Origin of the sequence: Thermosporothrix hazakensis (assembly GCF_003253565.1) — a bacterium.
Taxonomy (GTDB): Bacteria; Chloroflexota; Ktedonobacteria; order Ktedonobacterales; family Ktedonobacteraceae; genus Thermosporothrix; species Thermosporothrix hazakensis.
On sequence record NZ_QKUF01000003.1, the window covers coordinates 288356 to 329073 of the forward strand.

30 protein-coding genes and 1 other RNA gene (1 of these 31 cut by a window edge) are annotated in these 40718 nt (G+C 52.8%); 14 read left to right on the forward strand and 17 right to left on the reverse strand.

Translation table 11 applies throughout. The features are described from left to right. Window positions 1-1900: the 5' portion of a tetratricopeptide repeat protein gene (locus EI42_RS07970; RefSeq protein ID WP_111320644.1), read on the reverse strand. The gene continues 347 nt to the left of window position 1, outside the view; the window shows 1900 of its 2247 coding nt (coding positions 1-1900); it begins with the start codon at window positions 1898-1900; the stop codon falls past the left edge of the window. 219 nt (window positions 1901-2119) lie between these two features. Between EI42_RS07970 and EI42_RS07975 the strand changes: the two genes are divergently transcribed. Next, the gene (locus EI42_RS07975) at window positions 2120-2548 is read left to right on the forward strand and encodes a Crp/Fnr family transcriptional regulator (RefSeq protein ID WP_111320646.1); all 429 of its coding nucleotides are present in this window, start codon (window positions 2120-2122) and stop codon (window positions 2546-2548) included. Between the two features lie 140 nt (window positions 2549-2688). Here EI42_RS07975 and nrdR read toward each other — a convergent pair whose 3' ends face one another. Both nrdR and EI42_RS34825 read right to left on the reverse strand, forming a co-directional pair. Further along, window positions 2689-3174 (reverse strand): transcriptional regulator NrdR, encoded by a 486-nt coding sequence (gene nrdR / locus EI42_RS07980; RefSeq protein WP_111320648.1) that lies wholly within the window; start codon window positions 3172-3174, stop codon window positions 2689-2691. A 90-nt stretch (window positions 3175-3264) separates the two neighbouring features. Beyond that, window positions 3265-3528 (reverse strand): DUF6788 family protein, encoded by a 264-nt coding sequence (locus EI42_RS34825; protein WP_371859985.1) that lies wholly within the window; start codon window positions 3526-3528, stop codon window positions 3265-3267. Window positions 3529-4065: 537 nt separating this feature from the next. Between EI42_RS34825 and hpf the strand changes: the two genes are divergently transcribed. Beyond that, complete coding sequence (gene hpf, locus EI42_RS07985; RefSeq protein WP_170142448.1) at window positions 4066-4677, forward strand: ribosome hibernation-promoting factor, HPF/YfiA family; 612 nt, start codon at window positions 4066-4068, stop codon at window positions 4675-4677. Window positions 4678-4750: 73 nt separating this feature from the next. Here hpf and EI42_RS07990 read toward each other — a convergent pair whose 3' ends face one another. The 3 genes from EI42_RS07990 to EI42_RS08000 are packed head-to-tail and all read right to left on the reverse strand — an operon-like array spanning window position 4751 to window position 7835. Continuing rightward, complete coding sequence (locus EI42_RS07990) at window positions 4751-5386, reverse strand: ClpX C4-type zinc finger protein (RefSeq protein ID WP_111320652.1); 636 nt, start codon at window positions 5384-5386, stop codon at window positions 4751-4753. Between the two features lie 29 nt (window positions 5387-5415). Next, window positions 5416-6336 (reverse strand): type 1 glutamine amidotransferase, encoded by a 921-nt coding sequence (locus EI42_RS07995; protein WP_111320654.1) that lies wholly within the window; start codon window positions 6334-6336, stop codon window positions 5416-5418. Continuing rightward, entirely contained in the window at window positions 6333-7835 is a 1503-nt protein-coding gene (locus EI42_RS08000; protein WP_211326073.1) for a Mur ligase family protein, read from the reverse strand. The genes EI42_RS07995 and EI42_RS08000 overlap by 4 nt, the downstream gene beginning before the upstream one ends. Before the next feature lie 486 nt (window positions 7836-8321). Between EI42_RS08000 and topA the strand changes: the two genes are divergently transcribed. Continuing rightward, window positions 8322-10664, forward strand: a complete 2343-nt coding sequence (gene topA / locus EI42_RS08005) for a type I DNA topoisomerase (RefSeq protein ID WP_111320656.1) — start codon at window positions 8322-8324, stop codon at window positions 10662-10664. 285 nt (window positions 10665-10949) lie between these two features. Continuing rightward, on the forward strand, window positions 10950-12035 hold the full coding sequence (locus tag EI42_RS08010; RefSeq protein WP_174843931.1) for an isocitrate/isopropylmalate family dehydrogenase: 1086 nt from the start codon (window positions 10950-10952) through the stop codon (window positions 12033-12035). 126 nt (window positions 12036-12161) lie between these two features. Here EI42_RS08010 and glpX read toward each other — a convergent pair whose 3' ends face one another. Both glpX and gmk read right to left on the reverse strand, forming a co-directional pair. Continuing rightward, a complete protein-coding gene (gene glpX / locus EI42_RS08015; RefSeq protein WP_281278970.1) occupies window positions 12162-13160 on the reverse strand; it encodes a class II fructose-bisphosphatase in 999 nt (332 codons plus the stop codon). A gap of 16 nt (window positions 13161-13176) precedes the next feature. Further along, window positions 13177-13833 carry a guanylate kinase gene (gene gmk, locus EI42_RS08020; RefSeq protein WP_111320707.1) on the reverse strand — a complete coding sequence of 219 codons (657 nt, stop codon included), beginning with the start codon at window positions 13831-13833 and terminating at the stop codon, window positions 13177-13179. Between the two features lie 156 nt (window positions 13834-13989). Here gmk and EI42_RS08025 point away from each other — a divergent pair, with 156 nt between their 5' ends. Further along, window positions 13990-16074 carry an Rqc2 family fibronectin-binding protein gene (locus EI42_RS08025; RefSeq protein WP_170142450.1) on the forward strand — a complete coding sequence of 695 codons (2085 nt, stop codon included), beginning with the start codon at window positions 13990-13992 and terminating at the stop codon, window positions 16072-16074. Here the strand turns inward: EI42_RS08025 and rpoN are convergent. The 3 genes from rpoN to selD are packed head-to-tail and all read right to left on the reverse strand — an operon-like array spanning window position 16071 to window position 19279. Further along, a complete protein-coding gene (rpoN, locus tag EI42_RS08030; RefSeq protein WP_111320662.1) occupies window positions 16071-17507 on the reverse strand; it encodes an RNA polymerase factor sigma-54 in 1437 nt (478 codons plus the stop codon). The two genes, EI42_RS08025 and rpoN, sit on opposite strands and share 4 nt — an antisense overlap. Window positions 17508-17540: 33 nt before the next feature. Then, window positions 17541-18221, reverse strand: coding sequence for a ribonuclease III (rnc, locus tag EI42_RS08035; protein WP_111320664.1), 681 nt, complete (start codon window positions 18219-18221; stop codon window positions 17541-17543). Then, entirely contained in the window at window positions 18221-19279 is a 1059-nt protein-coding gene (gene selD, locus EI42_RS08040; protein ID WP_111320666.1) for a selenide, water dikinase SelD, read from the reverse strand. The genes rnc and selD overlap by 1 nt, the downstream gene beginning before the upstream one ends. 202 nt (window positions 19280-19481) lie before the next feature. On the opposite strand from selD, the gene EI42_RS08045 reads away from it, so the two are divergent. Together EI42_RS08045 and rnpB are read left to right on the forward strand one after the other, a co-directional pair. Next, window positions 19482-20144: a hypothetical protein gene (locus EI42_RS08045; protein ID WP_111320668.1), complete on the forward strand. Its 663-nt coding sequence runs from the start codon at window positions 19482-19484 to the stop codon at window positions 20142-20144. 99 nt (window positions 20145-20243) lie between these two features. Then, window positions 20244-20621, forward strand: an RNA gene (gene rnpB / locus EI42_RS08050) — RNase P RNA component class A. Window positions 20622-20725: 104 nt separating this feature from the next. Here rnpB and EI42_RS08055 read toward each other — a convergent pair. Next, window positions 20726-20923, reverse strand: coding sequence for a hypothetical protein (locus EI42_RS08055; RefSeq protein ID WP_111320670.1), 198 nt, complete (start codon window positions 20921-20923; stop codon window positions 20726-20728). A gap of 331 nt (window positions 20924-21254) precedes the next feature. Beyond that, window positions 21255-22403: a glycerate kinase gene (locus EI42_RS08060; protein ID WP_111320672.1), complete on the reverse strand. Its 1149-nt coding sequence runs from the start codon at window positions 22401-22403 to the stop codon at window positions 21255-21257. Window positions 22404-22567: 164 nt separating this feature from the next. Here EI42_RS08060 and EI42_RS08065 point away from each other — a divergent pair, with 164 nt between their 5' ends. Further along, entirely contained in the window at window positions 22568-23428 is an 861-nt protein-coding gene (locus tag EI42_RS08065) for a cytochrome c oxidase assembly protein (protein ID WP_111320674.1), read from the forward strand. A 19-nt stretch (window positions 23429-23447) separates the two neighbouring features. On the opposite strand, the gene aat is transcribed toward EI42_RS08065, so the two are convergent. Continuing rightward, window positions 23448-24044, reverse strand: coding sequence for a leucyl/phenylalanyl-tRNA--protein transferase (aat, locus tag EI42_RS08070; RefSeq protein WP_111320709.1), 597 nt, complete (start codon window positions 24042-24044; stop codon window positions 23448-23450). Window positions 24045-24181: 137 nt separating this feature from the next. Here aat and EI42_RS08075 point away from each other — a divergent pair, with 137 nt between their 5' ends. Next, window positions 24182-24547, forward strand: a complete 366-nt coding sequence (locus EI42_RS08075) for a YbjQ family protein (protein ID WP_111320676.1) — start codon at window positions 24182-24184, stop codon at window positions 24545-24547. A 41-nt stretch (window positions 24548-24588) separates the two neighbouring features. Here EI42_RS08075 and EI42_RS08080 read toward each other — a convergent pair whose 3' ends face one another. Beyond that, window positions 24589-26340 (reverse strand): lipopolysaccharide biosynthesis protein, encoded by a 1752-nt coding sequence (locus EI42_RS08080; RefSeq protein ID WP_111320678.1) that lies wholly within the window; start codon window positions 26338-26340, stop codon window positions 24589-24591. Between the two features lie 473 nt (window positions 26341-26813). Between EI42_RS08080 and EI42_RS08085 the strand changes: the two genes are divergently transcribed. The 3 genes from EI42_RS08085 to EI42_RS08095 all read left to right on the forward strand — a co-directional run bounded on the left by EI42_RS08085 (window position 26814) and on the right by EI42_RS08095 (window position 35578). Continuing rightward, complete coding sequence (locus EI42_RS08085) at window positions 26814-31925, forward strand: NACHT domain-containing protein (RefSeq protein ID WP_170142451.1); 5112 nt, start codon at window positions 26814-26816, stop codon at window positions 31923-31925. Between the two features lie 129 nt (window positions 31926-32054). Beyond that, a complete protein-coding gene (locus EI42_RS08090; protein WP_111320683.1) occupies window positions 32055-34085 on the forward strand; it encodes a WD40 repeat domain-containing serine/threonine protein kinase in 2031 nt (676 codons plus the stop codon). A gap of 350 nt (window positions 34086-34435) precedes the next feature. Continuing rightward, a complete protein-coding gene (locus tag EI42_RS08095) occupies window positions 34436-35578 on the forward strand; it encodes a sensor histidine kinase (protein WP_211326075.1) in 1143 nt (380 codons plus the stop codon). A 4-nt stretch (window positions 35579-35582) separates the two neighbouring features. Here EI42_RS08095 and EI42_RS08100 read toward each other — a convergent pair whose 3' ends face one another. Continuing rightward, window positions 35583-36542, reverse strand: coding sequence for an FAD-dependent oxidoreductase (locus EI42_RS08100; protein WP_111320687.1), 960 nt, complete (start codon window positions 36540-36542; stop codon window positions 35583-35585). Window positions 36543-37157: 615 nt separating this feature from the next. On the opposite strand from EI42_RS08100, the gene EI42_RS08105 reads away from it, so the two are divergent. Beyond that, window positions 37158-38633, forward strand: a complete 1476-nt coding sequence (locus tag EI42_RS08105) for a catalase (protein WP_111320689.1) — start codon at window positions 37158-37160, stop codon at window positions 38631-38633. 156 nt (window positions 38634-38789) lie between these two features. On the opposite strand, the gene EI42_RS08110 is transcribed toward EI42_RS08105, so the two are convergent. Further along, the gene (locus EI42_RS08110) at window positions 38790-39656 is read right to left on the reverse strand and encodes a hypothetical protein (RefSeq protein WP_111320691.1); all 867 of its coding nucleotides are present in this window, start codon (window positions 39654-39656) and stop codon (window positions 38790-38792) included. Window positions 39657-40166: 510 nt separating this feature from the next. Here EI42_RS08110 and EI42_RS08115 point away from each other — a divergent pair. After that, window positions 40167-40718 (forward strand): PAS domain-containing protein (locus tag EI42_RS08115; RefSeq protein WP_249033452.1); only part of this gene is annotated, 552 nt, incomplete at its 3' end.

Consider the following 40718-nt stretch of genomic DNA (forward strand, 5'->3'; position numbering starts at 1 on the left):
CACGCAAGAAGTAGATACCTGCGCGAGCGGTGCGCGTGTCTACCACACCGAGCGGGCGTCGGGCCTGATGATAGAGATGAAGCGCCTGCTCGAAATCTTGCAAGGCGGCGTCCAGCTCGTTCTGACCGCGTCGCACCAGGCCACGAGTCAGATAGGCGTCCGCGAGTCCGAGAGCCTCGGCTGTTTGCTTAAAGCGCGTGATCGCGGCTTCGCTATTCTCAAGGCCGTCATCCCAGTTCTTCTGGCCGATGTTCACCTGAGCAATACCCAACATAGTATAGCCATCACCGTCAACACTTTCCAGCAGTTGGAAGCGCCGACCAGCATCCATCAGTGTTTCAAGGGCTTTGTCCAGCTCATCCTGTGCAAGCAATGTTTGCCCGATGCCAAGCACAGCCTGGGCAGCCTGAAGAGGCTCATGGTATTGTTCGGCAAGCTGTTTGCCGGTGGTAAAATGCTGATAGGCCTGAGCAAAGTCACCAACTGTATGATAGAGCTGCCCATACAGCACCTCGATAGCAGGTTTGAGATGAGCAGAGAGTGCATTGTCTCCCACTGCCTCTAAGGCACCGCGTAAATGGTTCTCGGCACTGCGCAGATCACCGCTAAAAATCGAAAGTCGGGCCATACCGATCTCGATCAGAGACCTCAGGTGTGCATTTGCCGAAGTGGAAATGGTATCGCAGCGCTCGGTAGCGTCGGCATAGGCATTGCGGGCTGATGGCGTTCTTCCTGTATGCTGATAGACTGAGGCGACGCCGATCAAGGCTCGAACCTCGGCGCGAGTGTTGCCGAGCTGGTGCGCCTGATTTGCGCCGTCGGTGAAAGTTTGCAGCGCGCGGTCAGCGAAGCCTCGCCGGAGTTGAATCTCGCCAAGCGTCACGGTTGCATCCGCGAGCCCGAAGCGGTAAGCTACAGCCTTAAAGGTCCGCAGCGCTCGCTCAACCAGCGAGTTCGCATAGCCAAGCTGACCGCGACGCAGGTTGATTGCTCCAAGCAGGCTACTGGCCTCCGCTGCGCCCAGGCCGTTCTGCTGATCGGAGTAGACTTGCAGGGCGGATTGAGCGCCAATCAACGCCTGATCAATATTATTCTGATTCAGCATAATTTCCGCAAGGCCCAGATTGGCATCTGCTGTGCCGAGCTCGTATTCCAGAGAAGAGGCATTTTTCAGTGCTTCAGCATAGAGATCGGCGGCCTGGTCGAGTTCTTCGCGTTCCAGATGGATGCGGGCCAGCCCGAGCTGTGCGTCAATGGTGCCGAACAGATCTTTTGTCTGCTGATAGATTTCCAGAGCCTGTTGATAGGTGTGCAATGCTGCATCGTAGTTACCTTCAAGCCGCTGGATATCTGCAAGACTGCGATTGGCATCTGCTTCGTGGGTTGTGTCATTGGCTTCATGAAAATAGCGGATCGCGTCCTGATAGTGCTCGGTAGCGTAGGTGCGATTGCCGCGCTGAAACTCGATATGCCCCAGTGCGAGATAGGTATTGCCGAGTCCTTGAGCATTGTGATGGGTGCGATACATGTGCTGCGCGGACATGTATGCATCCTGGGCTTTATCCAGGTGGGCGAGTTGACGTTCGATATGTCCGATAGAGAGGGTACAGGCGGCCTCATTTAGCGGGCGGTTGGCCTGCTTATAGTGTTTGATCGCGCGCTGATAGCTATTGATAGCCTGTTCCAGGGCGTGGTTTTCACGCTGCGCTTCAGCAATCATCGAGCGGCTGTCACCGGCCCGTTTGAAGTCACCGACAAGGCGGTAACGGATTTCCGCGTCCCCAAAAGCCTCAATTGCTTTGTCTATTTTTCCTTCATTATAGGCTGTGAAGCCATCTTGCATACGCTTATCGGCCTGTTGCCGATCTTTCTTGAGCTTTTCCTGGTCTTCTATAGCCATAGAATCTATCCTCTAGACGGTGAGCGTCGGTATTTGTTTTGTAGCACGGAAGTACTGAATTCATTGTAGTGCGTCGATAGGAGAAAGTCAAAAAAGCTCCTGCTAATCAGGTATCTTCCGTAGCTTTCTTGTGGTAAAATACGGTGCAAAATCAGGAACAGTGCGTAGGCCCGTTCCCTCTTATTTTACCACTAGCTTTGTTATGAAGGAGCATGAGGCATGAATGAAGATATTCTTGCACGCGTAGAACTCTTCTCCACTCTCAGTCCCAAAGAGTTAAAGGATCTGGCGAAGAGCGGCCAGGAGCGTACATACCCTGCGGGCTCAGTCCTGTTTAAGCAGGGGGACGCAGGCTCGGGGTTATATATCATTAAAAGCGGGAAAGTGCGCATTGAGCAGGCAATTCACCCAGATCGGGCGGAAGAAACGTTAGGTACTGCTGGTCCTGGCGACGTGCTTGGCGAGATGGCTCTACTTGATGATTTGCCTCGCTCTGCTTCTGTGACTGCGGAAGAGGATGTGACCGCATTCCTGCTACCTGTCTGGGAGTTCCGCAACTTTCTGCGCTCGCATCCCGATATTGCCCTGAAGATGCTCGCGGTATTGAGCCGCCGTCTGCGGAAGGCCGAGTCTCGTAGCCACGACTAGAAGCCTGGTACGCTCCTCTTTATGGATGTTGTGTCTGGAGTGCATAGCACATAAAGAGAGCGTTTCTCTTGTATTCCTTTGTTGACTATACAAGTAAGAAGCGTCGAACCGGGTAGAGCACCCCCGGCCCGGAGGGTGCTCTATTCTTCTTTCTGGGTCTGAAGCTCGCTTTCCGCTTTATCTCGGTGTAGCAGTTTTTGAATCTCCTCAAACATCGTTTCTACATCGGCGAAAGAGCGATAGACACTGGCGAAACGAATATAGGCGATTTTGTCCAGACCTCGTAAGCGCTCCATGACCAGCTCTCCAATAACGCTGCTTGGGATCTCCTGTTTGCCCAGGCGGTCAAGTTTCTGTTCGATCTCTTCGATCGCTTTTTCAATATCCCCCGCGGGGAGGGGGCGTTTCTCACAGGCTTTGCGAACACCAGCTGCGAGTTTCTGGCGGTCAAACGTTTCCCGACGTTGATCGCGCTTGATCACCATCAGCGGGACCTTCTCCACACGCTCATAGGTGCTGAAGCGTCCCTTACACTGTTCACATTCACGTCTGCGATGAATTGCATCCCCAATGTCACGTGAGTCTTTGACGCGTGACTCTGTGCCTCCACAGTAAGGACATTTCATCCCTATGTCCTCCAATGCTGTTTTCTGAACTAACAGGGATATTCTATCACACTCAGGTGCAGTGGAGGCACAGGAGAGAAGGATATAGGATCACACGGTTACGGAAGAAGAGAGTTTTAAGCGGTCCAGTTTGGTGGATCGGCTTCTGCTGACTGTTTGTTGTAGGCCTGTCTGCTGGAAACCGGGATGCACTTTTCCTATATACCCTGAGCGCAGGCGAGAGCCCTCGCGCCAGTATGCGTACCAGTACGGTCCATGCCCCTGACCATTCTTACAGGTACTACAAGATGACTTACCACATTTTCTGTATTGGAGCTGGTATGTAATATGCTGATCACTTGGAATTTCACGCATAAACCACTGAACCCTTCCACTAACTTGAGAAGATAGTGCATGTTAGAGATACTGTTAGTATCATAACATTAATGAATGAATATTGTATGAAGTTGTGCTATGTTAATATGAATCAATATTCATTTGCCCAGAAGAGCGGTTTTGGAAGAATGGCTTCTAGAAATAAGTGAGATCTGGAAGAGCTTAGAAAAGCTATTGGTTACACTTTTTTCAGATCTGAGAAATGATGGAGAAGATAGGAGGAAAAAGAGAAAGAGAGCGGTTTCGATGGAAAAAAGTGTGTCGGCTTTGTTTTGCAATGCACAAACTATGTGAAACATTGTTACTGCTTGTTACAGACAAGGGCGGAAATAATGAGGGGCATTGTCTGGACGAAAGGGGAACGACGCGGGAACATGGACGGGTAGGGTTCCTCCTTGTGTTAGACATCCACGCGCCTGAGAGGGTATAATAAAAGAACATACTTCCTTTTCGGCCAGTTGCAGTGGCTCGACGAAGGGCTACTGAGGAATGAAAAGAATGGAAAGAGAAGTGCATATGGAAATTAATATCGAAGGCCGACAGTTACCTGTAACTCCGCAACTCCGACAACAGGTGGAACGCAAGGTCCGACGCCTTGCCCGTTTGGTGGGCGATAACGCCCGGGTAGAAGTGATTGTAGGTGAGGAACAGACTCGCAGCAGCAAGGACCGCTATACCGTACAGATTAGCCTGCCGGGCAGCTCCCACGCCATTCGTAGCAAGGTCAGCGCTCTCAATACCAGTGCTGCGCTTGATCTTGTGCTGGATAAAATTGAGGCGCAATTGGGGAAGCAGAAGGGGCGTCAGACGGCGAAGCGCCATAAAGGTGCGCCAATGAAACGGCTGGCACTCTCACGAAGTGGACAGCTTTCAGCGATTGAAGCGGGCAATGAAAGGGAGGAAACAAGCGTCGGCGAGCAGGAGAATGAACAGATCTGGTCGCGAATCAAAGAGATTCGCCGCTTGCCGACAAGGCCGATGAACGATCAGGAAGTAATTGCTGAGATGGAACGGACAGGGGCCACCTACTTCCCGTTTTATAACCAGGAAACCGATAGCGTGAATGTCATGTATCGTCTCGATGATGGAGGATACGGGTTGCTTGTCCCCGCGCTAGAAGAAGTGTAAGAGGACATCATCCGTTTTTAGCTCCCCCGCAAGCACGCGGGGGAGTTTTTTCGTGCCGTTTTTCATCTAACGGTTACAGCGTGATCTCAAAATGCCACGGGCGGGTAGGAGGGTCCTCAAACTGCCCCAGTGGCTCAGCGGCACGAATGGTCAGTGTGCTGGTATTCTGACTCGGCAGCGGACGAAAGCGGGCACTTCCCTGATACACCGCGTTGCTGGGGCTGCTGGCAAGATCGGGCCGAGCAAGGATCATACCGCCGCGGTCGCCATGCCATTGCGCTCCGGTATTATCGCGCAGGAAGAAGATAATACGCGGAACAAAGGAAAAGCCAGCGCTAAAGGGCGGCCTGATCCAGAGAAAGTGGAGCTCAAAGTATGTCTGATACAACTGCAAGCGATGGAGGATCAGCGTCATCCCCTGTTGCTTCTGTTCCTGTTCCAGAAGAAGTGTGCGTTGAGGAGTTTCAATTGTTGGATGCGCTGCTTGTGCCTCATCTGCTGGGCGTGGAGCGGCTACCACAATTGGCGGACGTGAAGCCAGCTCCAGCGCCTTTGTTGAAAAAGGTGTTGGATCATTCAGAATATCAGTGCAGAGATGGATGCATTCATCACAGATGTAAGCTGCTCCTGGGCCTGCCACCATACGACGAACCTCTGATGTGTGGCGGCCACAGAACGAGCAGCGGGCTTGAGTCCGATCAGTGCTCATAGCGCCATCCTTACAGGGAAACCCATTTGCTATTTTTTATACGCACTCAGAGCTGTTAGGGCTGCACTATGTAATCCGAGACGCTCAAGTATATACGCATGTGCCTCCCACTCTAGTTTATCATCTAGAGGTGTAAGAATGTCAGATGGTTTTAGCGAATTTTCTGTTTTCTTTTCGGCTGCCAGAGCGACTGTTCCATTCTGATGTAGCCCTTGAGCTGCGTGATCCGCGGTTTCAGACGGCTCTGTTTGCCCTGCCATAGCTAAAAGGTACTCTTCCCCATATTTGCGTTTGAGCGCCAGATAGATGAGATGATCGGCAAAGTGAGGGTTCTTTGGAAGCAGGGAACCGTGCAGATAGGTACCATAGGCATTGCGATAGATCGCGCCCTCGGTTCGATCTTCCGCATTGTTGCCCGAGCCTTTGAGTACCTTTCCCAAAGGCTTGGCCGTTCCCAGATAGGTGCGTCCGCCGTGGTTTTCAAAGCCTACAAGCGTTGAGCCATTCCAGCTCAGGGCGATATTGCCAATGCAGCGTGGAGAACGCGGTCCCTTGTGAATGGTCCAGGCATCAAAGACACCCAGGCCTCGCATATCCGGACCCTCCGCCGGACGATAATAGTGGGCAAGAAGCTGATAGCCCCCACAGACTGCCAGGACGGGCATATCATCTTCAATGGCTGCCCATAGACCAATGGCTTTAAGCTCATAGAGATCCTGAGCGACCGGCGCCTGCTCCTTATCCTGCCCGCCACCAATGAAGAGCATGTCGTACTCATCAGGAGCGAGAGCGTCACCGATGCCCAGACCAACGGCACGAAACTGGATGCCGCGCATCTGGCAGCGATATTGAAGCGTCATAATATTGCCGCGATCGCCATAGAGATTGAGCTGATCGGGGTAGAGATGACCCAATGTTAACGTGAGAGGTCTGACGAAATCGTGCGTCATCCGTCTCTTCCTTCCCAGTAGCGAGAGGTCAGGCCTCGCTCTTCTAACTCATGATGTAATTCTAGCAAACCTGTGTACGTTGGAACAATAAACAGCGTTTCACCAGTGGGTGTTTGTTCAAGGGCCAGGTCGAGTGCCTGCTTCAGGCCATAGAGATGAGTCGCGGTCTCAATGGTGATCGGCGTGGCGGTCTTCTTCTTGCGGCGTGCGCTGTTGCCTCTCTCTTCGCGTTGCAGGCGTAGTGGCGTCGAAGGGATAATCGCCATCTCGGCTTCTGGAACGCCCGCGTACTTGAGTCGTAGCCCGAGATCGCGTGCTCTGGTGCCGGACAGGACCAGCGATGAGGTATGCTCTACCACCCGTTCAAAATCAACATCCCAGATCCATGAGACATCCTGCCCATCAGCGATTTTGTCGTTCAGCACAAAGAGGACATGGCGTTTCTCTTGATCGGCGAAGAGTGTCCGAAGGACCTCGTTAAAGCCGGTCGGGTTTTTTGCAAGCAGGAGGCGAATGGTTTTACCATCAGCCTGAATACGCTCGCCGCGCCCGAAGACAGGCTTGGATTGCCCGATACCATTTTCGATTGGCTCCCAGTCAATACCAAGTGTGCGTGCGACAGCGATAGCAGCCAGCGCATTATAAATGTTATAGAGGCCGGGAAGCGGCACGATCAGGGTATGTTCTTCACCGTGGGCCTGCACACGAATGCGATAGCGGTCAAAGCCCTCTGTTTGAACCTCTACTGCGCTGATCTGTGGCTGCGCGCGTTCCTGCCCGCAGTTTGGACAGCGATAGTGTCCGAGGTGGCTGTAAATGCGCACTGCATACTCATACTCGTGGCCGCATTGAGAGCAGGTTCGCGTATCGATTACCTGATGATTCTGTTCACCTGTCTGCTCAGATTGGAGATTGAGAGCCGTATCATTGATACCGAAATAAACAATCTGTCCCTTGAATGAGTTGCCTAACTGCGCAATAGTGGGATCATCGGCATTGAGCACAAGGATGGTCTCGGGAGAGAGGTGTTCAAGCGCTTTCTGCCAGTTGGTGAGCACTGTATCAACCTCACCATAGCGGTCGAGCTGATCCCGGAAGAGATTGTTGAACACAATGATGCGTGGCGAAATTTCATTGAGCGCTTGAGGAATGGTGGCCTCATCAACTTCAAAGACGGAGATTGCCTGACCTGAGCGGCGTAAGCGGCCGGTCGGGCGTGCTCGGATGACCAGAGAGCTGGCAATGCCGCGCATCAGATTTGAACCCTCGCGGTTTCTCCAGACACGCAGGCCCGCATCGCGTAGGATAGAGGAAACAAAATTGCTGGTGGTCGTCTTCCCATTTGTACCGGTGATCATCAGACTGCCATATGCGAGTTGCGCAGCCAGATAACTGACCACCCCGGGATACATACGTTGTGCGACCACACCGGGGACGCTGGTACCCCCACCCAGATGCAGGCGTCGACTGATTGCCCCAAAGGCACGACCCGCGGTCACAGCCAGAGCTGCCCTCAAGGGATTATGCTTTCGCTTCTGTCGTGAGTGTCTCACTTTCTCCTTCACTGGACGAATGGAAGGAGCAGTGCTAGCTTCAGGATGCTTTTGCTCCTGCTCTATATGTCGTCGAGACGAACGATATTTCCGCATGTTGCTTCTCCGAGCCTGCGCACTTTCTACTATTACGTACAATCGAATGCAGCATAGCATGCAAGCTCGATGGGGGTCAAGAGAGGGAGAGAGAATAGCTGTGCTTCGCGGTAATACAGCAGCAATCGCGGCTTCAGGATAGGAGAAAATAGCTACTTGTCATATGTGCTACTCTATCCTTAACTCACGGTACTGGACAGTAGCTACTTGTCAAACTATGCTATTCTATGCTTTGGGAATATTCACCATGTAAAAGCGAGTTTCGCAAGAAGGAAGATAGTGTGAACGGTCTATGGTATCGGAACTTGTAAATAACGAAGGTCAGGAATTAGGTCGATGGCAAAGAAACTTGTGATCGTAGAATCGCCAGCGAAAGCGAAGACAATCGAAAAATTTCTCGGTCGAGGCTTTGAGGTACGAGCCTCTATGGGCCATATCGTCGATTTGCCGAAGAAAGGTTTAGGTGTTAACACTCGAAAAGATTTCGCGCCCAAGTACGAGGTAATCGAGAATAAGGATAAACTCATCAATGAATTGAAGGCGGCCTCTAGCAAGGCAGATGAAGTCTATCTTGCTCCTGACCCTGACCGTGAGGGTGAATTTATCGCATGGTCTTTGAAGAACGTTCTGGGTTTGAATAACCCCCACCGTGCAGTCTTCCACGAGATAACGAAGCGTGCTGTGCAGGATGCGATTGCTCATCCCCGGCTGATTAACGAAGACCTCTTTAATGCTCAGCAGGCCCGGCGGGTGCTGGATCGGCTGGTCGGATATAAGATCAGTCCGTTGTTGTGGCGGCGGATCCAATCAGGGACAAGTGCGGGCCGTGTGCAATCTGTGGCACTCCGGCTGATCTGTGATCGTGAGGCTGAAATTCAGGCATTTGTTCCTGAGGAATACTGGAGCATCACGGCGACGCTGAGCAAACAGCAGCAAGCGGAACGCTTTGATGCTGTCCTGATCTCGCGTGTTAAAGACATGGGAACCCCCGGCGATGAAAGTGGGGAAGATGGTGAGGGTGATGCCACTCCCGGAAAGGGAACCCGGAAAGGCAGGATCAAGATCTCTTCAAAAGAGGAGGCGGATGCTGTCCTTGCCGAGTTGCAGGGCGCAACCTATACCGTTCTCAAGTATGAAGAGCGGGAGCAGCGCCGACAGCCGTACCTGCCATATACAACCAGTACGATGCAGCAGGATGCCTCGGTCCGGCTCTACTTTAAACCAAAGAAAACTATGAGCGTTGCGCAGCAGCTCTATGAGGGTATTGAGCTCGGCGAACGCGGCCATCAGGGCTTGATTACCTATATGCGTACCGATTCAACGCGCATCTCAGAAGAAGCTCAGAAGATGGTCAAAGACTTTATTCACGACGAGTTTGGTCAGGAGTATGTTGGACCCGGGCGCACTGGTAAGGCAAAAGCGACCACACAGGATGCGCACGAAGCGATCCGCCCAACGGACGTGTCCCTGACGCCCCAGAGTGTGAAAGCATATCTAACAAACGATCAGTTCAAGCTCTATGATCTGATCTGGAAACGCTTCGTTGCAAGCTTTATGGCTCCCGCCGTCTTTGATACGGTGCGGGTTGATATTCAGGCGCAGCAATATGTCTTCCGGGCCAATGGCTCAAACCTGAAATTCCCGGGTTTCTATCGGGTCTGGCCTCGTGAAGAGGACGAAAAATTGCTGCCGAAAATGGCGGTCAATGAGACGCTGGATATGCATAAGCTGAAGCCCGAACAGCACTTTACACAGCCGCCTCCACGCTATACTGAGGCGAGCCTGATTAAAGAGCTGGAGGAGCGTGGTATTGGTCGGCCAAGTACCTATGTGCCGATCATCTCCACCATTCAGGATCGCGGCTATGTCGAGCAGGAACAGCGACGCTTTATGCCAACCTGGCTCGGTATTACCGTCAATGAGGTGATGAATAAGCACTTTCCGGATATCGTTGATACCGGCTTTACGGCTGAGATGGAGCACAAGCTTGACGAGGTCGAAGAGGGCCGCCGCGCCTGGACCGAGTTTCTGCGTGATTTCTATGAAGGCTTTAAGGTGACAATGGAGAAAGCAGAAGCCGAGATGGATCGCGTGCAGAAACCGGTCGAGGAACTGGACGAAAAGTGCCCGGAGTGCGGGCGCAATCTGGTTATCAGAACCGGACGCTTTGGTCGCTTTATCTCCTGCTCTGGCTTCCCGGAGTGCCGGTATGGCCGCTCGTTTGTAAATAAGACTGGTGCGCATTGCCCACGCTGTGGCGGTGATCTGGTCGAACGGAAGACGCGTACCAAGAAACGTATCTTCTATGGGTGTAACAACTATCCTGCCTGCGATTTCGCTATCTGGGAGAAGCCAGTTCCAGAGCTCTGCCCGAACTGTGGTGGCCTGATGGTCCTGCCAAAGGGAGCGCAGAAACCGGTCTGCTATCAGGAAGTGATTGTCCCGCAGCAGGGTGAGCAAGAAGCACCCGTGCAGGAAGGCGAAACATCGACCAAAAAGCGGCGCTCGACCAGCAGGAAGGCGACGGCGAAAGAAAATGGCGATGCATCAAAGGCCAGCAAGACGCGCAAGAAAGCGACTACAAAGGCCAGCAGCACGGCCAAGAGGACAAAAGCGAGTGCCGCGAAAAGCGGAACGGCAACTCGTAAGAAAACAACGACTGCAAAAAGTAAATCATAGTTGCTGTACAAACTTTCGTGAATGGAGAGTATTCCGCTCGCTAAGTGGATACTCTCCATTTTTGTTGCTTCTGGCTGCTACAATACGGGAACAGGGACAACAGGAGTGTCCCCACTTTCACAAGGAAGGAAGCAGAGCGATCCCAGGCAATGGACAACGAGAAGAACGTGTTATGCCGTTGCCTCATCTTATGTGATATAATCACGGATAAGGTGAAGCCTCCTCTTTACCAACGGAAGGCTATGAGTATCAGGAGGCAGTTTTTTTGGAGGATAATGCATGTCCATACCGCACGCAGTGACGCTCATCCCCGGTGATGGGACGGGTCCAGAGATCACAGAGGCCACGCGGCGCGTGCTGGAAGCCACCGGGGTTCAGTTCAGGTGGGAAGTGTGTCAGGCGGGAGCGGTAACGCTGGAGAAGCAAGGTACAGTCCTGCCAGATGAGGTTATTGAGTCGATCAAAAGAACGAAAGTAGGTTTGAAAGGACCGATCACGACCCCGATGGGACGAGGCCAACGCAGTGCCAATGTGACCTTGAGAAAACGACTTGATTTGTATGCGAATCTCCGGCCCGCTAAGACCTATCCCGGCTTGCGTTCTCGTTATGAAAATATCGATCTGGTAATCGTGCGAGAAAACACCGAGGATCTGTATGCCGGTATCGAATTTCAAAGAGGCACCCACGAACATGAAGCCCTGCTTGAAACGATTGCCCGTACCACGGGTCACCAGTTAGACCAGGACTCCGCTTTAAGCATCAAGTATATCTCAGCTGCCGCCACCCGTCGTATCGTCCGGTTCGCTTTCGATTATGCCCGCACCCATGATCGTCGCAAGGTAACGATTGTGCATAAGGCCAATATCATGCGCATGTCTGATGGCCTGTTTCTCTCGCTTGCCCATGAGGTCGCGAAGGAGTACCCTGATATCCAGCATGAGGATCGGATTGTTGATAATATGTGCATGCAACTGGTGCAGAAGCCGGAACAATATGATGTTCTGGTATTACCGAACCTCTATGGCGATATTATTTCCGATCTCTCGGCAGGTCTGATAGGCGGACTCGGTGTGGCCCCTGGTGCGAATATTGGCAGTCAATACGCCGTTTTTGAACCGGTACATGGCAGCGCACCGAAGTATGCGGGTCAGAACAAGGTTAATCCAATGGCGATGATGTTTTCGGGTGTGATGATGTTGCGCCATCTGGGCGAAAAGGAGGCGGCGCTTCGGCTGGAAAAAGCCATGATGCAGGTAATCGGTGAGGGTAAATATGTGACGTATGATCTGAAGCCACGTCCTGATGATCCAACCGCTGTCGGCACCTCGCAAGTCGCGGATGCTGTCATAGAGCGGCTTCGGCGGCTCTAGCTTGCACGCACTGCCGTTGTTTCTCTCTGCCCGACACAAAAGAAGAGGGAATATCGAAAGAGGGAACGACTTCGATGAGCCGTCCCCTCTTGTGATGCCTGGACATAGATCTGTGTCGTCTTTCTATTAACGCTGGTCGAAGCCGGGCTTGCGCCATCTGTGACGGGCCTGAATATAGCGGACCGTGCCAGAGCGGGAACGCATCATGATCGAAGATGTACGAGCGCCCCAGCCATGATACTGTACGCCATCAAGCAGCTCACCGCTGGAAATACCGGTTGCTGCAAAACAGACTTCATCACCGCTGACCAGATCATCTGTGCGGAAAACCTGATCAAGATCAACACCATCAGCCTTGAGCTTCTCGCGCTCCTGTTCGTTGCGCGGCCAGATCTTACACTGGATCTCTCCGCCAAGACATTTCAGGGCTGCGGCTGCCAGAACTGCTTCAGGAGCACCACCGATACCGAGCAGCATATCAACACCGCGATAATCTTCCATAGCGGCCTGAATGGCTGCGGCAACGTCTCCATCGCCGATCAGGCGGATACGTGCCCCCACTTCACGCACCTGGCGAATGATTTCCTGGTGGCGTGGGCGATCCAGAATGACAACGGTCAAATCGTCAATGCGGGCATCGCGAGCACGAGCGATACGGTCGAGGTTGACCGCGATCGGAGCATTGATGTCAATGACGTTGCGCCCTGCCGGGCCGACAGCAATTTTTTCCATGTAGTAGACTCCCGGAGGCGCAGAATACATGGTGCCTCGCTCAGAGGTAGCAACAACGGCCAGTGAGCCCGGGAGACCGAGTGAGAGCAGGCGTGTGCCATCAACGGGGTCAACGGCTACGTCAACCTCGGGACCGTTTCCGTTGCCTACCTGCTCCCCGATATAGAGCATGGGGGCTTCGTCTTTCTCTCCCTCACCAATAACAACAACACCATTCATATCAACGCCATCGAGAGCGTTGCGCATGGCATCGACGGCAGCCTGATCGACCATCTCTTTATTTCCCTTACCCATCCAGCGCCCGGCGCTCAGGGCGGCAGCCTCCGTTACCCGTACTAGCTCCATTGCTAGATTACGCTCTCGCGTTCCTGATGGTGCAAAACGTTCTTCCAAGGTTATTCCTCCTTATTTATAACTCGACATAATGGGGGTTTGTGCGACAATGCTCTGCAATAATGATTGAACGCACCCTCTCGACGGCTTTGTCAAGGTGCCCCTGTCGATTCTCTACAATATAATCATAGTGTATTTGTTGTGCCAGTTCTTTCCTGGCGTCCGTCAGGCGTCTTTGTACCTGTTCCTCAGTTTCTGTTTGTCGGTTGGTCAATCGGTACACAAGCTCTTCGAGCGAACCGGGAACGAGGAAAATAAAGATAGCGCCAGGGACTTTGCGACGCACCGTGGCAGCACCCTGTACATCAATCTTTAAGAGCACATCGCGCCCATTGCGTAAGTTCTCTTTAATCGGCTGAATGGGCTGCCCATACCAGTTCCCGTGTACGTTGGCATATTCGAGCAATTCGTCATTTTCCACCATACGTTCAAATGTTTCGTTCGAGACAAAGTAGTATGGATTACCCTCGCTCTCGCCAACGCGTGGAGCCCGTGTCGTTACCGAGGCAACAACATGAAAGCCCATCCCCTGATCTTTCAGGGCCTTAATCACAGTGTCTTTCCCTGTTCCTGAGGGAGCGGAGAGGACGAAAAGGAGTCCCTGTTTTAATGGTGGCACAAGGGAGCTATGCTCCCGTGGCTGAAGCAGTGTATCGCCTGTTTCGAGTCGCATATATTCTTCCTGGTGTTCATTAAATATGAGGATTCGCTGTTTCATCCCATAGCATGGACGGCCAGCCGTTCAAAGGATGATGTACGAATAGATGCCACTTTGTTATACTGTTGTGCGTCACCGCTATGTTCGCGGGAGTACAAAAGAGGTCCCGGCATGGTGAACCATGCGGGGCCAACCTGCATCATTATTGTACATTGTACAACACGAATGGCATTCCGGGAAAGGTTATTGTTCTGCTTATTCGTGTTCACTCTGGTGATGATCGGTGTTGAGTTGACCGGACCCGGTCTAGATTGGAAAGGTTTTATGCAGGTAGATGCGATAACTCTGGCAGCAGTCGCCAATGAATGGCAGAAGCTGCTTCAGAATGCCCGAATAGATACTATTATTCAACCGACAGAGCACGCGATAGCCATGCAATGCTATGTTCCTGCATACCAGGAAGGGGGTGGTAAGAACCGCTGGATCTATCTCTCTGCCCATCCGCAGCTTTCTCGTGTGCATATTACAGCATTGAAGCCGCCCCGTATCACCAGCGAGCCGCCACCATTTGTGATGCTGCTGCGCAAGCATCTGGAAGGGGCTCGTATTGAGTCCATTGAGCAGCCCCGTTGGGAGCGCACGATTGAGATTATCGCTGGCTATAAGGGGGAAGGTGAGGCAAGAACTCGTTTTCGCCTGATCGTTGAGGTCATGGGCCGGGTCAGCAACATTATCCTTTGTGATGAAAATGAGATGATTCTTGGCTCTCTCAAGCGTGTTGGCGCCGAGATCAACCGCTATCGAGTGATTGCTCCTAATGTTGCCTATATGCCGCCGCCTCCACAGCAGCGCACGCTTGCCGGACAAACGCTGCCGAAGCTTGATCCTGCCAGCGTGACAGCGGCTCAACTGGCAATCTGTGCCTCGGAGGAACCCGATCCCGTGCAGGAGAGTGGGAAAAAGGGGAAGAAGGGAAAGAAAGATCAGGGCAAGCCGACACTGGCACAATTGCTGACTCGCCATGTGCAGGGATGGAGTCCGCTGTTAGCCCGTGAGACGGTGTTTCGGGCTACGGAGCAGGTGGATACACCAGTAGAGGCGGCCGACGAGAATATCTGGGAGGAATTGGCCTGGAATGTGCGCGACCTGGCCGCTTTGCCCGAAACAAAGCGCTGGCAGCCACAGCTTGTCGTTCGGAAAGCAAAGCCAGGTGAGGAGGAACAGCCGCTCGCCTTCGCGCCTTATGCCCTGGAACAATATGCGCTGAGCCAGGATGTTGAGGTGCATGAGTCGCCCTCGATCAATGGAATTCTGGATGATTACTTCGCCCGGGCGGAATGGCGTGATGCGATTGATGCCCTGCGTGCGCCAATGCGTAAGGTCCTGCAAACGCAGCGTGATCGCTGTATCCGTAAGGCGGATCTGCTTCAACGGGAGATGTCGGTCTCAGAAGAGGCGGAACGCGATCGGCTGTATGGTCAATTGTTGCTGGCCTATCAACATGAAATCCAACAGGGGCAGCAACAAGTAGAGCTTGAGAATTACTTTGAGGGCAGCGGCGATACCATTCCGGTGGTCACGATCCCGCTTGATCCGCGCTTCGACGCGGTGGGCAACGCGAATCGCTACTTCACCAAATACCATAAGTTGCAGCGTGCGCTTGAATTGTTGCCAGAGCAGATTGAGCAAAATAACGCTGAACTGGCGACAATTGAGCAGTTGCTAACCGACCTGGCGCTTGCGGAGACGCCAGCAGAAATTGAACTGGTGAAAGCCGAGATTCAGGCGGCCGGGTACATGAAAGGCAAGCGATTGCCTGAGAAGAAAGCCCAGAAAAAAGGGAAAGGTGGCAAGCAGACAAAGAAGGGAACGCTTCCCGGTGGTGGTGTGCCGATGCATGTCCAGAGCGATGATGGCTTTATCATTCTGATTGGAAAGAATAGCCGCCAGAACGAGGAGGTTACGTTCCATCAGGCAACCGGAAATGATATCTGGCTGCATGCGCGTGGTGTGCCGGGGGCGCATGTCATTATCAAGACGGCGGGGCGTGAGGTCTCGCGCCGGGCTATCGATCAGGCGGCGAGTCTGGCCGCGTATTACAGTCAGGCTCGTGGTAGTACCACCGTGCCGGTTGACTATACGTTGCAGCGTCACGTGCGCCATATGAAAGGGGGGGGCCCGGGTATGGTCATTTACGAGCGTGAACGGACGCTCTATGCATCTCCAGAGGAGGCCACCGCGCTTCTCAATCGTTAGCTGCGTTCTCGTGAAGAGCCAATGCCCATTTCTTCGCGATACTTGGTGACGGTACGGCGGGCCATTGGAATCCCGCGTGCTGTCATCAGGCGGGCAAGCTCTTCATCGCTGAAGCGCTTACGGGGGTCTTCGGCCTCGATCAATTCGCGGAGCACGTCTTTAATGCCAAGTGATACGTCAAAGAAGTCTGAGAGCGGCATCAATTTCCCGTTGGGGAGGAGCGCGTACTTGTTCGCTGTCGCCCGGCTCACGGTGCCCTCGTCCAGACTCAGCCGGGTGGCAACCTCGGCTCGGGTCAGCGGGCGCAGATAGCGAATGCCTTTCTCAAAGAAATCGCGTTGATAGTTGACAACCAGCTCCATAACCCGGCGCAGGGTGCGCCAGCGGCGGTGGACACAATCGACAAAGAAGCGGGCACGGTCGCTGTGCTGGTGAATATAGCGCTGATACTCTCCCTGATCGTAGGCTTTCAGCTCGGGATCAGTATAGTAGGCGCTGACCGAGAAGCGGTACCGTTTCTCTTCGATTAGCTCAATCTCAAAGCCATTTTCGCCTTTGCGGATAATCACATCAGGGCGGATATAGGTGGTGCCGCTATTGATGCCGCTCTCGGGCATATAGGTATAGGCAGGATAGGGATAGAGCGAGCCGCGAATAAAGGCGCAAGCATCGCGTACCTCCTGTTCACTGACTTTGAGCTTGCGGGCAATGTCCTGAAACTGGTTTTTGCCAATTTGGGGCAGAAAGCGATCAATCAACGTATGGGCCAGGGGGTGGGGGGTCTGAAGCTCGCTGAGGACTTTCAGTTGAAGCATCAAGCATTCTCGGAGGTCGCGGGCTCCAATGCCGATTGGCTCAAGGCTTTGAAGCTGGCTCAGCACGTACATCACGCGCTCTGTAGGCACATTCAGCAGCGTCGCGATTTCCTCAACGCTGCATTCAAGATAGCCACGTTCGTTGAGGTTTCCTACCAGTTGTTCGGCGATGGGGGTATCAGCCGGGGGGACCAGCGCCTCAAGCTGTCGGTAAAGTGTTTCCTGTAACGAATCGATCGTCGGGATATGAGCCAGCGGGTCATACTCGTCGTCACTATCGGTTGTGATAAAGCCGTAGTTGTCGATATCGCTCAGGGTTTGCTGCTCAGCAAGCCAGTATGGTTCGGCTGGATTTCTGAGCGAGGCAAGCTGCTCGGCGGTGAGGCGGGAAGAGGCAGCAAAATGTCCACAGTTCGAGCATATCTGCCCGTAGAGGGATGAGCCACAAAATAAACAGATCTTCTGCTCGACGACATCGAGAGCAGGATTATCTGTTTGTTCCTGATGAACAGCTCTTTCCAGCTCGTCAGACGACAGATGCAGAATCGTGCTGGACGTAATTAATCTGGCACTGACGCGAACTACCTGTTCTGGTCTGGGCGTTGGTTCCAGGCGCATACTCTCCCCCTACTCCCCACTTATCAACTTCCCTTAAATCCAACCAAAGTTTACTAATGCCGAATGAGCGGCCTCTTGTTCGGCTGTTTGCTTGTTCCGGCCCTGACCACGCCCGGCGACGCGCTCTCCTAGCAGGACTTCAACCGTGAACTCACGATTATGCGATGGCCCCTCCTGACTGACGAGTCGATAGGAAGGGGTGATGCCCTCTCGAGCCTGTGCCAGTTCCTGAAAGAGCGACTTGTTGTCCTTAAAGGCGCGTTTCTTGACGATCTCATGGGCGATCGGTTCCAGGCGTGGTAGTAAAAAGCGCTGTGTTGCTTCCAGGCCTTGATCAAGATAGAGCGCACCGAGGATCGCTTCAAACGCAGAGGCCATAACGCGCTGTCCACCGCCACTATTCTGTTCGCCTTTGCCCATCAACATATAGTTGTTGAGCTGGATTTCGCGGGCAAATTTGGCGAGGGTCTCGGTGCGAACAAGAATGGCGCGAACGTCGGTCAGTTCTCCCTCGGCAAGTTGAGGGAAGGTGCGATACAGAAAGTCCGCACTGATTAAGGCCAGAATGGAATCTCCCAGAAATTCCAGGCGCTCATTTGAACACTTTCCCGCCCCGGCGGCCTCGTAGATATAGGATCGATGTGTCAGGGCCATTGTTAAAAGGGAGGGATCACGAAAATGGACTCCTAAAATTGCTTCTAATTCCTCGTGCATTATTTAACCTCTAGCAACACTTGAGCCTCGTTGTCTACCTGCTCTCCTACTTCGCCGATTCGCCAGAAGGTAACATCCGGAGCGATTGCGGCGAGTTTCGGCCATACCTCGGGATCAATTGCGGCGAAAAGACCCCCCGACGTTTGCGGATCCCAGAACAGGATACGCTGATCCTCAGACACGTTTGCGGCGAAACGAACGCGCTGTGCAAGATACTCTTCATTGCGACCAGCGCCGCCGGGAATACATCCCAGTTCCACATAGTGGAGCGCTCCGGGAAGCAGAGGCAGGGCGTCAACTGAAAAGCGCATCGTTACTTTGCTCTGGACTGCCATTTCCCAGGCATGACCAAGCAGGCCGAAACCGGTGATATCGGTGACGGCATGAACCGCGTTGCCAGCAGCAACCAGCGCTTCGCTTGCTCGTCGGTTTAGTTGCATCATTGACTGGATCGCGGCATGCAAATCGGCTTCCTGTACTTGATCACGTTTATGTGCGGTTGTGATCAGCCCTGTTCCTAGCGGTTTGCTCAGGATCAACAGATCACCCGATCGCGCTCCCCCTTTCGTGAGGATGTGATCTGGATGAACCGTGCCGGTAACGGAAAGGCCGTATTTAGGCTCTCGATCAGTAACAGTATGCCCACCAGCGATGACTGCTCCTGCCTGTGCAACGATATCAGAGCCACCCCGCAGGATCTCGGTCAATATCGCGGCATCAAGATTGTCGGGCCAGGCCACCAGGTTTAAGGCCATAAGAACCTGGCCGCCCATTGCATAGATATCGCTCAGTGCATTGGCGGCAGCGATAGCGCCGAACGCGTAAGGATCATCAACGACCGGCGGAAAGAAGTCGGCTGTGCTGATGACTGCCTGGTGCTCATTTACGCGATAGACAGCTGCATCATCGATGGAATGAAGTCCGACTAGCAACTCTGGCGGCGCTGACATGTGTGTGAGTGGACGCAAAACTTGCGCCAGGGCCCCTGGGCCCATTTTAGAAGCTCAACCAGCACAACTGGCCAGAGATGTCAGGCGAACTTGCTTACCTGTATTCATGTGAATACCCTTGAAAAAATTTTCCTCTGTACTGATGTATAGTTGACATTGTAACTCTTTTTGGAGCGGATCGCAATGTACTTTTTTTTAATGCTGAAGAAAAATAGAATCTTTTGTATAATTTGGGTGAAAGAAAACGTTTTTCTGGCAAAAAGCGTATTACTACCATAGGTCGTTTCTTGTTGCGGAAAGGATGGATTCTATGCGGGATGTGGGACGCTGTATCGCTGTCTATCCAGATGCCAGAAAAATCATGCTCGGGAGACAGGGCCGCCTTTTGTTGAGTACAGTGGTGCCGCCGCTGGTATTAAGCGCTCTCGGGATATGGAAGCGCGGGAGCCGTGTCGGGAGTAAAATCGGGAATATAGGGGTGTTGGTTGTCTGGCTGATTCTGGGAATCTGGGGGGTGTTGATACTGCCCTGGGTCATCTTTCTCATTGTGCGTAAACCAATAGTACAGGTGAATGAGCAGGGAATATCCTACCGGATGCCGCCTTTTTTCAGCCCCTTCATCTCAACCCTTGCGCTTCCCTGGGAGCAGATTGCGGCCCTCTACGTGGAGCGAGCCGGACAGGGAGATGAGCATATGCTTTGCGTGCTCCCGCGCGATGTTGATGCTTTCCTTGAGGGCGTGCACTGGCTGAATTTGCCGCTGATGTCACTTTGCCTCACTGGATTTGGCGCTCCGGTTGCGATTCCGGCAGGGTTGCTACCCTTGACGGTTGAGGAACTGCACGCACAGATATGCCATCAATTTCAGGAGCAGTTTGAGCGTTATGCTATTAGTGCACATGAGCTTCGGATGTTTCCGTCTATAGAGCCAGTGGAGACCCCGGGAATAGATGCTTCTCTGGGATCGTTTTGAGGAGTGAAGACTTCCTTTAGGTTTCTGTTATCCTCCTCTTGATGAGCTATGAACCCTGGACGGGTGTCGGAAGATATGATACTCTAACGCAAGAGGATTTGAGGAAGCCAGGCAATCGCGTGCCGAAGAGGCGCGAGGAAAGTCCGAACTCCATAGAGCAGGGTGCTGGCTAACGGCCAGTGGGGGTGACCCTAAGGAAAGTGCAACAGAAACATACCGCCTGCCTGTGCAGGTAAGGGTGAAATGGTGAGGTAAGAGCTCACCGGCAACCAGGTGACTGGTTGGCCGTGCAAACCCCACCCGGAGCAAGACCGAGCAAGGGGATAGCCGGTTTACGGCTAGCGAGTTGCTCGCTCGTGAACCCCTGGGTTGGTCGCTTGAGGCGTCAGGTAACTGGCGTCCCAGATAGATGATTGCCACCCGTGTCGTCGAGAGGCGGTGCGGGCACAGAATTCGGCTTATGGCTTCTCTCAACTCCGGCCAAAAGGAAAAAGCTGAAGAGGTGCAGGCATCTCTCCTGTCTCTTCAGCCTTTTTTATGGGAAACAGCACACATTGCTTCTGTGCTGAGAGTATCCTTGGTTAGCGACTTAAACGATTGTGCTCGATAAGCCAGCGAATGAAATTCAGACGGCGGCTTTCCTGCACCATTTCACGATATTCTATTTGCTCTCCAACATGGTTTTTCATGTGAATGAGCCGTGAAGCCTCAACTTCAGTGAAACCAAGCGAAAGAAGATGCTGGTAATCTTTTTCTTCGATGAAAGGACGCTCTGGCATAAGATGACTCCCTTTGTGAATGAAGACGGCCTACAGGGACTGTACCAGTTTGATGCTTCACTTGTACGTATTACGTATAAGAACCCCCGGACGATACAAGCTGAAGGAATGAGGGAAGAAGCATTGTGTTCTATTTGCTATAACTTCGATCGGGGGAAGAAAAATTTCGTTGCTTCAAACGAATTTTTTCTTGTGTCAGAGTATATCATATTTCTATATGTTATGACGATAGTGCCGGGGAGAAATTCAAATGAAAGCAGGAAATATGGGGACGGGCCGCTAGCAACCTATCAGCCCGTCTGTAGTGGGATTGAAAGCGTTCTATGTAATGTTATGGATTGCTCTGTTGTTGTCCGGCTGCGAAAATACGAAGCATTCGCGCTGTGGCATCCGCTGCGAGCGTGGCCGCATTTCGCATTGATTGTTCCAGTGTCATGGGTCCCGTCGGCAAGACGGTGATCCCATCGAGGCCATGAGCGTAGAGGGTATGATAATCCTCGCCCAGTCCTCCCGCTACAACAAAAACAGGGACATGGTACTTTTTTGCTGCTCGGGCAACGGCACTGACGCTTTTCCCATATGCTGTTTGTCCATCAAGACGGCCTTCAGCGGTAATCAGGAGATGAGCTGTGCTGACCTGCTGTTCCAGTTGTACGGCTTCAAGAACAATCGCAGCGCCTGGGCGGCTGGTTGCATGAAGAAATGCAAAAAGACCGGCTCCTAGTCCTCCTGCTGCGCCTGCGCCGGGGATATCAGCGACCGCACAATGAAGATCGCGCTCGATAACGCGGGCATAATTGGCAAGGGCTGCGTCGAGTTGGGTGACCATCTCAGGGGTTGCTCCTTTTTGCGGCCCATAGACTGCAGAAGCGCCGGTCGGCCCACAAAGCGGGTTGGTAACATCGCAGGCAACCTCAAATGTACATTCTTGCAGCCGTGTATCGAAGTGTTCAAGCGAAATATGGGCAAGCCTGGCGAGGGCTGCCCCTCCTCGTTCCAGCTCGTGGCCCCCGGTATCGGTCAGTGATGCTCCTAACGCTTGCGCCATACCCGCGCCTCCGTCGTTGGTTGCACTCCCCCCAACCCCGATGATGAAATGACGACAGCCATGATCGAGAGCGGCTCGGATCAGCTCGCCCACGCCATATGTGGTGGTAATGCGCGGGTCGCGTTTCTCAGGGGGAACGAGCGGGAGCCCGGAACTGGCGGCCATCTCGATAACCGCTGTGGTGCCGTCTCCCAGAATGCCATAGAATGCCTGTACAGGTGTATTGAGTGGCCCGGTAACGGTATGATAGTGGAGACTTCCATGCGTTGCATCTACCAGAGCTTGCACGGTGCCTTCGCCACCATCGGCGATCGGAATCACCTGAATATCAGCGTCCGGGTATACCATACGTGCTCCCTCGGCAATAGCCTGACCAACCTCGGTCGCGGTGAGACTGCCCTTGAGTGCTTGCGGAGCGATAAGGATGCGCATTACATCTCTCCCTGCCTTTCTGCATATAAAAGAGTGCTGGTCTTCGGTATTATATCATGCAGAAATGCGCTCCTCGTTTCGTGATTTGCAAGTTCGAGAAGATTCCATTATAGTTAGCTGTGAAGATAAATCGTATCAGTCTTTTATTTGCGGAGTTATCAAACGTGGGCGAACAAACAATGCGCTGGTCGTGGAGTCCGGCTGCACTGATCACGCTTGTATTGCTGGCGGTGCTCTATGGCTGGACTGTATGGAGCGCGTGGAAACAGGATATAAAGGATGAGCGCGGTGAGAAACCGCTGCAATGGTATCATCTGGCGGCTTTTGGTGTCGCGCTGGTTCTGGCTTTTCTTATCTTCTTCTCGCCTGTAAACGCAGGTGGGCAGCAGTATTTTGTCCTGCATGCTGTGCAGCTCGTGGGGTTGACGACGGTATGTGTGCCGCTGATGATGTTTGCCTGGCCTGTTGCGGTTTCTCGGCGATTGCTTGGTTTGCCGGGGATTCGAGATATCCTTGAGATGTTGTCAGTGCCCTTGTTGAGCTCGCTGGCCTTCAACTTTGCCTTTATCATCTGGCATATTCCGGTCTTGTATGCGCAGGTGGTTAAAGATACCAATCTCTATCATCTACAGTTGCTCTGTATTTTTGTGCTGGCCTTCCTGAGTTGGGGACCGTTATGTGCTGCGTGGAGAGGAACGCGCCATATGCGTTACCCGACGCAGATGCTCTATACGTTTCTGGATGGGCAGCCGATGGACTGGCTGGCCTTTGCGCTGCTGATTACCACGTCCCCGCTCTATTCCTCATATCTCTTCCCCTCATTGCTTGGCATACCAAATTTTTCAGATCAGGCGGCGGGTGCGCTGGTCCTGCTGTGCCCGGGAATCGTTGATCTGGTTATTCTATCGGTTATCTTCTTCCGTTGGATGATGCAGATTGAGCAGCGGACACGGGCAAAGGATCAGGAGCGCGTGCAAGAGGAAGAGGAGTACGAGATAGAGTACGAGGTGATTGAAAAACAGTAGTTCAGGAGGCGCTCAGGTCTTACCAGTGGCAGGAGAGCTGAAGCGCCGCCTGTAATCGTCGTTCATACTCTTTTCGTGGAATCTCGGTAACTCCCAGCGATTGCAGGTGTGGTGTCAGGAACTGGGTATCATGGAGTACAAAGCCTTGTCGTTTGAGATGTTCTACCAACGCAACCAGACAGACTTTTGATGCATCAGTCGCATGGGAGAACATGCTTTCGCCCATGAACGCGCCTCCTAGCGTGACACCGTAGAGGCCACCGACCAGCGTACCATCTTTCCATGCTTCGACACTATGTGCCAGCCCGAGCCGATGCAGCAGCGTATAGGTTTGGATAAAGGCTTCGTTAATCCATGTTTCCTCGCGCATCGCACAGCAACGCATGACCTGCGTGAAGGCGGTATCACTTCGAATCTCATAAATTCCCTTGCGAATTGTGGCGCGTAGAGAGCGCGAAACATGCAGGTTCTCATGCTCAAGAATGGCTCTTGGGTCGGGTGCGTACCACTGAATCCGGCCATCTTCGTCGGGCATCGGGAAGATACCCTGCGCATACGCGGCGATGGTCAGTTGTGGATCAAGTGGTTCTGGTTGAAGGTGTGTCTTTCGGTCCATGAAATGGCTGTGTATATCCTTTACCAATCTTTTTCCTCCTTCTCATAGTATCATCATAGAGTGATGAGGGACAAGCAACGTAGCCCTGTCGCTGTACGTACTAGTGTTATAGCTTGCATGTTTTACGAGGGAGATGTATGCAATATAGTTCACCTGCTTCGGGTTTGACCATTCATAACTTTATTACAACCGCATTTGAACTGCCCGGCTATCGCATTGTGAGAAATCATGGTGTTGTTCGAGGCATTATTGTGCGTTCGCGTAGTGTGGCGGGCCAGATTGGGGCCTCGTTTCAGCAGTTGTTCGGTGGTAATATCTCTCTCTATACTGAGTTGTGTGAGGGAGCCCGGAACGACGCCTATGAACTGATGATTCAGCATGCACAGGAAGCCGGTGCAAACGCAATTATAGGCATGCGCTATGACGCGACTGAGCTGGCTGAAGGTGTCACTGAAGTATTGTGTTATGGAACAGCGGTAACGGTGGTACCGTTAGATCAGTAAGAAATGCGTATGGTGAGCCTGTTAAGGGCTCACCGTTTTTTTTATGCCTGTTTCTCTTGTGTCGTGCGAGTGAAGGGACGTAGATACCGAACCAGTGCGGGCTTCGCGCTCTGAATCGTCTCCAGATCCGCTTTTTCGAGCGGCTTGAGCCAGAGCAACAGGCCTGCACAGAGCAGGATAAAGATACTTCCAGTGGCAGCCAGATACCCGAGCAGTAGAAAGCGATCAGTTGGTTGCCAGAGAATCACCCAGAGAATGCTTGGAATCGCTGCCAGCGCCAGCGCCAGCAGGAAGCGCAGGGTAAAGCCAACAGGGTATTTCTGCGGCAGCTTCCGCCAGAGGAAAAGCAGCATCAATGAACCTGTGACAATACGGCCCATGCCATCTGCGATCAGAGCTCCTGCTGCTCCCAGCTTGAAATAACCGATGCACAGAACGCCGGTGAGGATGACTACGCCCAATCCCACCCACTGGCTGATCATGGCCAGAGACGACCTGTTGACAACGTAGAGCGTTGGCTGGTGAATATAAGTGCCCAGCACACGCATGATCAGATTGAAAAAGACGAAGACCGCCAGCAGCCCACCAACCGGACCAAAGCTGTCGGGGTAGAGCGCATGGGCAATACTTGGCGCGTTGAAAAGGCAGAAGACCAGTCCCGGAGCAGCCAGCAGTGTCTCGATTTTGATGAGTGTCTGCCATGTGCGCGAGAGGCGTTGATAGTTCTGGCCAATAAATGCGGCGGCCAGCGCTGCCCCGGCGACCCCCCCAAAGCCCGACACCAGCAAGAGATTCGCAGCATCTGCAAGCTGGAACGCCAGATTAAAGTAACCGATCTCTGTTAATGAGACAGCATAAACACTCAATAAAGTAATCGCGACCTGTTTTAACAGTGCTCCTGAAACAAGGTTTGTTAGCCATGCATTGAAGCCCAGTTTGAGTAGCGGAAGCAGCGGTTGATGGTACTGGGCGCCCCGTGAGAAGAGGAACGGCGCGAGGAAGAGGAAAAAGGCCATCATCTGAGTTACGGAGGTCAGAGCAAGTATCCAGAGCACGCCTTCGACTGCCCAACCAAGCTGTAGCACAATATAGCCAGAAGCAAGAATAGCCGCTTGCGTCAGGCTCCCGATAAAAAAGACAAGGCGCATGCGCATGAGTCCGGTGCAGAGTGCTGTTAACAGGCTTGCGACACTGCTACTGATGACGTAGATGGTAATCGGTAACAGATGTGCCTCTAACTCCGGGTTCTTAAGATCGCGGGCGGCTCCCTGCAGAGGCGGGATCGTTGCGAAAAGGTCTGCGAGTAGGTGTAGCCCAAAGAGCATGATGAGCGCGGTCAGGACAAGGACCCCCACACGCAGGAGCAGAAGGCGGCGAATCAGATGTGCCGCTGCTGCTTTCCCATGATCGGCAAAGACGCGCGGAATAAAGGTATAGGTCGCATCTTCAAAACCAAACGCGATAATATATAGGATCGTATTATATGCGGTTACCGCGACAGCATAGGCTCCGTACTGCTGATCGGAAAGCCCGTGTGTCAGAATCAGTACCAGCACGAACATGGAGATATAGACCCATAGCCCGTATGCCTGATTGAAGAGATAGCTTTTCGGGGTCTTCTTCAGAAGATTGGTAGCTTCGGTATCATTTTCCAATGGGATGGCTGTTGTGATATGTGGTTCTGTGGTTGGTATGCTACCCGGTGTCTCGTTAACCGCGGGGGCAATAATGGGCTGTACGCCAGTAATTGCTTGCTGGCGCGGTTGGGTCTCTCTTGATTGATCTGCACGCAAAAGGCGTAAAGGACGAAATGGCTCTTTACCCATAGGGATATTGTAACGTGAATCATGGTGAAAATAAAACTTTTACCAACCAAGCCAGCCAATACCTCCTATTGGAGCACAACATTCCGAAAAAAATCTGATGTATCGCCGGCATTGAAGAACAGAGAAAAAGGAGAATCAATCAGTACCGGGTATTCGTTAAGCGGGCCTGCCAGGCAGCAGTGTACTGCGTAACAAGCCCCCTGGTACTAGAGAGGGAAGGTCAGACATTGACGTGAGCAGTGTATATGGTAGCATACAGGTGTTTCTCCCATTGAGAGGCAAGAGCGTCAGATGCAGAGATGCCAGAAACGCCGCTTTTCAGTGTGTTTCTGAATGAAGCGTGTTATACTGTTTTCACCATATCCCGGAAAGGTATCAAGGAAGCAATGCTACAGGAGCAACAACCGCGAAGGAACACGGATGAGAGAGTACAACAGCTTTTGACCATAGGAACAACACGCCCGATGTGGCTGCTGCCCCTTCTGATGAGTGTAATTGTGGCTGCTGTAGTAGCCATACCACTCTATCTCTTCATTGGTTTTGTTGTGTTAAGGGCAGCGAGCTTTGCAGCACTCATAAAGATTCCCTGGTTGCTGATTGGTGTGGGATTGCTGTTCCTGGTGGTTGCTTTGCTTGTATTCTTTGGAAGAAAGCCTCTGGCTCTTCTGCTCTATTTGCGGAAGGTCAATAAAGAACAGAAGGAATCTCGGGCTCTCTATACTCCTCTCAAGGCACTGACTAATATTCATCGTACCGCTGAGGGCCAGGGCAAAGTGGAAGAACATATTTCTTTACTGGATCTGAGCAGAGAACAACGTATACATCGTCTGATCCTCGGCGTTCCCGGAGCAGGAAAGACAATGGCACTCCGTGTCTATCAATATGAAGCCGCTCAAAACCCGCTCTCCGTGGTCCTGCATCGGGGCCGGATTCCTATCTTTGTGCCCATGAAAAACTATGGCCTGTTTCTGGAACAACAGGAAGAAGAGCAGGAAACGAGCCTCCTGGACTATCTGGTCGAGAGCGATCTTCCCGGGATTCGGACTCTTGCCCCATATCTGCGAGAACTGGCGCGAAGTGGACGGCTGCTGTTACTGTGTGATGGCCTCAATGAGCTTGATCGGAACTATCAATCTGCTGTCAGCCGGGAACTGGCCGGTTGGATGCGTGAGACCGGAAACTGCATTGTGATGACATGTCGCGAAATTGATTACAAGGGACAGAGCGAGTTCAAATTGCTGGTCGAGAGCGGTCAGGCCGAACTGGCAACGATTCATCCATTGCAGCCCGAACAGGTACGTGAGTTCGTCGAGCGCTATGTCAAAACACAATCTGAATGGCACCATTCTGATGATGAGATTATGGAGGTTATTGACCGTAGCCGTTTGCGCTATCATTGCACGAATCCGATGATGCTTGTCACGCTGATGGAGATTATTGACCAGATCGGGGTGGAACGCGGCAAGCAGGTAGACACCCGAGGGCGGCTTTTGCGCGAGTGGGTGCGACAGGTGATCGTGAAGGAGCAGAGACGCTGGCAGCACAACGCTCCAGATGAGCAGAAGTTTATTCAGATGCTGGCGATCATTGCCTGTGCAGCCCGGTGTGACCACAATCGGAATGCGTTGCAGCTTGGTGTCTCGGTTGGGAATGGCCGGGGCATCAGTATGACCCAGAGCGCCGACGAACTGGTTTTCTGGCTGGCAGATCACCCACCTCATGGGCCATTTGAGCCTGATAACGAGACGTTCGAGAGCCTGGATCGCGATGAGGTTGAGCTATGTCTTCGCTTTGCGACCTCCGCGAATCTGCTGGATATCAGTCAAAAGGGTATTCTGAGCTTCCGGCATGAGCTCATTGCTGAGTACTTTGTTGCTGAGTATTTCTGTATGGCCACGGATGAACGCCGGATCGCGCATGCACAGTTGCGCGAAGATCTCCTGAAAGACCTGAGCCTCTGGAGCGAGCCGGTTGCTATCTGGGCAGGCCTGCTGAAAGATCCGCTGGTGCTTGCTGAGTGCTTTGCGGCAGCAGGTTTGAAGAACGTACGCTATATCTATCAGGGGCTGGTCCTGGCGCTTGTCTGTGTTGGAGTACTCTGGACACCGCCACAGGCCGAAAACAGACGCCCTGTACATCTGACAACGAGCATTGAAAATGCCCTGGTGACGGTTGTCAGGAATAAGAACAGTCGTGAAGCGGTGGCTGGCATCCTGAAGCGCTGTGTTGAGGAGGGGGGAGATGAGGTCTATCGTTCCCTGTTGCCCTTGATCTCCTATGAGGGCATCGATGAACTGCTTGTCCTGCTTGATAGAAATCTTGTCCCCGATCTGCTGTTCACCTATCTCCTTGATATGGTCGATAGTAGCCCCAGGGAAATGGTTCTCAGGATTGCGCGTGTGTTGGGGCGCTTTGGCTCTATTGTGGTGGAGCGGGCGATCCGCCTTGCAGATCCCGGGAATAAGACGCTGTTGCGCGAGGCTGCCGCTGATATTCTGGGAAGAACGCGTGATCCTCATGCTGTCGAGCCGCTGATTCAGTTGTTGTACGATACAGAGATTCAGGTTGTGAATCGGGCTGCGAACGGACTGCTTCGGCTCGGTCATGATCTCTCGCTCTCCCGTCTGATCGCGGTCATCGAAAATACTGCGCTTCCTTCTGACCGACAGATAGCACCCGAGATCCATGCCCTGGCGCACGAGGCGGTCTTAAAGATTCTAGAACGTTACCTGATGGAGCAGAATGTCTACAAGCAGTTGACGCGTCGCCAGTATCTTCAGGTTTTAGAGTGTATCTTTAGAGTGTTGACCGCGCCTTATGAGAAGGAGCACAAGGTCCAGACGCTGGCCTGTGCAATTCTGATCCGCCTGGGGCGCGATACGCAGGGGGTGGGAGCACGCGATAATCGTTGGGAGAAGGTGCTAGAAGCTGCGGTTGATGGGCTGCTTCAGTCCGAGGTGGGGCAGAAAGATCAGGTACTGATGCACCACTCACAGTACATTTTGCAGCATCTTGGCTCGCTGGCAACACCCCATCTCCTGAAGCGCCTGAAAAATGCGACGGAACAGGAACGTATCCGTATCGTTGAGGTGCTGAAAGCAGTCAGAGATCAACGTGCGTTAACCACTCTGTTGCGCCTCGTCGCCGATCCGTCATGGCAGGTCTATACAGCGGTTGAAGAGGCCTTATGTGCTTATGCGCCGGAGAGCATCCCGGGCGTGCTTGATATCGTATTGCGTCATCAGCGAGAGGATATTGCGCAACGAGCGATCCGGATTCTGGTTATGATTGGGGAACCGGTTGTGACACCAATCATTGATATCCTCTTTAATATTGTGCCGGGACGCACGCGTTTGCTGGTTGAGACTCTGGCACTGGTGCGTGACCCACGAGCAGTCTCTCCCCTGTTGACCCTGCTTCAGAGCTCGCAGCAAGATACACAATTGATGGTGGGGATTATTCATGCGCTCAGTTGTTTCCCAGAGCAAAGAGTGGTCGCACCGCTCTTAAAGCTGCTTCAGGACCCTGAGGTCCGCATTCGAGAGGAAGCAAGCACCTCGTTAAGCGTGCTCGGTCCTCTGGCGCTTCCCGATCTGGTGGTTGCGCTTGAGGAGCCGCATGACCCCTCATTCATCGAGCGAGTTCAGCGCACTATCCTGATGATGTCGCCGTTCCCGGGAGAAGAGCTTCTGGAAGCGTTACGGGTGGGCAGCGACCTCCGAGCCGAACGCATCAGATCGATCTTCAAAAAGCAAGGAGGCGAGGCTGCCAGTGTGCTGGTGCGTCATCTCTTGCATGAGGATCAGCGAGTACGTCTCTATGTCTATCAGACGTTGCAGGGAATGGAGGGACGTGATGTGGTCCCGGCGCTGATAGAGGTCTTCCATCTCCCGAACTTCCAGCGGCTGGTGACGCCGCTTCTGCTCAAGCACCCTGATGTCTCCATTGGGTTGCTGGTCAATCAACTGGCCGACGATGAGCAGGGAGAAGCCGCTGCTCGTCTGTTGCCTGCCTTTGGCCCGGATATTCTTGAGGCGCTGCTTGTCGGCTTTGAGCATCAGCAAGAGGTTGCAAACGAGCGGGCCCGTGAGGTCGTTTCGGTCCTGGTACAGGAAAGTTCAGATCCACAGGGGATTGTCTGGCGACTCGTCAAATTGTTTCCGCATACCCAGGGAAGTAAGGCTCGCGACAAGCTGCATTTATTGTTGACCGAAGACCTGGCCGAAATCAGTCTCCCGGCGCTCTTGCAGGGACTTGAACAGGCATTGCTTCAGGCTGATTGTGCTGTCGCTTTAGTGACACTTGCGTATAATCCACGATATCAACAACAGGTACTGGAAAGCTTGATTCAGGCGCTCTTTATTGAGGAGCGCAGAAGAGGAGCCGCGCAAGCTCTGATCGAGTTAAAGGATTACGCTACAGAGGAGGTCGCGGAACTCCTGACGGCTCAGGGACCGGTTGCACTGGTCGCACAGGATATCCTGGCAAAGATCGGCATCCCCGCCCTGCCAGCACTCTGGAAGAGGATTACCAACCAGCGTGAGCCTGCGATGCGCTATGCGGCACTGGAGGCGTTCCAGAAGATCCCGAATCGGGTGGTGGCTGGAGAACTGCTTTCTTTGCTCTCATCTGATGAAACGCCAAAAATGGTAATGGGCATGTTCTTCCTCTTAGAGCGAGTTTGGGAGGAAGAGAAGAATCACGAGGCCGAGATGCTGCATACGCTCATTCAGTATGTACAGGAGCATGAGGACAGCAGGGCGAATGCACGTGTGATGGCAACGCTGCTGCTGGCCGGTGAACAGCAGGTCGCGACTCATCTGCTGGATGTGTTGAATAATGAAGATCCGAGACGCTATAGACCGCTGGCGTATCTCTTCCTGCTGATGGGACGTCGTTCGCAGTTCTTGCTTGAAGATGCGTTCACCTCTCCTGAGACGGTGGAAGAGCTGCGCCCGGAACTGGCTGCTCTGCTTGGTCTTTCGGTGGCTCCGACTGAGATTGCGCATCTGGCGCAAGATCTCAGCAGTTATGGGGTATTTGATGCACAGGGAACGCTTCGGGACCCGCAGGGATTGGAAGTTGCGCTTCGGGCTCTGGGCGGTTTGCTGGCGGGTGGTACCTGGAATGTTCAGCGCTTGCAGGAGTTGTTGCAGAGCAGTGGACCCAATGAGCCTGAATATGAGCTCTTCGCGGTCCTGCTTGGGCGGCGCTTTATGCCTCAGCTTGCGCGTCTGAAGCGTGAACTGGCTGCTGAGCGGGATGCACGGCGTCGTGAACGGGAGCAGCGAGAGCAAGCTGATGTAGAAATGTCACAGAAGATTGATGCACTGATGGATGAACTGGCAAAGCTGCGTGTTGAATATGAAGAGAGCCAGGCAGAAAGCGAGAAGAAAGAACAGGCGTTGCGTAAAGCACAGCTCAAAGTCAGAGATTTAGAGGATCAGGTAGAGCACTTAGCACGTCGTTGCGAACAACAGAAAAACCAGCTTGAGGAGATGCTTCGTGGAAGTGTCCCTTCAAATAAAGGAAAACAGGGCAAGGCGCAATAAGCAATAAAACAAATTGAACATGTAGAGAATCAGAAGAATTGAGAAATAGAGGGAGAGAATCGTCTGGTAAAGTAAGGGGTAGTAAAGCGTAACTGAGAACGGAAACACGACAGGGTGAGGTGTGCAAAGATGGAAAAAGCACCCAGACAGATAGAGCGATATGAGTGTCTGAAACCCTTGAAAGAGGGTGGTATGGGTGATGTCTGGTTGGTTCGAGACCCATTACGCCGGGATACACTGGTTCTGAAATTGATGTGCCCGATTAAGGATGACGAGCGCCTGAACGAAGAGGCAAAAAGGCGCTTTTTACGCGAAATCGAGCTCGGGCGTAGCCTGAACCATCCGCATATTCTCTCTATTCTCGATTCTGGTTGGACCTATATTGGTACGCAACGGGTGCCCTATCTGGTGGTTCCGTATAAGCCTGAAGGCTCGTTACTAAATCTGGCAAAGCGGGCGCAGCCGTGGTCTTTAGTGCAGATCGCAGATATGATTCTACAGGCGGCTGAAACGCTCTGGTATTTGCACAGGCACAAGCCTCAGATTGTCCATCGCGATGTCAAGCCTGCCAACTTTCTGGTTGAGAGTGTCGGGAGCGCCCGAAGAGCTGCCAAACTCTATCTTTGCGATTTTGGAATTGCCCGTATGCTGCATCGAGGGGTCGAGGTGGAAGAGGCCAGCGGATTCATAGGCACATATGAGTTTGCTGCACCCGAGCAGATTGATGGGCTTGTTTGTTGTGCTTCAGATCAATATTCGCTGGCAGTAATGGCTTGCTGGTTGTTGACAGGGCGCTATCCTTACCGGGTAGCTGATCGCCAGGAGTATCGCGATGCCCATAGACATCTGGCTCCTATCCTGCCAAGCAGGCTCAACCCGCAGCGCATTCCGGCAGGGGCGATCGATGAGGTGATTCATCGAGGATTGGCAAAGAAGCCAGAAGAGCGTTTTCCTTCTGTCCTCGCTTTTGGTAAGGCGCTCTACAGTGCCATTGAGGCCCTCACTGAAGATATGACGGCTGCCGGGGCACGAAGCTATGGTGAGGTAATCTGGGAACCGGGTGCGATGCTGGCTCCCGGCACGTCGGCCAATTTCTCGGTACAGGAGCGAGATGAGCGTGAGATCATTGCACCAGATGTCATGATTGAACTGGACCCGGAAATTACCAGCGAACGAATTCTGGATGAGCCGTTGCCGGAGCCACGGGACGCAGAAGACCCCCTTGAAGAGCACAAGCAGGCCCAGGGGCCATTTTATACCCCTTTGCCCGTCAAATTGGTCAGAAGCTATGGGATAATGGTGACGCCAAGAAGCCTGCTCTGGTCGCCAACGGGTGCCCTGTTAGGCTGCACTTGCTATGATTATCCGCCCTTGATACTTGGACCGGAACGCAAAACACAGCTTATACAGGTGCGTTCCGCCCTTGAGGCCGCAGCGCTCTGCTGGTCTCCCGATGGAAACATTGTGGCAGTCAGTGTGCCGGGTGGACTTGCCTTCTGGGATGTGCAGCGACAACGACCCTACCCGCTGATGCTTCCCTATGAGGGAAGACCAGTTAAGGCGCTTGATTGGTCGAGGCGGGACTGTCTGGCCGTCTGGCATGGCAGCCAGATAGACCTTTACGCAATAACGCCCGAAACGCTGTCTGGCCGCTTGCTCGATCGTTATGAGACGATTATGACACCGGATATGGTTGCTGAAACGGTCGGGGTGATGCATTGGTCTCCAAAGGGCAGTCTCCTGCTTGCGGGCGGTCAGAATGGGATGGTGGCCTGCTGGCGGGTTGAGGGGCGCACGATCCGGAGGAAAGTCCTGATAGAGGCTCAGCGGGCCGTAACAGCGGTTGCCTGGTCGCCTGATGGCCGCTGGCTGAGCGCCGCCTTTTGTGACAGGAAAGTAATAAGCTGGCATGTGGATAATGTGACACGCCCCTATCTCTGGACTGAGCTGCCGGGCTCTCCGCGAAGCATTAGTCTCACGGGAGATGGGCGCCTGATGCTGGCTTTACGGTGTCAGGCCGTGCTGGTGGGATCTCCCACCGAGAGCGCTCCTGACGCGATTTTGCCCGGAAGACAGTTAGTTGCTTGCTCACCAACGACGAATGAGGTCGCGGTACTGAGCGAGACGCGAGAAAACCTGATCGAGATATTCAAGGGATAAAGCAAGGGTTTCTTTAGAAGCCCTGTATACTCAGCAAGGTGAGCTATTGATGGGTTTATATTTCTGTATATTTACGAATGGTGAATAACAGGAGTATACTTGAGGTTAGTAGCGTAATGCCACCTGTGAAAACGAGTGCAAAGCAAGAAGGCATTCGTTTGGCTGGTATCTCTTCCTCTGAAAAAGGGACGCTCAGAGAAGTGTATCAGGTGGATGTGGATAGACAGTGAGAGATCTCAGGGCCATCATCTTCCCTGACCACCAGGGTGCCCGATTTCTACAACTCTTTGTGAAAAACGGGGCGTCTGCTCCTGCATGGTAACAGTATGATTGATAAACACCAAAGACAAATGGACGAGCACAGAGACGACGTTTTCTCATCAGTAGCACGATTAGCTGTGCACACGTTGCGCTGTTCCTGTGCCTATGTGTGTACTCGTGCTGCCATTCCAGATGCTGCAATGAACGTCGCTTGCTTTGTGTCGGGCGGGGAAGAGCTTCAGCAGCAAACCATCTCACTTCCTGCTGAGCTTGTGGAACGATGTGTTCCCGGTCAGGCGCTTTTGCTGGAGCAAGAAGCCTCGTTACTGCTGCCGCTGGAAATCGGGGCGCAAGCGGTATTTCTGGTTTTGCGAGCGCATCCAGAGTCCCCCTGGACACCTGAAGATGTAGCTCGGGCGAACCGTTTTGCGGATGCTGTGGCCGGGCTTTTTCAGGAAGAAGGTCTCTCTCCCAATCAGCGGATGAGAGCTTTTCTTGGCATCGTCAGCCATGAGTTGCGCACCCCACTGACCGCAGTCAGCATGCACCTTCAGGTCGCTCGAGGGTTACTGACAAAGTGGCTTCAGGAGGAATGTGATGCTCAGGTACAGGAGCGTCTGCTTGATCTCTCACACCTGCTCACTCAGGCTGGAAGTCAACTGAAACTACAGGAACGTCTGGTCGACGATTTGCAGGATGTCACCAGGATGCAGACCAACCGGTTAGAGTTACGGCTGCTGGCCGGTGATCTGGTTCGAGTGGTCTCGGAGAGTGTGGCGGCGTTACAGGCTGCATTTCCGGCGCGATGCATTCAGCTTTCGCTGGCAGTGAAAGATGAGCTTCTTGTCTTTATGGATGCAGACCGTATCACTCAGGTTATTAATAACTATGTCACGAACGCGTTGAAGTATGGGCGCAGCGATGGCCAAATAGAGGTTTCCCTTGAGCGCAGAGAAACCTGTGCATATGTTGCGGTACACGATGAGGGGCCCGGTCTGGGTGCGGAAGAGCTGGAAAAAATCTGGGAGTGGTTTTATCGGTCTGATGCGAAGGCGTTGGACCCCGCTACTCAGGCGATAGGCGGGGCTGGTCTGGGCCTGGGGTTGGCGTTCTGCCGCAGGATCATCGAGTTACATCAGGGAGCGACAGGGGCCGAAAGCAGGCCGGGTGTCGGCTCAACTTTCTGGTTCACCCTGCCTCTAGTGTTGAATGCAGCTCCCCTGGATCCATAAACGTTCAGGCTGTGTGTTGTTTAACGAGCGTGACAACCTCTGTTGCACATCCCCAGGAAAGCGTTACACCTGATCCGCCATGTCCATAGTTATGCACCAGCAGGCGATCAGGGACGGGGCGCTCGGCTTCAAGACGAATGCGCGAGCGCAGGGGACGCAGCCCGCACTGGACGCTCAGAATATCTTCCGGCTTGAGATTGGCAAACTGTGGGGCAAGGTTGGCACAGCGTTGTAAAATGCCACTATTTTGTTCTGGAATAATACTCGTGTTTTCATTGTTTTCTTCATCGACACCACCGAGAATGATATCAGAGGTGCGTGGTACAATGTACGCGAGTTTGTTAGGCCCCTCGTCGTCTACAATGACGCGCTGGAAGCCGTTCTGTTTGATTCGAATGGTCTGGCCTCGTCCGGCATGGATATCGCGATCTCCAACCAGTTCGCGGGCTCCCAGGCCGCTACAGTTGATGACGATTGGGTATTCGGTCAAAGCGTCGCCGAGCGTAGTCACAGTTTCCCGGGTAATGAGTCCGCCTTCCTGCTGAAATACCTGCATTAAGTAGGGAAGGTAGCGACTGGTATCAATGACAGGGGTCTCAAAGACATAGCCATCGGCGTACCCTGCGGGGAGCTCGTCCGGTGTGGCATGTCTGAAGCTCTCAACGGCTTCGAGCCACCAGGGATCACCGACAGGCGCAGGCTTGACTTCCAGAAAAGAGCGCATCAGCACCCCTGTTTCCGGCTTTGTAGCGTGAGTCTGAAAGATACGAAACGCGATTTTGCCCCACGCGGTAATTCGGTCTCTAGGGAAGGCATTGTAGGGATACCAGACCGCGGCTGCGATGTTTGAGGTGGTATTGGGTGGCAGGTCTTTTGCCTTGATATGTACCGAATATCCGGCACGCAACAGGCTGATCCCGGTTGTCAATCCGGAGATGCCACAACCGATAACCAGTACTTGCATAGGTTCTGTGCTCCTGTTCGTAGCGAATTAAGAAAAGAGCGCTGTACAAAACTGAGTTTAGTAGACAACACGAGAACTGTTCCTGACAAGGGAAGCCCTCTCAGGAAGCACCTGTTCCCTGGCAGAATGGACAGGTAGTGGTTGGGTAAATGGTACTATATGGCATCTCTTGTCATACGACGAAAACAGTAGTATACTGTTGTACGTAATAAACTTGCAAGAATTGAGTTGAAGATAATGACCGGCCTGTTTGTATTGCTTTTTATGCGCAGGCAATAATAGGCTTGGAGACAGGCAAGGTTGTTCTAAAGAAGAAGCCTTTCGCTGTTTAAAGCCGCTTGACATCCTGGTTTTTCTCTGGTACGCTTGTTCAAGCAAGGGACAGGTTCCCCTGAGAGAAAAGGAGAAACAGCGGTGTCTTTCTGCTGTTTATTCGTTTTCATCCTGTAGGCTTGCCGTGGATGAGAGGCGATCGACTATGAGGGCCTTATCCGTTTTCAAGATGGGGGTTGCCCTGAGTGATCGGGACAGCAGAGCTTACTCAAGCGGTAGCGTTGTTGTCTTATCTTTGGGGGATGGTATTGTCCTCTCCTCGGAAATGTAGAAAGGTTTTTCATGGCTGACGAGAAGAAAAATTATCTAACGACTGATTTCGGTATTCCTGCTCCGGATAACAAAAACTCGCTGACTGCGGGTTACCCTGGACCCACCCTGCTTGAAGATTTCCATCTGATTGAGAAGCTTGCTCATTTTGATCGTGAGCGTATCCCGGAGCGTGTTGTTCATGCAAAGGGCGCTGGTGCACACGGTTATTTTGAGGTAACTCATGATGTGACTAAATACACGAAAGCAGCTTTCCTGAGCGAAGTTGGAAAGCGCACTCCGCTCTTCGTTCGTTTCTCGACCGTAGGCGGAGAGAAAGGTTCTGCCGATAGCGCCCGCGATCCGCGTGGTTTCGCTGTCAAGTTCTATACCGAAGAGGGGAACTATGACATTGTCGGCAACAACACTCCGGTCTTCTTCATTCGTGATGCGATCAAGTTCCCGGACCTGATCCATACGCAGAAGCGCAACCCACAGACAAACCTGAAAGATCCCGATGCATTCTGGGACTTCTTCTCTCTGACTCCTGAGTCCCTGCATCAGGTCACCATCCTCTTCTCTGATCGTGGCACCCCGAAGACCTATCGCAATATGGACGGCTTCGGTTCCCATACCTTCAAGTGGATCAACGCTGAGGGTAAGGCGCACTGGGTCAAGTACCACTTCAAGACCGATGCTGGTATTGAGAACTGGACTAACGAAGAGGCGATCCGCATGGCCGGTGAGAATCCCGACTATGCAACACAGGACCTCTTCGAGCATATCGCATCTGGCAGAGAGGCTACCTGGACGCTCTACGTGCAGATCATGCCGCTTGAGGATGCTGCAACGTATCGCTTCGATCCATTCGATGTCACTAAAGTCTGGTTACATAAAGATTATCCGTTAATCCCAGTTGGTCGCATGGTGCTGAATCGCAACCCGGAGAACTACTTCGCCGAGGTTGAGCAGGCCGCATTTGCTCCGACCAATATTGTTCCAGGTATCGGGTTCTCGCCTGACAAGATGCTTCAAGGTCGTATCTTCTCCTATCCGGATACGCATCGCCATCGCCTGGGCACAAACTACGCGCTGCTGCCAATCAACCGCCCGCGCGTTGAGGTGCAAAACTATCGCCGTGATGGTGCGATGCGTTTCGATGATAATGGTGGTTCACGCCCGAACTATGAGCCGAATAGCTTCAATGGTCCTGTTGCGGCCCCTCAGTTCTATCAGAACGAGGAAGAGCTGCCAGTCCAGGGCACCGCGCGCCGTGTCGCCTATAATCTGGAGGATAATGACTTCGTGCAGCCCGGCATGCTTTATCGCTTGATGAGCGAGGATGAGAAGGCACGTCTTGTGCATAACATCGTTTCGCATATGAAGAATATCAAGCACAAAGAGATTGCCGAGCGTCAGGTGAAGCTCTTCTATCGCGCTGATCCTGACTATGGTGCTCGTGTTGCTCGTGGGCTTGGCCTTGAGATTGAGACACCTGTTGGCGATTAAGTTTATGCAGTATGAAAGCTCTGCCCGGACAACTCCGGGTGGAGCTTTTTCAATAATAAGGGATAGAGGCTCAAGTAGGTAGAAAGAGAGAAGCCGCTGTTCTGCAAGAGATGACAGCAGCTTCTCTGGAGAGACAGACGGAAATGAGGTGATCTGCTAAACGATTTCAATCGTGCCGTCTGCCCGCTGAAGTTCTGCCCTCTGGACCTGAAAGGCCAGTACATGATGTGCTACTGAGCCGTGCAGCTCTGCTGAAAGGGTCTCGATGGGCTGCATGCGTGCCTGACCGCTCAGACAGAGGGTATGCTGTTGCTGGATATCCGGGAGCATCAGAGAGCAATGCATGTTGTTTGTCGTCACGGTCGGAAATATATGAGAGACCTGTTTCAGGTACACGGTCTTTTCTTGTGGGCTTACCGCAAGCATACTGAATAGAGAGCCTGCGAACATTGCGCTGTCTCTGAGGGTCTCCGTCCAGAAGAAACCAAGCTGCTGGCAGGGGAATGGGATGGTTGTTGCCCCGCTCGTATGCTTCAGCATTTGATACAGGGAGAGGATGGCACATGGGTATGCAAGAGCCTCTTCTTTGTTCTCTAGAAGTGATTGCGTCGTTGCCTGCGTGACCTGGAAACGCAGCCAGGCGACACCGTTCTTTTCAAGTAGCACCATCTCTGCAATACTTCTCACATTCAGGCATTGCCGAAGATCATGGTGTAGAAAACAGAGGCCCGGAGTGACTATTTGTTGCATGCTCAGAGCACGGCAGAGATATAAAAAAGTGGGCATGGTATGGAACTGCTGGTTGATCTGTACCAGACAGGTGGAAGCGTTGGGCGCATAGGCAATATCTCCCGTTAAGAACAGGCCTCGAAGGCCCCCGCATGGATCTGTACAGCCCAGAGCACAGAAACGACTTGCTGTAATAAACGCTTGCGCCTCAGATGAGAGCGGAATGGTTTCATTCTCCTTGGTTGGTCCTACTACTTTTTGTTTAGCGTGTTGTGATAGGTGTGAATGTGTCAATCTAAACACTCCCAAAAAAAGAAACAGGTCATCTGGTTCATGGGGAAACTGCTGAAAAGGTGCTGCCAAGCACTTGATCCAAGTATATCATAGACATTGAGAAAAATGTGTTACTGTCCCTAAAATGAAAAAGTTGTAATTTTTTATTGTGTGAATCATGGGGTGTACAAGCGTGAGGATGCATCAGAGAGACGCGTTCTCTATGGATGAGCTAAAATACGAGCGCGATCTATCCTTGCTATCCCCCTTTACTCTCATCGGGTGATGGAGTATTATGTCAACAGATGTCAACGTACTGAAGAGGAGCACAAGGGGATTCCAGAAAAAGCCTCAGCGGAATATGGTCTCCTTGTCAGTATGGGACTTTTTCTGTATACTTTGAAAAAACAATCTGTTGAGTTCTAAACAGAGACAATGCATGAAATGCATCGTACATAGAGCGGACGAGGACACGATCAGGTCTACCTCGTCAGAATGGCTGCCTTGTCAATGATGGGAGGAATATTTCTGATGGCCGATAAAGCGGTATCCTCTAATACCTCAACCACCGAGAAGATGGACTCCATGAATGATGTGGGGACCAGTTCTCGATCTCTGGATGCTGATAATTTAATTAAGAACGCACCTGATCCGGTGTTCGTTTCAGATCTGGAAGGAAAGATCTTGCAGGCGAACGACGCGGTGTATGAGTTGCTAGGATTCCGTACAGACGAGGTATTGGAACAGTCGCTCTCGCGCTTTATCAGCCCGGAAGAGACCCGTGAGTTCACCGCCGCGTTACGGGAAGTGATCGAGAAGGGGGTAACGCGAAATGCGCGACTGAATCCGCGGAGCGCATCGGGGGAAGTGATTCCCACAACGCTCAATGCCTCGGCGTTGCGTGATGCAGATGGCAAAGTGATAGGAGCGATCGGCATCCTGCGCGATATGCGAGAGCTGGATAAAGCCCGGGCCTACTCGGATAACCTGATCAAGAACGCGCCAGACCCGGTGTTTGTTTCAGATCTGGAAGGGAAGATCCAACAGGCGAACGACGCGGTGTATGAGTTGCTGGGGTTCAGG

Coding starts and splice junctions, on each gene's coding strand:
- EI42_RS34825 (WP_371859985.1), bottom strand. CDS start 3,528: ATGCGTGAAATTCCAAGTGATCAGCATATTACATACCAGCTCCAATAC.
- EI42_RS08060 (WP_111320672.1), bottom strand. CDS start 22,403: ATGCGCATCCTTATCGCTCCGCAAGCACTCAAGGGCAGTCTCACCGCG.
- EI42_RS08075 (WP_111320676.1), top strand. CDS start 24,182: ATGCAATATAGTTCACCTGCTTCGGGTTTGACCATTCATAACTTTATT.
- EI42_RS08100 (WP_111320687.1), bottom strand. CDS start 36,542: ATGCAAGTACTGGTTATCGGTTGTGGCATCTCCGGATTGACAACCGGG.
- gmk (WP_111320707.1), bottom strand. CDS start 13,833: ATGCGACTCGAAACAGGCGATACACTGCTTCAGCCACGGGAGCATAGC.
- EI42_RS07990 (WP_111320652.1), bottom strand. CDS start 5,386: ATGAGCACTGATCGGACTCAAGCCCGCTGCTCGTTCTGTGGCCGCCAC.
- nrdR (WP_111320648.1), bottom strand. CDS start 3,174: ATGAAATGTCCTTACTGTGGAGGCACAGAGTCACGCGTCAAAGACTCA.
- EI42_RS07995 (WP_111320654.1), bottom strand. CDS start 6,336: ATGACGCACGATTTCGTCAGACCTCTCACGTTAACATTGGGTCATCTC.
- rpoN (WP_111320662.1), bottom strand. CDS start 17,507: ATGCGCCTGGAACCAACGCCCAGACCAGAACAGGTAGTTCGCGTCAGT.
- topA (WP_111320656.1), top strand. CDS start 8,322: ATGGCAAAGAAACTTGTGATCGTAGAATCGCCAGCGAAAGCGAAGACA.
- EI42_RS08055 (WP_111320670.1), bottom strand. CDS start 20,923: ATGCCAGAGCGTCCTTTCATCGAAGAAAAAGATTACCAGCATCTTCTT.
- rnc (WP_111320664.1), bottom strand. CDS start 18,221: ATGCACGAGGAATTAGAAGCAATTTTAGGAGTCCATTTTCGTGATCCC.
- hpf (WP_170142448.1), top strand. CDS start 4,066: ATGGAAATTAATATCGAAGGCCGACAGTTACCTGTAACTCCGCAACTC.
- EI42_RS08105 (WP_111320689.1), top strand. CDS start 37,158: ATGGCTGACGAGAAGAAAAATTATCTAACGACTGATTTCGGTATTCCT.
- EI42_RS08045 (WP_111320668.1), top strand. CDS start 19,482: ATGCGGGATGTGGGACGCTGTATCGCTGTCTATCCAGATGCCAGAAAA.
- EI42_RS08025 (WP_170142450.1), top strand. CDS start 13,990: ATGGTGAACCATGCGGGGCCAACCTGCATCATTATTGTACATTGTACA.
- EI42_RS08090 (WP_111320683.1), top strand. CDS start 32,055: ATGGAAAAAGCACCCAGACAGATAGAGCGATATGAGTGTCTGAAACCC.
- EI42_RS08095 (WP_211326075.1), top strand. CDS start 34,436: ATGGACGAGCACAGAGACGACGTTTTCTCATCAGTAGCACGATTAGCT.
- EI42_RS07975 (WP_111320646.1), top strand. CDS start 2,120: ATGAATGAAGATATTCTTGCACGCGTAGAACTCTTCTCCACTCTCAGT.
- aat (WP_111320709.1), bottom strand. CDS start 24,044: ATGGACCGAAAGACACACCTTCAACCAGAACCACTTGATCCACAACTG.